35 protein-coding genes and 1 pseudogene are annotated in these 43925 nt (G+C 68.2%); 32 read left to right on the top strand and 4 right to left on the bottom strand.

What is annotated here, in order from left to right; all coding sequences use genetic code 11:
• Nucleotides 1-120 precede the first annotated feature (120 nt).
• The 13 genes from EEJ42_RS02380 to EEJ42_RS02320 all read left to right on the top strand — a co-directional run bounded on the left by EEJ42_RS02380 (nt 121) and on the right by EEJ42_RS02320 (nt 17048).
• On the top strand, nt 121-966 hold the full coding sequence (locus tag EEJ42_RS02380) for a protein phosphatase 2C domain-containing protein (RefSeq protein WP_123098370.1): 846 nt from the start codon (nt 121-123) through the stop codon (nt 964-966).
• A 532-nt stretch (nt 967-1498) separates the two neighbouring features.
• Nucleotides 1499-3499, top strand: coding sequence for an ABC transporter ATP-binding protein (locus EEJ42_RS02375; RefSeq protein WP_123098377.1), 2001 nt, complete (start codon nt 1499-1501; stop codon nt 3497-3499).
• The gene (locus EEJ42_RS02370; RefSeq protein ID WP_342778232.1) at nt 3496-4881 is read left to right on the top strand and encodes an MFS transporter; all 1386 of its coding nucleotides are present in this window, start codon (nt 3496-3498) and stop codon (nt 4879-4881) included. Before EEJ42_RS02375 ends, EEJ42_RS02370 begins: the two co-directional genes overlap by 4 nt.
• A gap of 155 nt (nt 4882-5036) precedes the next feature.
• A complete protein-coding gene (locus EEJ42_RS02365) occupies nt 5037-6506 on the top strand; it encodes an NUDIX domain-containing protein (RefSeq protein ID WP_184502897.1) in 1470 nt (489 codons plus the stop codon).
• A gap of 5 nt (nt 6507-6511) precedes the next feature.
• Complete coding sequence (locus EEJ42_RS02360; protein ID WP_246095979.1) at nt 6512-7015, top strand: HIT family protein; 504 nt, start codon at nt 6512-6514, stop codon at nt 7013-7015.
• On the top strand, nt 7012-8322 hold the full coding sequence (locus EEJ42_RS02355; protein WP_123098367.1) for a protein-L-isoaspartate O-methyltransferase family protein: 1311 nt from the start codon (nt 7012-7014) through the stop codon (nt 8320-8322). The genes EEJ42_RS02360 and EEJ42_RS02355 overlap by 4 nt, the downstream gene beginning before the upstream one ends.
• Nucleotides 8319-9188, top strand: a complete 870-nt coding sequence (locus EEJ42_RS02350) for a class I SAM-dependent methyltransferase (protein WP_246095978.1) — start codon at nt 8319-8321, stop codon at nt 9186-9188. Before EEJ42_RS02355 ends, EEJ42_RS02350 begins: the two co-directional genes overlap by 4 nt.
• A complete protein-coding gene (locus EEJ42_RS02345) occupies nt 9185-10720 on the top strand; it encodes a phosphotransferase (RefSeq protein WP_246095977.1) in 1536 nt (511 codons plus the stop codon). The genes EEJ42_RS02350 and EEJ42_RS02345 overlap by 4 nt, the downstream gene beginning before the upstream one ends.
• Nucleotides 10647-11678, top strand: a complete 1032-nt coding sequence (locus tag EEJ42_RS02340) for a GNAT family N-acetyltransferase (RefSeq protein WP_221179308.1) — start codon at nt 10647-10649, stop codon at nt 11676-11678. Before EEJ42_RS02345 ends, EEJ42_RS02340 begins: the two co-directional genes overlap by 74 nt.
• Before the next feature lie 14 nt (nt 11679-11692).
• Entirely contained in the window at nt 11693-12280 is a 588-nt protein-coding gene (locus EEJ42_RS02335; protein ID WP_123098374.1) for a M15 family metallopeptidase, read from the top strand.
• A 92-nt stretch (nt 12281-12372) separates the two neighbouring features.
• Nucleotides 12373-14706 carry a methyltransferase, FxLD system gene (gene fxlM, locus EEJ42_RS02330; RefSeq protein ID WP_123098366.1) on the top strand — a complete coding sequence of 778 codons (2334 nt, stop codon included), beginning with the start codon at nt 12373-12375 and terminating at the stop codon, nt 14704-14706.
• Complete coding sequence (locus EEJ42_RS02325) at nt 14699-15733, top strand: phosphotransferase enzyme family protein (protein ID WP_123098365.1); 1035 nt, start codon at nt 14699-14701, stop codon at nt 15731-15733. The genes fxlM and EEJ42_RS02325 overlap by 8 nt, the downstream gene beginning before the upstream one ends.
• A gap of 196 nt (nt 15734-15929) precedes the next feature.
• Complete coding sequence (locus EEJ42_RS02320) at nt 15930-17048, top strand: NUDIX hydrolase (protein WP_123098364.1); 1119 nt, start codon at nt 15930-15932, stop codon at nt 17046-17048.
• A gap of 100 nt (nt 17049-17148) precedes the next feature.
• Here EEJ42_RS02320 and EEJ42_RS02315 read toward each other — a convergent pair whose 3' ends face one another.
• Both EEJ42_RS02315 and EEJ42_RS02310 read right to left on the bottom strand, forming a co-directional pair.
• Nucleotides 17149-17853, bottom strand: coding sequence for a hypothetical protein (locus EEJ42_RS02315; protein WP_123098363.1), 705 nt, complete (start codon nt 17851-17853; stop codon nt 17149-17151).
• A 91-nt stretch (nt 17854-17944) separates the two neighbouring features.
• Nucleotides 17945-19231 carry a hypothetical protein gene (locus EEJ42_RS02310; RefSeq protein WP_148081826.1) on the bottom strand — a complete coding sequence of 429 codons (1287 nt, stop codon included), beginning with the start codon at nt 19229-19231 and terminating at the stop codon, nt 17945-17947.
• A gap of 929 nt (nt 19232-20160) precedes the next feature.
• On the opposite strand from EEJ42_RS02310, the gene EEJ42_RS54120 reads away from it, so the two are divergent.
• Complete coding sequence (locus tag EEJ42_RS54120) at nt 20161-21069, top strand: hypothetical protein (protein ID WP_342778231.1); 909 nt, start codon at nt 20161-20163, stop codon at nt 21067-21069.
• A gap of 172 nt (nt 21070-21241) precedes the next feature.
• Nucleotides 21242-21550, top strand: coding sequence for a hypothetical protein (locus EEJ42_RS02300; protein WP_148081825.1), 309 nt, complete (start codon nt 21242-21244; stop codon nt 21548-21550).
• A gap of 261 nt (nt 21551-21811) precedes the next feature.
• On the opposite strand, the gene EEJ42_RS02295 is transcribed toward EEJ42_RS02300, so the two are convergent.
• Both EEJ42_RS02295 and EEJ42_RS02290 read right to left on the bottom strand, forming a co-directional pair.
• Complete coding sequence (locus tag EEJ42_RS02295; protein ID WP_123098359.1) at nt 21812-22690, bottom strand: phosphotransferase family protein; 879 nt, start codon at nt 22688-22690, stop codon at nt 21812-21814.
• Nucleotides 22690-24096, bottom strand: a complete 1407-nt coding sequence (locus EEJ42_RS02290; protein WP_246095976.1) for a helix-turn-helix domain-containing protein — start codon at nt 24094-24096, stop codon at nt 22690-22692. The genes EEJ42_RS02295 and EEJ42_RS02290 overlap by 1 nt, the downstream gene beginning before the upstream one ends.
• Nucleotides 24097-24456: 360 nt before the next feature.
• On the opposite strand from EEJ42_RS02290, the gene EEJ42_RS51635 reads away from it, so the two are divergent.
• The 17 genes and pseudogenes from EEJ42_RS51635 to EEJ42_RS54430 form a co-directional block, all read left to right on the top strand.
• Nucleotides 24457-24666, top strand: coding sequence for a DUF5999 family protein (locus EEJ42_RS51635; RefSeq protein WP_123098358.1), 210 nt, complete (start codon nt 24457-24459; stop codon nt 24664-24666).
• A gap of 50 nt (nt 24667-24716) precedes the next feature.
• A complete protein-coding gene (locus tag EEJ42_RS02280) occupies nt 24717-25706 on the top strand; it encodes a hypothetical protein (RefSeq protein ID WP_246095975.1) in 990 nt (329 codons plus the stop codon).
• A gap of 121 nt (nt 25707-25827) precedes the next feature.
• Complete coding sequence (locus EEJ42_RS02275) at nt 25828-27333, top strand: amino acid permease (RefSeq protein ID WP_246095974.1); 1506 nt, start codon at nt 25828-25830, stop codon at nt 27331-27333.
• A gap of 104 nt (nt 27334-27437) precedes the next feature.
• A complete protein-coding gene (locus tag EEJ42_RS02270) occupies nt 27438-28763 on the top strand; it encodes a glutamine synthetase family protein (protein ID WP_246095973.1) in 1326 nt (441 codons plus the stop codon).
• Between the two features lie 213 nt (nt 28764-28976).
• Nucleotides 28977-29228, top strand: a complete 252-nt coding sequence (locus EEJ42_RS02265; protein ID WP_123098355.1) for a hypothetical protein — start codon at nt 28977-28979, stop codon at nt 29226-29228.
• 106 nt (nt 29229-29334) lie between these two features.
• A complete protein-coding gene (locus EEJ42_RS02260; protein WP_123098354.1) occupies nt 29335-30744 on the top strand; it encodes a histidine kinase in 1410 nt (469 codons plus the stop codon).
• A gap of 60 nt (nt 30745-30804) precedes the next feature.
• Nucleotides 30805-31269, top strand: a complete 465-nt coding sequence (locus EEJ42_RS02255) for a roadblock/LC7 domain-containing protein (protein ID WP_123098353.1) — start codon at nt 30805-30807, stop codon at nt 31267-31269.
• 97 nt (nt 31270-31366) lie between these two features.
• Entirely contained in the window at nt 31367-31636 is a 270-nt protein-coding gene (locus EEJ42_RS02250; RefSeq protein ID WP_246095972.1) for a DUF742 domain-containing protein, read from the top strand.
• Nucleotides 31617-32234 (top strand): GTP-binding protein, encoded by a 618-nt coding sequence (locus EEJ42_RS02245; RefSeq protein WP_123098351.1) that lies wholly within the window; start codon nt 31617-31619, stop codon nt 32232-32234. Before EEJ42_RS02250 ends, EEJ42_RS02245 begins: the two co-directional genes overlap by 20 nt.
• Entirely contained in the window at nt 32231-32761 is a 531-nt protein-coding gene (locus tag EEJ42_RS02240) for a GAF domain-containing protein (protein ID WP_123098350.1), read from the top strand. The genes EEJ42_RS02245 and EEJ42_RS02240 overlap by 4 nt, the downstream gene beginning before the upstream one ends.
• A gap of 58 nt (nt 32762-32819) precedes the next feature.
• Nucleotides 32820-34055 (top strand): acyl-CoA dehydrogenase family protein, encoded by a 1236-nt coding sequence (locus EEJ42_RS02235; protein ID WP_123098349.1) that lies wholly within the window; start codon nt 32820-32822, stop codon nt 34053-34055.
• 224 nt (nt 34056-34279) lie between these two features.
• Nucleotides 34280-35596, top strand: coding sequence for a tetratricopeptide repeat protein (locus tag EEJ42_RS02230; protein WP_148081824.1), 1317 nt, complete (start codon nt 34280-34282; stop codon nt 35594-35596).
• Between the two features lie 433 nt (nt 35597-36029).
• A complete protein-coding gene (locus EEJ42_RS02225; RefSeq protein ID WP_123098347.1) occupies nt 36030-36761 on the top strand; it encodes a helix-turn-helix domain-containing protein in 732 nt (243 codons plus the stop codon).
• Nucleotides 36762-36928: 167 nt separating this feature from the next.
• The gene (locus EEJ42_RS02220) at nt 36929-38182 is read left to right on the top strand and encodes a tetratricopeptide repeat protein (RefSeq protein WP_123098346.1); all 1254 of its coding nucleotides are present in this window, start codon (nt 36929-36931) and stop codon (nt 38180-38182) included.
• Nucleotides 38183-38290: 108 nt separating this feature from the next.
• The gene (locus tag EEJ42_RS02215; RefSeq protein WP_123098345.1) at nt 38291-39220 is read left to right on the top strand and encodes a hypothetical protein; all 930 of its coding nucleotides are present in this window, start codon (nt 38291-38293) and stop codon (nt 39218-39220) included.
• A 948-nt stretch (nt 39221-40168) separates the two neighbouring features.
• Entirely contained in the window at nt 40169-42682 is a 2514-nt protein-coding gene (locus EEJ42_RS02210) for a DEAD/DEAH box helicase (protein ID WP_148081823.1), read from the top strand.
• A 976-nt stretch (nt 42683-43658) separates the two neighbouring features.
• Nucleotides 43659-43781, top strand: a pseudogene (locus EEJ42_RS54430) (helix-turn-helix domain-containing protein); the annotation flags it as partial.
• Nucleotides 43782-43925: the final 144 nt, after the last annotated feature.

The raw sequence follows: 43925 nt of genomic DNA, 5'->3' as shown, positions 1-43925 counted from the left end.
CTGCTGCCCGGTCCGGACTGCTGAGCGGTCCCGAGCCCAGGCACCGGCCGCTGGCCAAAGACGCAATTGGCGATACCCCGAGCACCAGCGGGGTGGAGTGCACACCGAACCAGGAGAACCATGACCAGTCCGGGAATGTACATCTGCGTGGCGGGATGTCCTGGCGGGGACGACCGCCTGTCTGAGGACAAAATCGCCCGCGCGCCGGGAGCTGTCTTCGTGCTGGATGGGGAGTCCCACGTGTATGACCCGACGATGCTGGTCGGCGGCTGGTATGCCAACGACCTGGGGGACGCGGTGGCGGAGAAGGCCGCCGCCGCCCCGGATGCCGACCTGCGGCAGCTACTGGAGGAGGCCATCGGCGAACTGGCTGTCGTGCACGGGCTGACGAAGAAGTCGCCTGTAGCCGTCTCGGTCTCGATGGTGCGCCAACGCGAGCAGCACGTCGAGGCGCTTGTCCTGGGCGATTGCACGGTCGTTGCCGTCGCGAAGGACCGAACGGTCGAGGTAGTACGGGATGACCGTCCGGCGCGCGTGATCACCGCCTGCCCGGAACTCGAGGCATACCAGAAGCGACTCCAAGCAGGCCACGGCTTCGATGCCGAACACCGCGACCTGCTGGCGCGGCTGAACGACAGCCAGAGGCGTCACCTCAACTGTCCGGACGGTTACTGGATGGCCCAGGCACTCCCGGAGGCCGCTCGACACGCGGTGGTGCGGTCCTGGCCAGTGGCGGATCTGGCCGAGGTTTTGATCATGACGGACGGAGTGAGCGTCGCCGTCGAGAAGTACCGCCTCATGTCGTGGACCGACATGGCCCGCCTATGCCGCACACACGGCCCCGCCCTGGTACTGGACAGGATCCGACAAGCCGAGCTGGCCGATCCTCTGGGCCTGCGTTGGCCCCGGAAACAGCAGTCCGACGACAAGTCGCTCGCCACCATGACCCTCCCGGCCGCTGAGTGAGCTGAAATCCGCACCACCCTCGACAGCGGCAGCACCCACTACCCCCGGCCCTTGCCCCTGACTCGGCCCCCAGCACAGCCTCCAGACGGCCGCAGCGTCATTCGAAGGAGCCCCAGGTGCCCTACGGAATCGACGACCACCGTGCACACTCTCAGCGAGCGCGACCATTCCCCCTCTGAGTGACCCCGCCCCGTTCGAATGAGCTGGTCCTCGACAAGCCCATGATGGCGGGCGAATCGCCATCTATTGGAACGTTTGTTCATGACGTAACCGTAACGGTGCCATCTTCGGCTCCGTTCTTAGAGCACCAGTACCTCAGACACGCCCATTCGGAGGACACGGTGGCCCTCACTCCTGATCCAGCGTCCGCTCTCGCCGCAATCGAACAACCCGGCGGCGACGGTCCGGCTTCCTGCGTGCTATGGAGCCACGTTGACGTCGCAGCACGCGACGCACCGCCGCCGGGGGCCGGACCCAAGGGTGCGCGCGAGGTGCCTGCGCAGGAGTTCGGGCAGGGGCGACGGGCGTGAAGATGCGAAGGAAACCGAGCCGGTCGGCGAGCGGTATTTCGAATGCCGAGCGGGAGCTGTACGGGGGCCGGCTGCGTTGGGACAAGTCCTTCGTGCACCACGAAGGGGCCCTGGTCCGCCTGGGTTTCGCACAGATGGCGGCTGCCTTACCCCGGATGGCGGGGATGGTGTTGCGGACCGGGTGGGAGGTCGACCGGCGAGCGCTGGCCGGGGTCGTGGCGGCCCAGCTTGGCCAGGGCGTGACGGCCGCATGGGGTCTGGTGGCGGTCAACGGTGTCCTGACCCAGCTGTTCGCGGACGGGCCGACCGCGAACAAGCTCCGTGAAGCCCTGCCGGCGCTGGTGGTGCTGGCGGTGCTGGCGGTGGGGACGGCCCTGCTGGCCGCGTGGTCGACCGCAATGTCCGGCCGGTTGGAGCCGCAGGTGGAGCGCGCGGTGTCCGCTCGCTATTACGAGGCCGTCACCCGGGTCGAGGTGGAGGCGACCGAGCGGCCGGAGATCCAACGCGTGCTGGAGGCAGGAAAGTTCGGCACTGATTCAGCCCGCCTCATGCTGCGCATGTCCGTAGGCGTGGCCAGCGTGGTGATCGGCATGGTGGCGGCCGCCGTCGTACTGGCCTCGCTGCACTGGATCCTGCTGCCGATGCTGCTGGCCATCGCCCTGCCCAAAGGGTGGGGCGCGGTGCGCTCCGCTCGTCGCGACTACACCTCGCGGCTGAACTGGATCGATCACCGGCGCGCCATCTCTTCGTTGCTGGCGTACCTGACCCGGCCCCACGCCGCGGGCGAGATCCGCGCGCACGCGGCTGGTAGGAAGCTGCTGGCCGGTTATGAGGAGATGTCCCAGCAGACGGAGGCGGAGCAGCGGCGTCTGGCGCGAGCGCAAGCGCACACCGACCTGGTCGCCGGCGGGTTCTCCGGTCTGGCGTCTCTCGCCTGCTACGGGCTGCTGTGGTGGCTGTTGAACAGCGGCGGCCTTGCGCTGGCCGTCGGCGGGACCGCGGTCATCGCCATCCGCAACTGCACCACGCGGCTGACCTCCCTGGTCCAGCAGGTCAACCGGCTCTACGAGGAAATGCTCCACCTGACCGACACCAAGAACGCTACCGAGCTGGCAGCCGAACACGCCATCCCGCGCACTGGAGTCCCACTGCCGTCCCCCGTGACCGCCGTGCACGTCGAGGACGTGTCGTTCTCCTATCCCGGCGCAGCGTCCCCTTCACTGAAGGGCGTGAGTTTGTCCGTCCACCGTGGCGAGGTGACAGCTTTGGTGGGCGCGAACGGCTCGGGCAAGACCACCCTGACCCGGGTCCTTTCCGGTCTGCTGCTGCCCGCTGACGGAAACGTGTGGTGGACGGGTGCGTCCGGCGAGCGGGTCGAACTCCGTGCGGCAGACCGCGGGCAGGTCTTTGCCCACGTGGGGCTGCTCGCACAGGACTTCCCGCATTGGGAAATGACCGCCGCGACGAACGTGGCCATCGGCGCGGGCGATCGCCCCCGCGACATGGACCAGGTCAAGGAGGCCGCGCACGCCGCCGACGTGCATGACCTCATTGAAGGGCTTCCGCACGGCTACGACTCGATCGTCTTCAAAGGGTACGAGCGCGGTGTCCAGCTTTCGGGAGGGCAGTGGCAAAAGCTGGGCACCGCTCGCAGCCTGTACCGCAACGCACCGTTCTTCCTCGTCGACGAGCCCACCTCGGCACTCGATCCCCACGCGGAGATCGCCGCATTCGAAGGGCTGTGGTCACTGGCCGAGCACGGACACGCCGTCGTGCTGGTCACGCACCGGCTCGCCGCGACCGCGAAGGCCGACCGCATCTACGTCCTCGACCAGGGCCTCATCGCCGAGGAGGGCACCCACGACGAACTCATGGCCTTCGACGGTGGCCTCTACCGGACGATGTACACGGCTCAGGCCGCTCAGTATGGCCTCGCCCTGCCAGCGGGCGAGACGCTCCCCGCACCGCGGGGCGACACGGACCGGCACGAGGACGCCCTGTGACCCGCCGCCGGGTGCCTGCGGCCGCACCGCGCCGCAGTGGTCCTGAGTCCGCCGGCGCCGCGTTGGGGCGGCATCGCGACTTCCGTCGGTATCTGACCGGCCAGACCGCCAGCGTGGCCGGCAGCTCGATCAGCTCGATGGCCCTCCCGGTGCTGGCCGTCCTGGAGCTGGACGCCAGTACCGCGCAGGTGGCCTGGCTGATGTTCCTGGGCCAGCTGCCGCCCGCGCTGCTCGCCCTGCACGCGGGTGCGCTCGCCGATCGTCATGCCAAACGACGCCAGATGATCATCGGCGACCTGGTTTGTGCCGTGGCGTTGGCGACGGTCCCGGCGGCGGCCGCCATGGACGCGTTGACGCTGGCCCAGCTCATGGCCGTCGCCGCGGTACAAGGCGCAGCGGGTGTGGTGCACGACGCCGCTGCGATCAGCCTGCTGCCGAGTCTGGTCGACCGGTCACGGATCCAGCGCAGCAACAGTCACATCGGGGCGTTGTACGCCATCGCCGCGACTGCGGGCAGCAACCTCGGCGCCGCCCTGACCGCCCTGCTGGGCCCCGCCCGGGCCCTGCTCGGCGACATCGGCTCCTTCCTCATCAGCGCCTGGTGCACCGCCCGTATCCGAGCCCGCGAGCCCAACCGGGTACGCAGCGACGGCCGTCAGCTGCGGGCGGACATCGGCGAGGGCCTGCGGTACGTGCACGCCGACCACCGGCTCAGCGTACTCACCTGGGTCAACGCAACGACGTCGTTCGCCTTGGCGATGCTCAACACCCTCTGGGCGCTGTACCTGTTACGCGTCCTGGAGATGAGCGCGACGGCCTTCGGCGTGGTCCTGGGGCTCGGCGCCCTGGGCGCGGCCACCGGGGCCCTGTCCGCCCCGGCCCTCGCCCGCCGGTTCGGGCCCGGCCCGATGATGCTCGCCGCCCTCGCAATCACGCCACTGACCCAGATCCCGCTGTTACTCGCCTCCCCCGGCCTTGGCTGGGAGATCCCGATCGGCGCCGCGCTGTTCCTCCAACTGGCCTGCGCCGGGGCCGCGGGCACCACGCAGCGCTCGATTCGCCAGATCATCACCGTGGAGGGCATGCGGGCACGGATGCAGGCCGTGAGCACCTGGCTGACCTCCGGCGCCCGACCGGTGGCCGCGCTTCTCGCCGGAGGACTCGGCACATGGGCCGGGGTACGGCCCACCCTGATCGGTGGCACCTTCCTGCTCGTCGTGCCTTTCGCGGTGCTGGCCTGCTCCCCGCTGCGCGGGCTGCGGCAGATGCCCGACCCGCCCCCGAGTCCTGCCGGTCCCACAGAGCCGTCCCCACCAAGGCTCGGACCGGCACGTACCGGCGACTCCTGCCCGGACCCCTCTCTGGACGGAGGCGCCGCGTGAATCCTGCTGTCCTACCAGGTCACCTCCGAGCCGGACGGCTAGCAGCACAGGCCACACGCATGAGCCGCCCCGACGCCCCTTCAGCCGAGACGACCCCGCCGACGGTCACGTACTCCTTCGACCGACCCACGCCCACGAACCCCCGAGGTGATGACGTGCCGCTCACCCGCGACCATATCCGTGCAGCCGCCGAGGCGTATCTGGCCCGGCATCCGTGTGAGCGGGAGGGGCTGGCCGGGCTGCTGGCCGTACTCGACGGCCCCGGCGATCCCTCCAGCCGTGCCACGCTGCCGGGCCATGTCACCTGCAGCGCGGTCGTCATCGACCACGGTCGACGCGTGCTGCACATCGGCCACAAGGCATCGGGGAAGCTCCTCACGCCGGGCGGCCACCCCGAGGAGGACGACCGGACCCTCCTGGCCGCTGCCCTGCGGGAAGTCTCCGAGGAAACCGGAATCCGCAGCGGACACCTGTGCCTGACCCCGCAGTTCCTCGGCGAGCCGCTCGATATCGACGTCCACGACATCGACGCCAATCCGGCCAAGGGCGAGCCGCGCCACCAGCACTTCGACTTCCGCTTCGCGTTCTACCTGACAGCCGAGCAGCCGCCACCGCTGGAGTTGCAGGACGAGGAGGTCTGCGGTGCCCAGTGGCTCTCGTTCGCCGACGTCCGCTCCCCGACGCTGCGCGCCAAGCTCTTGGAATCCGGGCTCGACGGGCGGCCGGAGCCCGTCAACGCGTCTGTTCTGATCCACGACGGTCAGGGCCGCTACCTGCTCCACCTGCGAGATCAGCGTGACGGCATCTGGGAGCCGGGGGTATTCGCTCTCCTTGGCGGAGGCCGCGAGATGGGCGACCTCTCCTTGGAGGCGACCTTGCGGCGGGAACTCGCCGAGGAAGTCCCGGGCCTGGAGCCCGCGGATCTGACGCCGTACGCCGTGGAGGAGGCGACGAGCGTCGACGGCCTCGCGGTGCCCATCCAGGTCTACGCAGGCCGCTGGAGCGGAGACCCCGACACGGTGGACCTGCAAGAGGGCGTGCTGCTGCGATGGTTCACTCCCGACGTACTGGACCGTCTGTGTCTGAGCCCGGGCACCGGTGACCTGGTCCGCCGCCACTCGGCCCAGCACCCGGCGGTCGGCAGCCCGCCGGACGGCGTCCGTCTGCTGCGCCACGAGGCACCGGACGGGACCGAGCTGCACATCGTCGGTGTCCACCTCTACCTCCAGGACGAGCACGGGCGGATCCTCCTTGGTCTGCGTCACCCCGACTCGGCGTACGCGGGGAACACGTGGCACTTTCTGGCCGGGCACTGCGAGCGGGAAGAGGTGATCAGCGGTCTGGTGCGGGAGGCCAAGGAAGAGGCCGGGCTGATCATCGAGCCCAGCGCGGTCGAGCTGGTGCACTTGGTCCACCTCGTCGACTCGCCGGGCGCCCGGCCGCGAATCCAGCTGGTGTTCCGGGCCCGGTCCTGGTTGGGCACCCCGGAGATCCGGGAGCCCGACCGGTGCGTGGAGTGGCGGTGGTGGAAGCCAAAGGATCTCCCAGCCGAGGTCGTGCCGTACACCCGGCTGGCGATCGACGGGATCCTCGCCGGGCGCCTTTACTCCGCGATGGGTTGGTGAGCCCTGTGGCGCTTCAGCAGCCCGCTACCGCTTCCTGGCCTGAAGGCTTCTTCGCGCACCGGGCCGGCCGCGGTTGTCCGATGTGTGGCAACGACTGGCGGTCCGACGACATCGGGTGGGGGGTGTTGCTGCATCGCGGTGAGGTCTCCCAGACCTATCTCTGGCGGTCTGGGCAAGTCCGTGGCTACGTCGTCGTGATCTTCACCGCGCGGCATGTCGCCGAGCCGACCGAGTTGTCGGCTGAGGAAGCGGCTGCCTTCTGGCGCGACGTTCTCACTGCGGGCAGAGCGCTCGAGCAGCACTACGAGCTGGTGAAGATGAACTATCTGCTGCTCGGCAATGTGATCCCGCATGCGCACTGGCATCTGGTACCGCGCCGCGAGGCGGCCCAGGACCCGGCCCCGGGCGGACCAGTGCCCTTCGCTCTACTCGATCACAGGCGCCAAGACGAGGCTGTGCTCCAGCGCGACGCCGCAGCCCTGCGACGGATTCTGGAGGGAACGGCATGAGCGGCACGCCCACTGCAGCAGCTAGCAGCCCGGGCACGGCTGGCCTCCGCACTGAAGCGGGCTCGATACGGCCCTGTGAAGCCGAACAGGCCGAACGCCCGGCGCTGGACGCCGCCGCCGCGCGGGCGGCGATGGTCGCCCAGACGGAGGAGCAAGGAGTGCTGGGGCCGGGTCTTGTCCGCGACGCCCTGATGGTGCTGCCCCGCGAGGTGCTGATGCCGCAGGCGTACGTGCGACGCAGCGCCCCCGGAGAGAAGCCGCCCCGGTGGGACCTGCTGGACTGGGCCGCGCCGCAGGACCGCCCCGAACTGGTGGAGGTGCTGTACGGCGGGGCCAGTGTGCTTGTCCAGCACGACGGGGAGCCGCTCCTCGGCCGGGCGCGCGGGTCCCGGTCAGGTGCGGCGATCACGTCGATGTCCACCGTGATGAGCGTGACTGCCGTGTTGCTGGAGGAGCTGGATCTTCGGCCCGGTCAGCGGGTGCTGGACGTCGGCACCGGTGCGGGGGTGACCGCCGCGGTGGCCTGCCAGGTCTGCGGTGACCAGGGGGTGGTCACCCTCGACCGGGACCGGCACCTCACCGACGCGGCAGCGGTACGGCTGGCCGACCTCGGCTTCCGGCCGGAGGTGGTGCACGGATCGGGCGAAGTGGGCTGCCCAGGCCGGGGGTTCGACCGGATCTTCGTGTCGTACACGGTGGAGCGCGTGCCCACCGCCCTCATCGAGCAGCTCGCCCCCGGCGGCAAGCTGCTCGTACACGTGACGACCGCGTCCCCATCGTGGCCCGCCCTCGCCATCGTCGAACGCACCGCCGACGGGCAACTCCAAGCGGAGCTGCGGGCCGTGGAATTCGCCCACCGGGCCGGGCACGGCATGGAACGGATCTTCCTCACCGAGGAGTTCCGGCAGCACATCACCACCGCGCCGGGCGCGCGGACCCAACGGAGCACGCTAGCCCTGCCCGCGGACACAGACCGGGGCCTGTGGCTGGCGGCCGACCATCTCCTCGGCGGCGGCCTCGTACGGGACTTCAGCGCCGAGCACCTGGTCATCGGCGCGCCCGGCTGCGGTTCGTGGCTGCGCGTGAAGCCGGTGGGCCATCGGCGCTGGAGCGTCATCACTCACGGACCGCGCGACATCTGGAGAGAGATCCAGGCTCTCGCCACCCGGTGGCGAGCGGCAGGCTCTCCCGACCGCTACCGCCTCCTCTTCGAGCCGGACGGAGGCCAGCGGGCCGTATCGGCGTGCGGCCGTCTGTCCTGGCACCTTCCCACCCCCCGCCCGCTCGACGACGGAGCATCCACGTGACCTATCCCGACGAACCCTTCCCCAGCCTCCCTGCGGGCAAGGAAGAACTGTTCGCGGCGGCCGCCGCCGAGTACGACCGCTACCGGCCGGGCGTGCCGGCCGAGGCGGCCGAGCTGCTGGCCGACACCGTCCGGGACCTTCCCGATCCCACGCTGCTGGACCTGGGCACCGGCACCGGGCAGGTCCCCCGCGCCCTGCTCAAGGCCCTCCCCTCCCTCGCATACATCGAAGCGGTCGACTGGAGCCGTCCGATGCTCGACCAGGCCCGGGCCGCGCTCACGCCGGTGCTCGGGGACTGCACGCTCAGCCTCATCCAGACCTCGGCCGACATCTACGCGCCCCTCGCACCGCTGCCGGGGGAGGAGAGAAGGACGCCGGACCTGATCACCTGCTGCCGGGCCTACCACTGGATGAGCGGCCCGGATGTGCTGGCGATGGCGCACCGGATTGCCGCCCCGCAGGCCACGTTGGCGATCATGGGGGACGGAAGCCTGTGGACGTACGAGGCCGACTGGACCCAGGCTCTGCGCGACCTGATCCAGCGCTACTTGGGGCCCGGGCGGCGAGCCGGAGTGCTCGGCGACTACCCGAAGCCCGTACGGCCCTTCCAGGAGGAACTCGCCGACTCGGCGTGGAGCGACGTGGCCGAGCACCCATTCCCCATCACGCGGTCCTGGACCCCGGAGACGGTGCTGGGCTATCTGCGCACTACGTCCTTTGCCGGGGCCGAGCTCTTCGCCGAGCGGCATGCGGCGTTCGAGGAGGAGGCCCGGGCGCTGCTCGACGAGCTCGCGGACGGCGGATCGCTGCTGGAGGAGGCCGTGTTCACGGTCCTGCTCGCCCGGCGTCCGGGGGGTGCGCGGTGAGCGGCGGGCAGCGGCACACCGAGCCGGTGGACGTCCATCTGATCCTGCGCCGGGAGACGGCCGCGGGGCCGGAGGTTCTGCTGTCGCGGCGGGCCGGGCAGGTGTACGCCACGGGCCTGTGGCACCTGGTCTCCGGGCATCTGGACGGTCCGCACGAGGACGTCGTCGCCGCCCTGGTGCGCGAGGCGCGGGAGGAGAGCGGTGTCGTCATCGACCCGGCCGACGTGCGGGCCGCCGTGACCGTGCACCACCGCAGCCCCGAGGGCGCCAGTCGCACCGGGCACTTTTTCGAGCTCCGACGGTGGCAGGGCGAGCCCCGGATCGCGGAGCCGGACGTCTGCGACGCGATGGAATGGGCGCCCCTGGACGCGCTGCCCGCGCAGATGGTGGCGTACTGCCGCGCCGGTCTGGATGCCTACACCGCCGGCGCACGCCTGGCCGTGCACTTCCAACGGCCCGGCGACGCGATCGCCTTCGACCCCGGCGCCGACCGGCTGCACCTCGTCCCGGACGTGACCGGCAGGCCGGGTCCCACCGGTCCCGACGCCGCGGTCGTGGAGTTCGCGGAGCGGGCGGTCGGCCGGATCACCAAGTGGACGGACACGTCGTGGACGCGCGAGAACAGCCGCGTCTGGCGTGCCCACGGCGCCCAGGGTGCCACCTGGTATGTGAAGGTGCACCAGAACGAGCGGTTCCACAGCAGGGAGGTACGTGGCCTGCGGACGTGGGCACCGACACTGGGCGCGGCCGCGCCCCGGCTGGTGGCTGCAGACGAGACGCTGCGGGCGGTGGTGATCACCGCAGTGCCGGGCCGTCTGCTGCACGGCGTGGTCTTGGCCCCAGAGCGGGAGAGGGCGATCTTCCACCGGATCGGCGCGCTGGCCCGACGCATCCATCAGTCTTCCCCTGCCCGTCCCGCTCCGGCCAGCAGCGGCCCGGCGATCGCCAAGGCGGACCGGCAACTGGCGGCGGCGCGGGCCCATCTGCGGCCGGGCGATGAAAAGTTCGTCCGCGACCTCGTCGCGCAGGCCGAGCACCTGGAGCCGCTGGAGTGGGTGGAGACCCACGGCGACTTCCAGCTCCGCAACATCCTTTACGGCCCCGATACACCCGCGCCCACGGACGAGGCAGAGGACTCCGGGCCCTTCGTGGCGGTGATCGACCTCGGGCGCAGCGAGCCGGGGCCGGTCGTACGGGATCTGGTCCGCCTGTCTGACGCCTGGGTCGGCCGTCCTGACCTGTACGAGGCGTTCCTGGCCGGGTACGGCAGGCACCTGACTCCGGCCGAGGAGGCGCGGCTGGTCATCGACGCAGCTCTCGACTCGGTGAGTGGGATCGCGTACGGCTCGCCCACGGTGATCCCGAGCTGGTCGAGCGCGGCCGGCGGGCACTGTCCCGGCTGCGAGCCGAGCACCCCGGATCCCTCTCATCGACAGGAGAAGCCTGGTGAACGCCGACATGGCACGCACTGCCGCGGCCGAGCCGCAGACTGCCACCGGGCGAGTGCCGGTCCGCGCGGCCACCTCCGCTGACGCCGAGGGCATCGTCCGGATGCGCTCCGAACATGTCCTGTCCCAGCCCCTGAGCGAAGAGTGGATCGGGCGGTGCACGGACGAGCTGGCGCCCCGGCTGACTCCGGCGGGTGACGCGCGGGCCGTCGTCGTCGATGCCCCGGACGGCACGATGGCCGCCTGCGCCCTCGGCCTGATCCATCCTGTGCTCCCGGCACCGGGCTACCCCCGGGGCCTGGCGGCCCGCGTGCACGTCGTCGCCACCCACCCGGACTTTCGGCGCCGCGGCTACGCCCGCGCGGTGGTCACCGCGCTGCTCGATCACCTCGCAGATGCCGAGGGCGTCACCTTGTTCGAGCTCCACGCCAGCGTGGAAGCGCAACCCCTCTACCGCGAGCTGGGATTCACGGGCAGTCCGGCGCTGATGCGGATGACGCGCCTCGAACCGACGGCCGCAGAGGGCACCCCGGAGAGCCGCCCGGCCTGGCTGCCGCCCGAGCAGTACGCCGAGACGGTCCTCAAAGCCACCGCGTTCGCGTGCGTCTACTTCACCGACGAGGACGGCCAGCCGCTCCAACTGCACTCCGTCTACTCCCCCGCCCACCCGTGGCAGCTGGTCGGCGGAACGATGGACATCGGCGAGCGGCCCTTCGAGACAGCCGTACGCGAGTGCCGGGAGGAGACCGGCCTGACCGTGGCCGGTCCGCCCCGGCTGCTGGCCACCGTGTTCGGGCTGCCGGGTGCCCAGTGGCCCTACAGCACGATCGGGATGGTCTTCGACGGCGGCCGGCTCACCGCGGAGCAGATCCGCGGCATCACCCTCAACCCGCAGGAGCACGACGAGGTCCGCGTTCTGCCCCTGGCCGAGTGGAGGGCGCTGATGCCTGACCGCGACTTCGAACGGCTGACCGCTGTGGCAGAGGCCCGCCGCACCGGCGAGGCCGCGTACTTCGGCACCTGGGACTGGGGGAACGAGTGAGCAGCGTCGTGTTGATGTCCGACCGACGGGTGGCCGCGATCCCGGTGCAGGAGTGCGGCGAGGAACTCGTCGATGTCCGCACGCACGGCATCCACGTCGACCTCCGCAGAATGGATGACACCGGAGCCTTCGCACACGTTCGGCGAGGAGTCCTCAACCGGCTGCTCCATGCTCAGTCGCTGCTGCCCGCAGGGATGCGCCTGCTGTTCGTGGAGGGATTCCGGCCGCCGTCCCTGCAAAGGCGCTATTTCGAGGAGTACTCCGAGGAGCTGGCCCGCGCCCATCCCGACTGGCAGGCCGCCCAGATCCGGGATGCCGCCAGCCGCTTCGTCTCGCCCCCGGAGATCGCGCCGCATTCAGCCGGAGCGGCCGTCGACGTGACGCTCGTCGACGACCAAGGCCACGAGCTGGACATGGGCACACGCGTCAACGCCTCGCCGGAGGAATCCAACGGCGCTTGCTACACCGATGCCCCCGGCCTCAGCGCCAGAGCCCGGACGAACCGGGCCACCCTCGCAGGCGCGCTGTCCACAGCCGGACTGGTCAATTACGCGACGGAGTTCTGGCACTGGTCGTACGGCGACCGGTACTGGGCGTTGTAGACCAAGCAGTCGCCCGCCCTCTACGGCCCCGTCGACCTGCCGTAGTCGAGCGGCCTGCCGACTTCCCCGCCCTTCGTCATGAGGAGTGATCTGTGAGATACACCCGGGTTGAGTGGTCCGAGCATTCCGCCGAGGGCCGTGGTTTCCGGCCGCTCGGGGACAAGGAGAAAGCTCTGTTCGTCGAGCATGTTCCGGCGCCCGAGGGCGGACGGGCTCTCGACGCGTACTGCGGGGCCGGGGAACTCGCTGTGTTCCTGGCCTCGCTGGGCTACGCCGTTGACGGTGCGGACTTCGCCGAGGGCGCCCTCGTGCGGGCCTGCTCGAAGCATGCCGACGCGGACGGGGTGCGGTGGTTGTGGCTGGACGTCGAGCACGACGACCCGGTCGAGCTGCATGAGGATGGATATGACTTGATCACCATGCGGCTCAGTGTCGCCTTCCTCCGCGACCGCGCCCGTACGGTGCGCGCCCTGAGCGCCCGGCTGCGGCCCGGCGGGGCGCTGGTGATCATCACCCCCCTGGTGGCCAGTACACCCAAGGAGCGGCGGGACACCGCTCTGGACGAGGATGAGATCGGCCTGCTGACCGAGGGCTGGGAGCAGGCGGAGCGGCGCGATGCCGACGGCCTGGCGTTCCTGGTGCTGCGCGAGCCGCAGCAAGGGTTCACCACGGTGGAGAAGGGACGTCCGGAGCCGCAGGCGGTGCTCGGCGCGTGTGCCGTCGTCACCGACGCCGCCGGACGCGTGCTGCTCGGGCGTTCCACCCGGGGTATGTGGGAGTTGCCCGGCGGTCGGCTCGAGACCGGCGAGTCGGCCGAGGCCGCGTCTGTGAGGGAGTTGGCCGAGGAGACCGGTCTGAAGGCCAGCCTCGACGACGCGCACCTGCTGACGATCCTCCACGACGACCGCGTGGATGTCCGCCGCATCTCTGCCGTGGTCCGCATCACCGCTTGGACCGGCGACTTGGCCCTGCCCGAGCCACACCGCTTCACCCGGTGGGAGTGGCACGACCCGCACACCCTGGCCAGTCTGGGCCCGGTCTTCGCCCCATCTGCGCAGGCCCTGGAGGCGGTGTGGCCGGGCGTGCTGCCCGACCTGCCGCCGGTGCACTCCTACCCGCACGCCACCACCCCTCCAACGGTCGACGGCGAGCCGGAGGAGGCCGTCCGGCTGCGCAACCAGATGGCCGACACCGTCATCGCGGGCGGCTGGGCCCCCTCAACGCGAGTGCAGCAGGCGCTAAGGGCGGTACCGCGGCATCGGTTCATCCCCGAAAGCCCCCTGCCCGCCGCTTACGATCACGACCTGCCGATCGTCACCCGCCGCGACGAGACCGGGAGGGCGGTCAGTTCCATCTCGGCGGCCTGGCTTCAGGCCGACATGATCGAGAAACTGCGCCTGGACCCAGGGGCAGTCGTCTTCGAGGCAGGCTCGGGCGGCTATAACGCCGAGCTGATGGCCGCCGTCACCGCCCCGGCCGGACGGGTAATCACCGTCGACCTCGACCCCCACGTCATCCACCGCACCCGGCGACTGTGCGCCGAGGCCGGCAGCGGCCGGGTCACGGCCGTGCTCGGCGACGGCAGCCTCGGCGCCCCCGGCCACGTCCCGGCCGGAGGGTTCGACGGCAGCGTGATCACCCACAACGTGTGGGATGTCGCCCCCGCCTGGCGTGAGCAACTGGCAGAAGGCCGGTACCTCGTCCTCCCCCTGGAGATCCACGGCTACACGCGCGCAATCGCCCTCCAGCGGAAGGGAGACGTGCTGCACGCACGCGACTGGACCTACTGCGGATTCCTTCGGGACCGCGGCGGCGCCGCCCGCACCACCCCGAAGGTCCCGCTCGCCGAGGGGCTACTGCGGCTCCGTTTCCACGACGGCCCGGTGCTGGATGCCACCGGGCTCGACGAGGCGCTGCGCGGCGAGCGGCACGAGGTGGCCACGGGCGTCGTCCTGCCTGGCGGCTACTCCTACGCGACCCTCCAGCTGTACGCGGCCACCACCCTCACCGGCTTCTGCCGCCTCACCCCGGACCGCTCCGCCGACAACCCGCTCGTCGCCGCCCCACCCGGACAGGGGGCGGCCGCCCTCATCGGCGAAGGGTCCCTGGCGTACCTGACCTTGGTGAACCTCCGCCACGGCGAGACACCGACCGAGAGCCGGTGGGAGTTCTGCGTCCACGCCTACGGCCCGGCCGGGCCCATCCTGGCCGAACGGATGGCCACCTGCGTACGCGACTGGGACCAGCATGTGCGCCACTCCGGCTACCCGCAGATGACCGTCCATCCCGCCAACATGCCCGATCACGAGCTGCCCGCGGGGCAGGTGCTGACCAAACACACCTCCCGCCTCGTCTTTCGCTGGCCGGGCTCGGCGGAATGCGCCGGGCCGGAGGCCCGAACTGAGACGGGCGGCGCAGATGAGTGACACAGCGAAACTCATCACCGCGGTCGCCGACACCCTGATCCTCGCCTACCGCGTGCTCCCGGCCGAGGTAGAGCAGATCCCCGTCGGCACGATCACGGCGGCCTTCCGAGTCACCGACCAGGAAGGCCGCCAGTGGGTCGCCGAGGTCTACCGCAGCCGTGCCGCGCTGGACCGGGAACGGGACGCGGTGGAACTGGCGGAGTTCGCGCGCGCAGGCCAGGTGCCGGTTCCGGCGGCGCGGCGCACGGTCGAGGGCGATCTCGTAGAGCGCCTGGGACGAATCCCGATGTCGGTGCGGGAGTACATCGGTGGGGCCGAGACCGCGGACGACGGGCTGTCCGGCACAAGGTGGCAGGCAGTCGGCACCGCACTCGGCCATCTGCACCGTCGGCTGGCCGAACATCCAGCCGCCGGGCCCCGGACACTCCCAGGGGCCGGGGTGTGCACCCTGTCGCGGGCTCGTTCCCGCTTCGACCGGCTGATCGCCAAGCTCGGCCAACGCGCACAACTCAGCCCGGTCGACGCATGGGTACTGGAGACGGCCCACGAACGCAGGGCCTTGCTTACCCGTGTCGCCACGCTTCTGAAGCACCTGCCGCCGCTGACCACGCAGATCGTGCACGGGAATCTCGCATCCCCGAACCTGATGCTGCGCGGCAACAGCGTGGCCGCGCTCATCAACTTCCGCCCGCCCCGCCCACGGTTCACAGCGTGGGAAGTGGCACGGCTCGTGCTGGACCACCGGACTGTGCTGCGAGGCGATGAGTGGCTGGCCGGGCTGCCCGACCTGATATCGGCCTACCGAGAAGCGCACAGCGCCGCGCGCCCAGAGGACCTGCTGTCCACCGTGGCGGTGGGCTGCGCCTGGACCCTTGCCTCGGCGTACCCCCTCACCGAGGTTCTGGACCAGCCCCATGGCCTGGACGCTCCGTTGCAGGCGTACGCCAGAGCCCGGCACAAAGCCGCCCTGACCTTGCTGGACCGGCTCGACGAGGCGGAGGAGGCGGTCCGCGATGGCCTGCGATGACAACCGGCAACACCCTGCCTCTCGCCGCAGCGCCCCGCAGCCGCCTGCAATTCGACCCTCACCGCACACAGATCAGCGAGCCAGGCCGCAAGGCCAGGACCGGTCGCGCCGGTCACCAACACTGCCCCGCCGGTCCGCGCTGGCGGCCGCCCGCGGTTGTCGTACTGACCGCCTCCTTGACGTTATGGAAGCCGAGATGGACACACCAACCCGAAACGCCCCCGACGTCCCCGAGCAACCGCGGATGAGCCAGGAGCAGTACGCCCGCTCCCGGCACGCGGTCTGGCTCGGCACAACGGCGCTGTTCACCGACGAGCTGGGCCGCGTCCTGCTGGTGCTGCCCACCTACCGCCGTGGATGGCTGCTGCCGGGCGGCGGCGCCGAACCGGGCGAGAGCCCCGACGCTGCCTGCCGTCGCGAGATCCACGAGGAACTCGGTCTGTCGCGAACGCCCGGGAGGCTCCTGGCGGTGCGCTGGCTCGCCCCTGACCATCGCGATATCCCCGCAGACATGCCCTTCCCCGGAGAAGTGCAGTACGTACTGGACGGCGGGGTTCTCACCGCAGCGGATATCGAAGCCCTGCGTCTGCCTCCTGACGAGCTCAGTGCGTTCGCCTTCCTCGACTCGCGGGCGGCGGCCGAGCGGATGACCCCGATGGACGCGCAGCTCATGCTGGCCGCTCTGCGTGCCCGCCTGGCCGGCACCACCGCTCACCTTGTCGGCGATCGTCACGCCGGTACCGTGCCGCCCCTGGACCGGCACCAGCTCCACACCCGGCCCCGGTCCGGACGTCACTGTCCCTGGCATCCCGGCCGGGTCCCGGACGGTTACCCGATCCCCCAGGCGTGGGGCTGGCTCTTCGTCCCCGACGGACGCGTCGTGCTGGTCGTCGACCCCGCCAAGGCGCTGGCCACACTCCCCGGCGGCACCGTCGAACCGACAGATGCCTCCCCCGAAGCCGCGCTGGTACGTGAGGCCGAGGAAGAGGCTCAGCTCACCCTCGGCGAGGTCGAGCGGCTGGGCTGGGTGTACGACGCTGTGGGCGCCGTCTACGGCGGCATTGGCGAATGCGCCCGGCTGCGGCTGGCCGCCCCGGTCACCGCCATCGGCCCCTCCGCCATCGACCCGGCCACCGGCCGCCGCTTCGCCCGGCTGCTGGCCACGCCCGAGCAGGCCGCCGCGCTGCTCGGCTGGGGAGACCAGGGATACCACCAGGCCGAACTGGCAGCCCGAACGGCCCACATGCGGTGGGGCATCCCCCACCCCGCGCCCTCACCGATCACCGAACTGCCCGCCACCGGCGATCTGCAATGACCCATCGCCAGACACCGGACCAGACCCCTTTTGGCCCGCCCGCGGAGCCCGCCCGGCAGGCCGAGCGACGCGTCCCCTTCCACGTCCATCGCTGTCTGTGTCAGGTGCGGGTCTGGTGGGGCAACGCGCCCGCCCGGGACTGTGTGAGGTACCAGCTGATCTCATAGGGGAGCTGGCCGGCCAAGCTCAGGAGCCCGTCAAGGACACCTTCGTACAGCGGGTCCACGTCCGGGCGGTCGAAAGTCGTGAGCCACCCGGACCACAAGGCGGCCGTGTCCCTCGGGCCCTTCTCGAGTTCGGCAGCAAACTCGATAATGTCCTCCACCGCACGGAGCAGCGCGTGGCGCCTCTCCTCGTGCCGGTCCTGGACTTCGGGCTCGCGTGCGATCAGCAGGTCGGAACACGGGATCGACAACGCATCGCGCAACTGCCCGAGGGACGGCTCCTCGCACAGCCGCGTCACCGCGACCGCCGTCAGCGCGGGCCTATCGCCCACGATGCGGTCCAGAACCCTGATGCCCAGTACCGCGGCCGCGCTCGCGTAGCGCCAGACGAGCAACCCGACGCCGCGCTCGTAGCGGTAGGCAAGACGGCCGAGTTGGTGCAAGGCGTCGGGGTGGTGGGTCAGGCCCCGGCCCTGCGCGTACACCTCCGCGTTCTCCTTCAGCCGCTGGTAGCGGTGGGTGACGGCGAGCGCGGATTCGTACTCGTGCCGGAGGTCCTGCAGTGTGACGTGCAGGGCACGCAGCGCTTCGATCTCGAGCGCGGTCAGTGGTGCCGAGTCGGTGAATGCCGGGAAATCCACGGGGGCGTTGTCTCCTCATGAGGACGCTGTCGGGTTATGCCAGCCATGGCGCCACTGTCCTCGCCAGGCGCTCTTGATCGGTCTGCGCTGTTCATGCGTCACGCAGCGCTTCGAGTTCTGACCGAGTCAGAGTGAAGGGCGGAGTGCGGCCCTTCCAGCCCACTTCGGTGGCGTGGCGCAGACCTGCCGACGGCAACTGTCCGTCGTGCCCGGGCGCAGCATGGGTGGTGTCCTTCAGAAGAAGGTCGATGAGCCGGGCCAGCGCCATCGGGCCGCCACCCCCATAACCATAGGTGTAGCCGCCGCCGACCTGCGGCGCCACGAAAACCGTCCCGTCTTCGGTGGTCACCCATACCGAGCCGCGACCGATGGTCAGCGTGGCGAGCGGCGAGTGCGCCGGCAGCCGCTGCGGGGCGACGGTCTCGACCATTCCCTCGCTGGTTCGTATGGCGGGCATGTCGGTCACCGGGTCGATGAGGATGTCGCCCTCGGCGGCACCAAGGGGGAAGGCGAGGGCGGTACGCGGCGAGGACACCAGCCGGGAGGCCCACTGCCGGGCCTGCGCGCACTGAAGGTCCACGGTGACCTTGCGGACGCCGGGAAAGTACCTGCTCACTCCCAGGGCCTGCCCCAATGCAGCGCAGCGGGCGGCGAGGACGTCGGTGCGGGACAGGACCGTCCTCCACCCGTCTCGCAGGACTTCTTCGGCGACCGGCTGCGGAGGGTGCGGCATGAGCGGACGGGCGGCGACGGCGATTGAGGCGATGGCATCGCTGGCGTCGACGTATTCGGCGATCTCTCTGCGCGCGGCCTCGGCACAGTCCCACACAGCCTCGCGCGCGAGCGCGAGCGCGGCCACGGCCGCGTGGGAGCCGTCGGGTTCCTCCGCGGCAAGGCGCAACAGCGGTTCCGGGTCCGGAGTGACGACGGCTGGCACATGCAGGACGGGCGCGCCGGGATTCCAGTCCACCATCAGGTCGGGATCGCGCAGATTCGAATGCCAGTAGGGTGCGGGCATACCGAGCACCCGCTCCAGGCGACGCCAGGTCGTGCCGTAGTACTCATCCGGGCCCGCCGCGTCGATCACCTCCAGGCTCGGCCCCTCAGGAGGCCCGTAGTCGGGCTCGACCACGGCCAGGGCCACGGCGCCCTCGGCCAGCTCACGTAGCAGAGCATGATTCGGGAACGTCATCCCCATCTCACCGCGCACCGTGTGCGCGAGCACGACCTCCCCAAACTCCGTCTCCCACCGGTACAGCACCCAGCCATGGCGCCGTCCCGCGCCCAAGAACCGAGAGGGCCCGGAGGCCACCGAGTTCCACAGCAACCGCTTCGCCGAGAGCTCCGTCTTCCCAGAACGCCTGAACACCACCAGCAATCCCCTCCCTCGGGCACCTTACGAGGCCACGACCCCATCCAAACTCACCTCGACCTACCAGGGAGGCGAATCCAGTCAGCATCCCCAGGCTGTGTGAGGGACGGCCCGGAAAGCACGTCGTCAGTGGGGCACGGCAGGCTGAAATTCCGGTGTCCTCAGGGGCCGATCGGCCAGCATCCCCCATGATGGGGACTACCCGGGGCAACGGAACAAGCAACGCTGGGAGTACGCACATGGCGGTGGAGGCCGACACGCAGCAGGAGCGCGTCGCAGGGCGGGTGTGGACGGTACGCCTGAGCCCCTACGGCCGTCCCTCCGCCGGCGCGGTCCAGCTCTCCTGCTCCCGCCCAGCCTGCGCCGATCAGCGCTTTCCCAGCGGCGCCGCTGCTGGGCGCAAGGCCGCGGTCGAACACGTCAACCTGCACCTGTCCCGCATCCACGCAAGCGGCGGGCCCCGCGACGTCGGGTGCGCCTGCCGCGTCGCCGACTGCTCGTGGCACACCCCCGACCCCACCGCCGGACAACGTGGCGCCGCGCGGCCAGTGGCGGTCCGGTGCGGCGGTCCGATCGTCCTGACCGTGTACGCGGACCGTGCCGGAAGGCTGTGGCGGATCGCGGAGATGTGCACGCGGTGCGCGGCCGCCACCCCCGACTGCCGTGTCCTGGCAACTGCTACGCCCCCGGCCCGCACCAGTTCGGCCGCGAGGCGGGAGCCCGCAGACGGCACGGTGGAGGATGGGGTGACAGCGGTCTTCTCCAGCAGCGGCCCCTCTTCCGAAGCCGATGTCCATTCTTCCCCGGGCTCCACACCGGCATCACTCCCTCGTGCCCGCGCCGCTTCACCGGGCACCGCGTCACCGAGGGAAAAGCCGTGGGGGAAAATCGCGCAGCGGACCGTGCCGCATGACCTTGAGCCCGACAGCCTCCGAATGGAGCTGACCGAGCTTGGGGACGCATTCCGCGCCTACCAGCAGCGCACCGAGCCCGACCTCGCCCTCCTCGCCCACCTCCACGAGCGCAAGGCCCACGCCCTCCGCCAGTGGGCCGACGTGAGCGGCGACGGCTCCCTGCGCCACGAGGCGGAGCGCGCCGAGAAGGCCGCGCAGACCACCCGCGAGATGCACGAAAACCGTACAGGCCAGCCCGCCTGCGGCACGGTGGGCGACGACGGACCAGCTGTAGAACGGCTGCTGACCCGGCACCAGGCCGTGCACGCCCGCGCCGTGCTGGACTACGTCCAAACCCACTCCCCGCACCCCGAGGCCGAGGTTCGCCTGGCGGTACTCATGCTCACCTTGCGGACCTTCCGTGACGGCACTGGGAACGTCACCGGCCAGGATCTCACCGGCTGGCTCCAGGACGATGCCGAGCGGGTGCTCCAGCAGCTCGTCGCGGCTGACTGGCTGCGTCTGCCCTGCACCGTCGCCGAAGTGATGGCCTCCCTCGAAGACCCCACCGCCATCACCGTCCCTACGCTGCTGCCCGAGCAGCCCCGCCCGTTCGCCTTCGGCAAGGCCACCCGCTCAAGGATCTCCGGCTGGGCCCAGAAGACGGTGGGTGATCGGAAGCTCCGCAAGAAGAGACTGGCCGCCGCCACCCGGCTCCTGGCCCTGTACACCGCCGCCCACACCCGCCCCGACGGCCGCCTTGGACGCCCCGAGGACGGCGGACTCCACTTGGACAAGACCGCCGCGTTCTGCGCCCTGCCGCCCGAGGACGTCATCAAGCACGCCGAACTGCTGATCACTTCCGGCTGGCTCACCGAAGCCGACACCGCCGGAGGGAAGCTGCGCGGACAACTCACCGAGCGCGTCTTGCCGTTGGGAGGGCTGCTGTAGCGCACGCGGCAGCGCGGGAGGCTTTGGCCTAGCGGCGCCTCGCCGTGGACCGCAGCGATCAGGACCGACGCCTGGGTGACCGCAGTCTCCGGCTCAGGGAAGGCACGGGTGCTGCGCTCGTACTCCCGGCGATCTGCCGCGCCCGCCCCGCCCACGGTTCACAGCGTGGGAAGTGGCACGGCTCGTGCTGGACCACCGGACTGTGCTGCGAGGCGATGAGTGGCTGGCCGGGCTGCCCGACCTGATATCGGCCTACCGAGAAGCGCACAGCGCCGCGCGCCCAGAGGACCTGCTGTCCACCGTAGCGGTGGGCTGCGCCTGGACCCTCGCCTCGGCGTACCCCCTCACCGAGGTTCTGGACCAGCCCCATGGCCTGGACGCTCCGTTGCAGGCGTACGCCAGAGCCCGGCACGAGACCGCCCTGACCTTGCTGGACCGGCTCGACGAGGCGGAGCAGGCGGTCCGCGATGGCCTGCTATAACAGTCGGTAGCCGCCTTTTCGCCTTCGCGGCAGCGCATCGCCACCGAGCGGGGCGCCCTCAGGTGCGATGGCGCCGGGCTCCGTTGCCGAGCGCCTGGCGGCGGACAGATGCAGCGCTCGGCACCGTGGTGGGATTCGCACGGTGCCGAGCGGGCAGAGGGCACAGCGCACGCGTCTTGTCGCTGGGTAACCCAGTTGGGGGCCGCTATCGCGTGGAGACATCGCTAATGCCAGATGCGTTGAGACCTGCGGGCCGAAGTTCTAGCAGGGGCTCCAGTTGGCGCTGGAATCTCCTGTTCGAAGTGTCTCTATTCGGAAGATGAGCTGCTGGGCAGCGGCTTCATCACCACGATCAGCTCGCTTAATATACGATCCCAGTGTATGGAGATCACGAATTTTAATCAACGTAGCCAGGCCTGACCAGGATCGCGGGTCGTACCCGTATCCGTGAACGAAATCGGACAGCTCGCCTTCCGTGCGCCCGAAGCGAACTCCTTGGAAGGTGTTTGCGAGGTCAATTTCTCGGGGGCCGAATGCTATTTCGTCCCAGTCGCCGAGTACAACCCTATTTCCGTCCCAGAGTGTGTTTCCCGGGTATGCGTCTCCATGGATGAAGCCTTCCCCCAGAGGGAACTCCAGTTTGTCGTAGGCTTCTGTCGACATGGCGACGGATTCAAGAAGCCACCCGCGGTCGCGGGCAGTAAGCTTCGCACTCTGTTGTACCGTTGCCTCTAGTGACACTAGTGGGCGGTAGTTTGTCAGCTCGACCGGGGGATGTGGCAGGTCGTGCAGTTGTCGAAGGATCTGGCCTAGCTGCAGCGTGCTTGGACGAGGAGTGTCCGGCTGCGGGTAGTGGACCCAGAAAGCGATCACGTAGGGCCCGCAGTCGATCGGTTGGGGGACGTCGAGTGGTTCTGTCGCCGGGACGCTGTGCTCGACCAGCCAGCGCGATAGGTCGACTGCCCGCTGTACGGATGCGCGCTGGTCTGCAGTGGCTACCCGGGCAACGGCTTTTGCCTGCGGGAGTAGGTAGACGGGCGTGGCGTGGTTGTGAAGCAGAGTCAGGCCGCGTGCAGGCAGTTCGAGCTGGCGAGAGGCGGCCAGGACAGCATCTTCATGATCTTCATAGGTGGGCGTCATCACAGGGACGTTAGCGCGTTCTCACTGTTGATCACTTGGTAGTCCCTGGCAAGGTCGGCGAGGCCGCGAACATCAGCGTCCTTCGACGCGGCAAGGGTGCCTGCCAGGCGCGTCATGGCTGTACCGAGCTGGCGGATGCGTAGCTTCGGCGGGAGTTTGAGGATGTGCTGGAGGTGCCGGGCGGCCCCGTCGGTGTCGTCGCATGCCAGCTTGGCGGTCACGATGTCGATGTGCGCGAGGGCTTCGTCGCCGTAGGAGCGGTCCTCGGGTACGCCGGCGGCATATTCCTGCAAGGCATTGGCGTGATGCTTCTCAGCTAGGCTGTAATCGCCAAGTAGTGCATAGACGCCTCCCAGGTAGTATTCCTGCTTCGCAATAGGGAAAGTAAGCAGGCCACCAAATTGAGTGATGGCATCAGGCTCGGGGTCTTCATCACGGGCACGGTTCATGCGGGCGATCGCTTCCCTAGCGCGTTCGCGGTTTCCCGCACGGGCAGCTGCACGTGCCTCAATGGCTGCTATGCGAATGCGGCATTCTCCGGCCGGGGCAAGAGTGAAGCCGTGCTCGGCGAGCTTGATCGCCATGCGGTTTTGTGGTGACCACTCAGCGATGAGCGCTCCCGTCCCACGGGTCCATGCTCGAAGTCCGGTGTGCTCGGCTTGTTCTGCGCATGCCCACGCGGTGTCCACCTGGGCCATTGCCGAGCGCGTGTCCCCAAGGTTCTGGGTGGCATGGGCAAGAAGCAGACAGGACGTGCCGGCCAGCATGAAAAGCTCGCGAGTTTCCCGCGGACGCTGCCGCCCTTTGAGGAGCTCGAATATGCGATCACGAACCTGAACAAGGTCAGTAAAGAGCGGGAAAAGAGGCGCATGTACGTAAGTTGTCGCAATTCGGGACAGCTCGAACGACAGAGAGTCGAGGGTCTGGTCATCCACGTTGCTGGGCGTGAGCGTCTCGGAAAACGCTAACGAGTCCCGGGCCGCCTTCGCTGCCAGCATGTGACCGCTCTCCTGGCTGACGCCAGCGCGAGGCCCTGAGCCCCGCATCGGAAGTCCCACGAGGCCTGGTGGGGCGCCGAGCGACTCCAGGATGTCGACCGCCTTCTTGATGTTGACGACGCGGCGTGCCCCGGATTCCAGCTGCGAAACAAACGCCTGTCCGACACCTGCCAGTACGGCGAAGTCCTCTTGCGAGAGCGACATCAGTTGGCGCACGGACCGGCTGAGGGCGCCGAGGTCCAGCGTCCCGAGTGCCGCGCGGACGTCCTCGTTCGCCCATACGTGCTCAGGGATCGGCGCAGGCAACGAAGCCCCTGATGTCTTCTCACACGCGGCGCAAACATCAGCTTCGTTGTAGCGGTTCAGGTTGCGGCCGCATTTACTGCACTGGTGTTCGATGATTTCCACCCCCGCGGCTTCATCGTGAGTTCGACGCGATTGACATGCTCACCTCTGCATGGAGGTATTGCCGTCGGCAATATTACGCGCCTTCTGCAATATTGCAGCGCGAGTGTACGAGATCGCTCTTCTCGTTGGATCCTGACGCCCAGCCACCCCCCGGGGCTCCGCCCATCGGGGTCGCGCACGTCGGCTCGCGAGAGGTAGTTCATGAGTAATCAAGCAAGCGGCTGCTGGCGCAGCAAGCCCGACTCGTCACAGCCCGGTGCCCGCATGCGCGACTCCAACCTCGGTGGCGAGGCTCACTGCGCGGGAGGCAAGGCAAGCCCGTCCACTCGTCAACGGAGCCCTCTGCAAGGGGTCGTCACCATGCCGTGTCAGCATCAGCCGTCATGCCCGTCTGCCGACGCCGCCGACAGGGAGGCCGCTCACCTCCTTGAATACTTCCCCCAGCAAGGGTGGGCACTGCTGTGTAATGGAGTTGTGCTCTTCGACGACACCGGTGAGCTCCTCCCGGACGGTCGAATCGTCGCCCCGTGCCGGCAGTTCGTCAGCCCCGAACTCGAGGCGACCGCATGATCGGGTCGGCTCGGTCACGCACGAGCGTCACTCCGTCCTTCGACAAAGACATGGTCGGGCACGACACCGCGCTGAGGACCGTTCTCCAGGACCTGCGGACCGGGCGCTGGATGTCGATGCGGGCGTTGCTGACACACGTCAACTACCCAGTCGACTGGGCCATGTGGTCTCACCGTACCCAGGTCTTGGGAGAGGCCGCTGCGGGCTCCAGTGTGGTCGGTGCGTGGCTGAAGGAGGAGCCGGCCAGCCCGGCCGGGCGTGTGATGCACGCACGGGTACTGGTAGAGCGTGCGCTTCGGGCTCACCATTGCCGACACCCGCGTACTCAGGAGATGTGGAAACAGGCAGCAGAGGCGTGCCTCCTCGCGGCGCACTATGCACCAGCAGATCCCGTGCCTTGGGTGTGTCGCCTGCGCCTCGCGCTGATGGACAAGGACCAGCAGGCGGCAGTGCACCGGCAGGTTCCTCCTGAGACGACGCTGCCACCCGGACCGTGGGGCTTGCTTTACGAGGCCACCGCTCGGGACCTTTATAACCGCGAGGCCCACCACCAGATGATGTCGTTTCTGGCTACCCGGACGGGTGGGTCCTGGGGGCAGGCCAACTTGTTCGTGCAGTGGGTCATGGAGCGGACGCCGGAGGGCTCGGCTCTGCTTGTGCTCCCCCTGTACGTGCGTACAGCACTCTGGCGGCAGCGGCGATCGCCAGGAGGCCATCTGGATGTGGCGTGGGTTGATGAACGAGCTCGCAGAGAGGCCATGTGGGGACTACTCAACTGGTTCCAGCTCTCCCAGCCGTCTTCTCGCTCACTGCTGGACCTCAACCACCTGGCCCACGCGCTTTGGGCGGCCCGCCTGTACGCGGAGGCAGGCACAGTGTTCGAAGCGATGGGGCCGTACGCCACCACGCGTCCGTGGGAGTACCACACTGACAAGCGCGTCCGGCCGCCCGAGTACGTAGCAACGGAGTGGTTTGTGCGTGCCCGCAACCAGTGCAGGAACGCCAGCCCGAGCGCGCTCAGAGCCAGTGTGCGCTGCTGAGAGCCTTTCCTTCATCTGAACCCCACCTCTGGTCCAGCCCGTGTCACGCGGACCATCCGTACGTTCCCGCGCCACACGGCACCCTATATGTGACTGTTTGTAATGTTTTTGGAGGCGATTCGTGTCCCACGCGGCGAACGCGCGGACGAGGCAGTCGGGGCCCACCACGCCCGATGAAGGCCAGATCTTGCGTGAGCTCGGATACGACCCCGTCCTGGCCCGGCGTATGGGAGGGTTCGGCAACTTCGCGATCAGCTTCTCCATCATCTCGGTGCTCTCCGGCTGCATGACGCTCTACGGGTTCGGGCTGAACACCGGCGGGCCAGTGGTGATGCTGTGGGGCTGGGCCGGTGTCGGTCTGATGGTGCTGTTCATCGGCATGGCACTCGCAGAGGTGACCAGCTCCATGCCGACCGCCGGCGCGATGTTCTACATGGCACGTCAGCTCGGCGGGGTGAGGTGGGGGTATTACACCGGCTGGGTCAACCTGCTGGGCTTGCTCGGCGGCATCGCGGGGAGCGCCTATGGCGCAGCCCAGTTCACCGGCGCGCTGCTGAACCTGCAGTTCGGGTGGGAGCCGACCACGGAATGGACCATGGTCGTTTTCACCGCGATTCTGCTGCTGTTCGGCGCGCTGAACCTTGGTGGAGTACGGGTCGTCTCGCTGTTGAACTCGGTCAGCGTCTGGTGGCACCTGGTAGGTGTGGCCGTCATCGTGGCGGTCCTGTGGGCTGTGCCGGACAGCCACCAGTCGACCGAGTTCGTGTTCACTCAGTTCACCAACAACACCGGCTGGTCGAACCCCCTGTACGTGACCGCGCTCGGCTTGCTGCTGACGCAGTACACGTTCACCGGCTACGACGCCTCCGCGCACCTTTCCGAGGAGACAGCCAACGCCTCGGTTTCGGCGGCGCGTGGCATGGTGCGCTCGATCTGGGTGTCGTGGATCGCCGGGTTCGTCCTGCTGGCCGGGCTGACGTTCGCTATCCAGGACTACGCCGCCACCGCGGCGGCGCCGGTGCCCCCCGCACGCATCTTCCTCGACGCCCTCGGTCCCGATACAGCCGCCATCCTGATGCTGATCGTCATCGGCGCGCAGCTGTTCTGCGCGAACGCAGGCATCACATCGGCATCGCGAATGGCCTTTGCGTTCAGCCGTGACGGTGCGTTGCCCGGGCACTTGCTGTTGCGGCGAGTGAGCCGTACCCAGACTCCGCACCTGGCAGTGGGGCTGGCAGTCGCAGGTCCTCTCGTTTTGGCCCTGCCGTCCCTGTACTCCACCACGGCCTACACCGCCGTGACGGCCATCAACGTCATCGGCATCACGCCCTCCTACGTCATCCCCGTATATCTGCGTCTGCGTCATCCCGAGCGATTCACTCCGGGCCCGTGGATTCTGGGCCGGTGGAGTCGGCCTGTCGGCTGGATCGCCGTGATCTGGGTGGGTTTCGCCACCGTGCTGTTCTGCCTGCCCCAGACCAGCCCCATCACAGCGGAGTCGATGAACTACGCGGCCGTCGCGCTCCTCACCGCGCTGGCGCTGGCCACCGCGTGGTGGCCCCTTGCCCGTAAAACCCTCACCGACCCCACCGGCACCCCCTCGACCCCCGGCCCGAAGGATCACTGATGCGTGCAGTCGACCACCAGTACAGCGGCCCTGAAAGCGGAGGAAGCCTTCGCTGCCCGCCGCCTGCTCGCGGCCGCATCACCCGGGAGCAGCTGCAGGAGGAGGTGAGGCAGGAGCGCGTCCACAGCGTGATCCTCGGTCTGACCGACATGGCCGGGCGGTTGAAAGGCAAGACGTTCGACGCCGGTGTCTTTCTCGACCGGATCGCCGACAGCGGCGCTGGCATGTGCGCTTACGTGCTGGCCACCGACGTCGATATGAACCCTCTGCCGGACTTCGATCTGTCCTCCTGGGACACCGGCTACGGTGATCTGCATCTGGTCCCCGACCTCAACACCATCCGCCTACTGCCCTGGTCCTCGGGAACGGTCCTGGTCCATGCGGATGCGTCCATAAACGGACGGCCAGTCTCGGTGGCGCCCCGGCAGATGCTGCGCCGTCAGCTCGACGAGCTCTCCCAGCGCGGCCTGCATGCCAAAGTGGGCCTGGAGACGGAGTTCGTCGTATACCGCGGCCGCCTCGACCACGCACGTATCGGCAGCCATCAGAAGCGGCAGCCGATCACAGCCCGCAACCGGGACTGTTCGCTGGACCACGACGCCCGCACCCATAGCTTCCTCAGCACACTGCAGACCTCCCTCCGCGAAGCGGAGCTGCCCACCGAGGCCGTCAAAATCGAGGCCGGACATGGCCAGTTGGAGGTCACCTTTCCCTACGGTAAGCCCCTGGACGCGGCCGACGGACACATCGCGTTCAAGCACGCCGTACGCCGCATCGCCACGGACACCAATCTGACCCCCACCTTCATGGCCGTACCTGACCCTGGTGTTCACAGCGGCCTCCACATGCACCTGTCCTTGTGGAACGACCACGGGCCGACCCTGATGAACAGCGACGGGACGCTGTCCACGCAGGCGAGACACGCCATCGCGGGACTGCTGACGGTGCTGCCCGAGCTAGCTCCGCTTTACGCCCCCACCGTCAATTCCTACCGGCGATACAAGCCCGACACCTTCGCACCGACCACCTACAGCTGGGGGCACGACAACCGCACCTGCGCTGTCCGCGTCACCGGCCAAGGCCAGGGCCTGCACCTGGAGCTGCGCCTGCCCGGCGCGGATGCCAATCCCTACCTCGGGCTCACCGCCGTCCTGGCGGCCATCCAGCACGGACTCGACCAGGAGGATCTCCTCCTTCCGCCGCCGAGTACCGGAAGCGCCTACACGGGAGACGCCCCACCGGTCCCGAACAGCCTGGCCGATGCCCGAGCGGTATTCCGGGACAGCGCCCTGGCCCGCAAGCTGCTCGGCGATGACGTGGTCGATCACTATGTGTGTGCCCTCGGTGCCGAAATCAGCGCGTTGGAGTCCGCACAGAACGCCCCAGAGGTCACCAACGAAGAGCGGCAACGCTGGCTCGCCGCCGCCTAGTCCGTCGTCCCTAAGACCGGCCGCCGGGCCGTAGTCCTGTTTCCTGATCCCCCGCGGGGAATGGCACGACGCGGTCCGGCGGTCGCCCCTCCACCCTTTTTCTTCCGATGTGGCTGAGTTCGTTTCACTGCCCCATCTCGCACCGCACCCCGACTTCGCCGAGGATCCATGACTCCCACGAACTGCGCTGATCACCGGCCACCCCGACGTTGGTTGACCGGGCGCTCCCGCCTCATCGAGGTCAGCAGGCAGATCGCCACGCATTCGGTGCGCGACACCGGGCCCTTGCCGCAGTGCCCGCCGCAGAATCAGCACAGCTCTGGGATCGCCCCGCCCGAGCCGCTGCTGTACTCGACCACTGGCCCGGCAGTGCTGCACGCCCGCCTCAGCTTGATGAGCCCCCGGATGCGCAGCGGCGCCCAGCGGTCTCTGGAGCTGCGCCCTCGGGAGATGCCCCATGTCTGATCGCGCAGCTCAGGTACCGGTTCGGTCCAGTCGACGTCACCGTGCTCACGCCAGCGACAGCCCGCTTCCTCCCGCGGGCACCGCCAGCGCTCTCTCAGGAACTGCTGTGGGCAGTGGCTGGCTGCTCGACAACCTCGATGTGCTTCCGACTCCGGTCGCCATCGCAGCATCCGGTGCCACAGCCGCCGGTCTGCTGTGGTGGGCCGCGGCACGTTCGCGCGGCGCCCGCAGGAACATGGCCCGCGGAGAGGAGATCCGCACTGAGCGTGACGCCTACCTCCGGGCGCTGAACGCAGTCGTCATTGCTACCGACAAGGGCCGGCAGGCCGTTCGCTGGGCCGCCGAACAGGCTGCGCAGGGGGCCGCGCACACCGGCTTCTCGCCGCCCGCTGCGCGGCCGCGCACCGGAGACGTGCGTGTCGATGCAGTCGCCCTCCTGGAGCATGCCTTCCAGGAGTCGTGGCAGACGGTGATGGCGGCCGCTGCCCATCAGCACCAGAAGCTCAACGACCAGGCCGAACTGGCCGAGATCTTCAAGTCGATCTTTCCGCGCCTCCAGAGCCTGGTCAACCGCAACATCGCCGTGATCTCCGAGGTCGAACGGGACACCGAAGATCCGGAACTGCTGGCCAAACTGTTCCGTATGGATCACCTGCTGACCCAAAAGCGACGTGCCATCGAAAGCCTCGCGGTCCTGGGCGGCCATACCCCCCCACGCGACAGCGCACCCGTGCTGCTGGCCACAGCGATTCGGCGTGCCGTCGCGGAGATCCCGGAGTACCAGCGGGTCCGTGTGGCGCCGTCGCAGCACGGAGCCGCAGCACTGCCGGGCTACGTCAGCCCGAACGTAGTGCACCTGCTCGCCGCTCTGATGGAAAACGCCACCTACTTCTCCAGCGACAGGGTGGACGTGTTCACCCATCAGGCCGAGGACGGGACAGCCATCGAAGTGCTCGACCGCGGCACCGGCATATCGCAGCGGAAGCGGGAACTGCTCAACCGTCTGCTGGCGGCCCCCGAGGCAGAGGATCCCAGCGTCCGCCTGCGCGAGGGCAAGATCGGTCTTCTGGTCGCCGCCCTCCTCGCGAAGCGCCACAAGATCACTATCCAGCTGGGGCCAAACATCGTCGGCGGCACACAGGCCGTCGTGGTCATCCCCCCAGAGCTTCTCATCTCCGCCGACGTGCCGAACCAGAACGACCACGCTGCTCAGATCCCACAGTCCTCCTCGCCATCCGGCCCCGCGAGGCCGGAGCACGCAACGACTCACCCAGAGGACACTGCCGAGCTGCCCCGGCAAGCCCGGCCTGCGCCACTAGACAAGGCCCGTCCCGCTACCCCGCCCGCCGACAACGACAGCCGACCGCCCTTGCCTCGACGCGGTGAGGCCGAGAAACGTGTACCGCCCCCAGCTCCACAGGCACCCGCCGGCCGTGCGACCAGCGGACTGATGGCGAACTTCCAATCCCGCATTCCACGCAGAGACGAGCCCGCATCCCAGCCGCCCGATGCCTAGGACACCACTCGCTCCGCCCACCCACATCCCTGACTAAACATCCCCGACCAGGAGAAACCCATGCAGACCGACGGCTCCCCCGCCACCGGCCAGTCAGCTGCGCGCGACAAGCTCAGCGCACTGCTCACCAAGCTCCTCAACACGGTTCCCGGCACCAACCGGGCCCTCCTTGCTGCCGGTGACGGACTGAAGCTGGCATGGACCGAGCAGCCGGACGCCGACGCCGACGCCTTCGCGGCCGCCGTCGTCGGGCTGTACTCGCTCGGACGGCAGGTGTTCAAGGACAACCCCCTGGGCGGCATCCGCCAAATCATCGTCGAACACGACGGCGGCCACCTCTTCGTGATGAGCGCGGGCGTGGATTTCACCCACGCCAATGCCGTAAACACGGTCCTGGCCGTCAAGGCCGCACCAGACGCGGACGCCGGGCAGGTCGGCTACGAGATGGACGCCTTCATCAGGGGCCTGGACGAGCATCTGGTCGTGGAAGCCCGGCCCAACGCATTCTCCGGGCCGGGGCTGTGACGTGACTTCCGGCAGCGGATGGGCCAACAGCTCCCTAGGGGACGTTCGCCCCTACACGATCACCAGGGGCCGCACCCGCTCGAAGCACCCGCTGCGCATGACTACTTGCCTCATCACCCGTCCCACCGCCCACCAGGCGACCCCGCTGAGCCATGAGGGCGAGGAGCTGCTGCTGCACTGCAGCGGCGCGCCCCGCTCCGTCGCCGAACTCGCGGCCCTGCTCCACCAGCCCGTCCAGGTCATGAAAGTCCTGATCGGAGACCTCCTCGACTGCGAGGCGCTGGAACTGACCAACCCCGACGGCCCCGCCGCTGATGGCAACGTACCGATACTGGAGGCACTGCTTGATGGCCTACGCAAGCTCTGAACCTGTGGGCGCGGCGGTCCCCACGCTGGAGCTGAAGATCGTGGTGGCTGGCGGCTTCGGCGTTGGCAAGACCACGATGGTCGCCACGCTCAGCGAGATCAAACCGCTGACCACCGAGGAAGTCCTGACCGACGCCGGACGGGGCATCGACGATCTCAGCGCAGTGGAGAACAAGACCACCACCACCGTGGCCATGGACTTCGGCCGGATCACCTTCCACGACCCGCGACGCCCCATGATCCTCTTTCTGTTCGGCGCGCCCGGACAGGAGCGGTTCTGGTTCACCTGGCCCGACCTGTCTTACGGAGCCGTCGGCGTGGTCGTCCTCGCAGACACCCGGCGTCTGGAGGACTCCTTCGCCGCTGTCAACTACTTCGAGCAGAAGCAGACGCCCTTCGTCGTCGCCGTCAACGAATTCGACGGCGCCGCCTACCGCTACAGCCCCGACGAGGTACGCCAGGCCCTCGAACTCACACCGCAGACTCCTGTGATCACCTGCGATGTCCGCCAGCGCACATCTGCCAGAGACGTTCTGATCGCACTTGTCGAGCACAGCCTCAAGCGCCGCCGCCTCGCGACATCCGGAGCCCTCACATGACCTTCCCCGCCACCCCACACCCCAGCCCCGACGCACAGCAGGCCAATCGCGATGACGTACTGCGGTCCCTTGGCCTGACCGGCGCCGACCCAGATCTCGACGCCTTCGCCACGCAACTGGCCCAGGACGCTGACGCCCCCTACGCCATGGTCAACATCTTCGGAGCCGAGCAGCAGTTCTTCGGGCTGCACACCCCCGGCACCGAGAGCGACCTGCCCACGGTCGGCCGCAGCATGCCCCTCGAACACGGCTTCTGCCCCGAAGTCGTGGACCGCAAGAAGGCCCTGGTCCTGCCCGACGTGTTCTCCTCCCCGCGGTTCGCGGGCAACGCCGTCGTCGACCTGATCGGGATCCGCACCTACGCCGGCGCTCCCCTTCTCCACCGCGGCACGGTGCTGGGCACCGTGTGCTTCGTGGGCCCCGAGCAGCGGGACCTGAGCACCGGCCGTGGCTCCCTCGCGCTCATCAAGCAGCACCGCGACAACGTTATGCACTTCCTCCACCAGCGCGCCGGTATTCAACCCTAGCCACTGACACACGCAGTAGGTAAGAGACAGCGGAGTGCGTGAACGGGGAGGAAACTCGATGTCCACCTCACACCTGACAGCCCAACACGAACACCTGCGTGAGCAGGTAAGGACGTTTGCTGAAGCTGAAGTCGTTCCACGCGTGGCGCAGATGGAATCCTCCATGTCCGTCGACCATGAGCTCCCTACCCTGATTGCCCAACAGGGGTGGGTGGGTGCGACCGTCCCTACCGCATACGGAGGAATGGCCGCAGATGAGGGTCCGGTTGGCGAAGACTGCCCTGCCGCGGACGGAGGATTGGCCGCTGGCCACCTCGCCAAAACGATCATCATTGAGGAGCTGGGTCGCGCTTGCGGCGCCATGGCGGCCATGGTCCAGGCGTCCCAGCTCGGCACCGCCAAGATCATCTATAGCGGGAACGACGAGCAGAAAAACACCTGGCTGCCGCAGATCGCCGCCGGAACCTGCCTGCCCACCATCGCGGTGACCGAGAAAGTCTCTGGCAGTCACGTCCTTGGCATGCAGTCCTCCGCGCGGCGGAAAGGCCGCGGGTACGTCCTCAACGGCCGCAAGGTCTTCGTGGGCAACAGCCACATCGGCCATCTCCACGGCGTCGTCATGCGCACAGGCGAGGGGTCGAGAGGGCTGTCGGCCTTCCTCGTCGAAGCCGACCGCCGTGGCGTCACCGTTGCTCCGCACCAGCCATCCCTGGGGCTTCACGGCTTCAGCCTCGGCGAGGTGATCTTCGACAACTGCCACATCCCGGCCGCCAACCTGATCGGGGAAGAAGGAGACGGTCTAAACGTCGCCTACTCCTCCAGCGTCCTGTACGGCCGACCCAACCTCGCCGCGGTATCGCTGGGCATTCACCAGTCAATCCTGGACGAAACCATACAGTTCGTGAAACAGCGCAAGCGGTACGGCGGCTCATTGTCCGAACTCCCCACCATTCAACAGAAGCTGGGGTTGATGCAGTCCCGGCTTATCACCGCACGCACCATGGTCTACGAGGCCGTGCACCTCCTGGACCGCGGTGCCGCCTGCGACGCGGAGCTGATGAACAGCAAGTACATCAGCGTGGAAGCGACTATCGACTCCGCCCGCGCGGCCATGGAAATTCACGCCGCGGACGGCTTGCGCACGGACCGCCCGCTCCAACGCCTCGTCCGCGACGCCTTCCACACCTGGGCACCCGCCGGCACTGGCGACGTCCAACTCCACCGCCTCGCAGAAGAGGCCCTGGGGGCATCCCAAGGCCAGTGGTCCCAACGCCTTGCACGGTCCGCCGTGTAGCCCGCGCCAAGCCCGGAACACAAACGCACTACCTCCCTGACCAGAACCCATCCCCCTCCCGAAAACGTGGACGACATGCCCTCCACTCCCGCCGCCGTGTACAGCTGCACAGACCCCACCCACTGCTGGCCGCCCCTGGCCGACACCCGAGCTTCCGGCCATCCCGCAGTCACAACGGCACCGCACACCCGATCGCTCGCGCCGCTGGACGCGCGATGATCTCCGTGGCCAAGACGATCGAAAGACGCTATCGCCAATTGGCTCCTGGCCAGGCAGAGGCATATCGAGTGCTGGCCCTCCTTCCCGGCGCCTACATCAGCCCCGTTGGGCTCGCAGTTGCTCTGCGTGTCAGCCCGGACACGGCGGTGGACCGGCTGGCCTCACTCGAAGCCGTCGAGCTGGTCCAGAGGGTCGGGGATCGGTGGAGGCTGCCGGATCCGTACAGAGCACACGCCCTGACCCGCTCCCACGAACTAGCTCATGACCCGATCACGGTATTGACCCGCTATCTCGAACACCGGTTCATCGTGAGTTGCAGCGCCGCCACGCAGCTATCGCCCCAGCACCGCACGCTCCCGGTGACACTCACCGACCCCCACGCCATCAGCCTTCCGGCACCCGTGACCGGACCAACCAGCGCTCTGGTATGGCTGGCCCGTGAACAGGACACCCTCATCCATGACATTCCCGCCGCTGCCGAAGCGGGCCTGCACGCCCTGACTGCGGGCCTGACCCAGGCGATCTACCCGGCAATCGAACTGCTGCCCCCCAAGGCAGCGGTCGCCATCCACCGGACCGGCCTGGCCTCCGCGCAACTGTGCGGTGAGGCGATCGCAGAGCGTGAGATACACATCTCCCTGGCGGCCGCACTGCGCAGGCACGGCAACCTGGACGAGGCGATAGCACATGCCGACCGCGCGCTCCACAACGCTAAACGCGCCGGAGACCTGGCCGGGCGGGCGAGGGCTGCCCAAGAGCTCGGAGCCAGTCAGCTCGAGCTCAGGGCCATCCGCCCTACGGGGCCTGACAGCGACTCGGCGGAGACCCTCCTGTCATCCGCGCTCGCCTGGCATAAACAGAACGATGACAGCAACGGCACCAGCGCCTGTCATCTCTGGCTCGGCATCGCCGCCTTTCGGGACGGCCTCCTACACAGGGCGCTGGGGCATTTCGAACTCGCGCTGTGGCACACGCGGCACCCGCTCGCCGTTGCCCGGGCCCAGGTCTGGCTTGGCCGCGGGCGCTTGAAACTCGGCGAGCACACGGTGGCCTATCGCCATCTCCAACAGGCGGCGAGCACCTACGAGATCGCTGGTCTCCACGACACCCAGGCATCCATTCTGAAGTTGCGCGAGACAGCGTTGGGTGCCTGTCCCAAGTGTCCCGAGCGGTCCGCTCCGCTGGCCAGGCCGCCCCTCAAGAGAACTTCGTTGGCTCCGCCCCACCGCAGACCGCCCGACGCATACACGAGCCTGCCAGCTTCCTATCACCGCATCAGCCCGCACGCGCCACGACGACCTCCATCCCCTGAAGAACCGTGACGATGGCTCTCCCCTCGCAAAACGATGCGGCCCTCCGCCCGGCGCCGGCATACGCCAAACGGTCGTTCCATCCCCATCCCTGCCGCGAATCTTGAGGACAACCGAAAGCCGCCTGCCTGTCCCGACATCTGGGTCTGTCGCTGAAAGCCCGCAGCCCCGCGGGGCTGCGAATGGACGGTCCGCGCAGCGGCTGAGCTTGCCCGAATGCCTCGGCCGTACGCGCCCATGACGGATGTGGGGATCTACTCGAACGCTGGCCCAACCTCGCACCCGACGCCGCGGCACCGCGCGCAGCCAACGGGCGGATGAACACCGACCCAGCCTGCCGCTGCGTCTGCGCCCACCGGCCACGTACGGCGCTCAGTAAAAAACCGGGCGGCACGAGGTGCCTAGGCCGGTCCAACCCGTACTCGATCAGGGAGCACCAACCGTTATGAACTGCGTTCACTCCGCCGCCGATACGCCGAGCAACGTCGGTGTGCTGGACAAGGGAGCAGCGCTGATTGGCGCACTGGCGCAAGGGCCCATGACCATCCCCGAACTGGTTTCCCACACCGGGCTGACACGGCCTACAGCGCACCGGCTGCTCGACGCGCTGCAGCATGAAGGGCTGGTTGATACAGATGAGTCGGGCCGGTTCGCTCTGGGCCGGAGGATTGTTCAACTGGCAACGGCCGGTTTCTGGAACCAGCAGGCGGCCACTTCAGACTGGGTCCTGAGTGAGCTGCAGGAACTGCGGCGAATGACCGGGGCGAGCACGGCGCGCGTATACCGCCGCCGCGGTGAGGCATGTGTGTGCGTGGCGGTATCCAGCGTCCGCCCCGATTCTGTGACAGGGGACCTCAAACCCATGCGGCGAGCCTCCGACCCGGTCATACAAATATTCCTTGCATGGCAACACGCCGAGGACCAGAGAGCTGCTCACGGGGACAAGGCCAACGCGACCGCCCAAATCCAAAGCCTGGCACAAGACAAGAACGGATTCACCTCGCTGGCGGGGCCCATCTACGACCAGTTCGGTGACCTTGCGGCCGTGCTATCACTCACCGGCCCCACATCCCATATGAAACGCCCCCTCATGAGCTGGCATAGAGCTCTGGCAGCCACCACACAGCGGATGACCAGCAGCGTGATCACGACGTACACCACAGAGCACCTCGACTAGGTTTCCACTCCATTCATGCCGCATTCCGTTCGTACCCCGGTGCCCCGTTGAAGCAGCACCGCCGCAACCGGGCGCACCGCGATGCCTCCGCCCCAGTTTCACGGTCCGGTCCTGGACCGGACCGGCCCCTTGGCCACCCACGCTCAAACTCTCCCGAAGGACTGCCATTGACAGCTCTTGACGACCTCTACCGGAGGTTTCCGGACTCCGTGTCGCGCCTATACCGACGGTTGGGGTTCCTGCCGACCCCCGTCGTGACATCGCACACCGCCGCCGTTGTCCTTGACGTCGCCCGGGATGTCGCCACCCAGAATCTCGAGCTCCTGGTCAGAGCCAACGTCCTCAAGCAGACCAGGCCCGGCTTCGACTTCTACCGCTTTTCGCCGTACGTACACAACCACCCCCGCGAGGTCGGCGAGGAAGATGAACCCGAGCAGGAGCAGGAGGCACCGCGCCGAGTCCTGGACTGGTACCTGGCCACCGCAGCCCGTGCCCGCGAGCAACTCACTGACCAAACCCTCGGCTACGCCCACACAGTGGCACCGAGTCAGGACCTGGTGCCCCAGTTCACCTCGCTCTCTGGAGCCCTGACCTGGCAAAGCGACCACCAGGAGAACTTGCAACGCGTCATCGAGGACGCCGCCGCCCACGGCTGGCACCAGGCCACCTGGCAGCTGGTGGACGCCAATGCCCCAGGGCTTCACAGACTATGCCGCTTCCGCCTGTCGACCACTCTCCACGAACTCGGCCTGTATAGCGCGCAACGGATCGGAACCCAGCAGGGCGTGTGCCGGATGCTCAGCTCCGGGGCCGAGGCCCTGGCCCATACCGGCGAGATCGACCGGGCGCTCGACTGGTACCGCAGCCTGGGCGAGGCAGCACGCGCAGCTGGTGACGTCTTCGCCGAAGGACGGCACCAGCTCGGTTTGGCAGTCTGTCACCGTCAGGCAGGCGACCTGGAGGCCGCCGAATCCTGCCTTGCCGATGTGCTAGAGCTATGGGGAGGGCACGAACACCGCCACGAGCAGCCACGGGCCCTTGCCGAACTCGGCCGCATCTTCCTCCTTCACGGCGACTGGCGACAGGCCCTCGCCATTCTCGAAGCGGCCCGCCACAACTTCCTGACCCTTGCGGATGCGCACGGAGTGGCGAAGACACTGACACTGACTGGCCTGGGCCATTCCATGGCTGGCAACCACGCCGCAGCACAGGCCGAATTTCACCACGCCATGGGAATATTCCGAGACTACGAAGATGTCTACTGGCAAACCCTGACGCGGGAATTCCTCGCCAAGTCCGCAGACGACGACGGCGATGACCAAACTGCTGCCCACCACCGCGAGCAAGCGCAGAAAAACTATCCGCTCTGCGGCCTCACGCCCGCTCCCACCGTCCACGACCGCCTCAGGCACGCGCCATAGCACGCCTCGAGCGCACCATATCCGTCGCCCCAAGGCAAGTCCCACCAGGAAAAATCCAACGCCTTTTCGGTGTGACCTCGACCCAATTGACCACTCAGAAATGCGTACGTGATCATGTTTTCTCTTCATTCCCATGCTGGCACCCAGCCCGCAACGGTCGCGCCGGTCAAGACCCGCTCGTTCTGCGCCGACCATCCCGCCTGGACCCACACTCCCTCCAGGTACCCGTACAACCGGTACTGCTACCGGCTGTTCGCCGGCGAGCAGGATACGAAGTGGCTGGCCACGTGGGGCGACGGTGTGCTCGATGTGCAGCCCCTTGCCGGGTACACCGCGGATGCCGACCTCCCGGAGATAACCCATACTGATCTATCCCGTCTGCTCGGCGACGCACCGATAGGCCTTGTGCGGTCGCTCGCCTCGCTGGGGACGGTCATACGGGTCTCCACACCTTCTCTGTGGGAGGCACTGTCGGCGCAGGTCATCATGCAGGACATGCTGGTGACGGCCGGACGGGACAGCTACCGCCAATGGTGTCGGCTGTACGGCGCTTACTGGTCGACACCACGCGGTCCTCTCTACACCGCCCCGGACGCCGGGTTCGTCCTCGGTCTGCCGGACCGCAGATTTACGGATGCCGGTATCGGCCAGGCTACGGCTCTAGCGCTGCGCGCGGCCGCGGCCGCGTACCTGGAACAGGCCGACAACTGGGTGCGGTTCACTGGCGAACAGCTCGTCGCAGCCTTGCGGCGAATCCGCGGCGTCACGCTGTGGACCGCGGCAGCCGCTGCGGTCGACTACACCGGTGACGGCTCGTGCTATCCCCTGGAAAGCGCTCTCGACTACTGGGCCAGCCAGGCAGCCGTCAGCGGCCACACCCGCACACGCTCGCTGTGCGAGGCGGTGAAGGCGTGGGCTTGGTCACCGGAACGGCGGCACGCCCTGACGCTGGCCATCCTCACACGGAGCCACACATCGCCCGCGGCATTTCACCGCTCATCCTCCGCGCACGTCGCCGTCACCCCTGTCCTGTCCTGATGGCTCAGCCCACCTGCCATCCATAACTACTAAATCCGACCTGTATGACTGAAAAATTACGAATGAGGGATACCTCCGTGGCAGTGGACCGCGCCTCCCGGCAGCAGGCTCGCCAGATGAGGCTGCACGCCCTGCGCGAAGGCACCTTTGACGTCATCCGTGTCACCGGCGATGCTGGCCACCGTGCCCTCAACGGCCTTCTCCAACTCCAGGCGCAGCACACCGAGATCGCTGTCGGCCCTGTCTGCAGAAGGACGCCTGGCACCCTGGATTTCATCGTCCGGCTCGGCACAGCCCGCCGATGGGTAATCTGGGCGGCCTCATCTCCGGGCAGGCACCAGGGCTGCCCCGTCGTTGAGCCGTGGATGTTCCCGGATCCGAGGACGGGCGACCGCGCATGGCTTGTGAAGCCCAACGGCCTTTTCACCCGGCGGCTGGTTCCTGTGGCAGGCCCTTTCCTGGGCCAGCGGAACATCTGGTACTACGAGGCGGGCGCCCCGGTCTCACTACGAGGACCAGGCCTTCGGCCCGAGTCAGCGGTACGGGGAACACCCTCTTGGCCGCCTGGCGGATCTGGCCGCGTTCGCGGGTCTCGCCCTGGCAGGAGATTCCGACACCAACGCCCTGGCCGGGGACGGCACGGCGGACTGGTGCCGTCCAGCCGCCGTCGTGGCAGGAGCCGCCGCATGAACCTCCAGAAGTCCGCCCTTGGAGTCAGGGCCTGCGGTACGGAACGGCGAGCCACCGGCGCGGAACGCCTGCGTTCACTGCGTCTGGCGATCGAGGCCATCGGTGAACTGACTGTCGTGTACGGGCTGACGAAGAAGACACCCGTAGTCGTCCATCCAGGCATCCATCCTGAAGCTGCGCGAGACAGTATCTCGGGACTGTCCCAAGTGTCCCGAACGGTCCGCTCCGCTGGCCACACCGCCTCTCAAGAAGACCTCGTTGACTCCGCCCGACAGCCATCGCACGCAACCCGAAGCGCCATTGCCAGCACGCGGTCCAGAAGCCGCCGAGCGTGATCACGACCGCATCGCACGCGGCATGGAAGCCGCGTCCAGAGTGGACTCGCCGGTTCCTGTCCTGTCCGATCCTCGATCACTCGAAGAAGAGGTCTTCGTGCTCAATCCCGTAAGCGACCGTGCTGAGAGCAGCCTGATTCGATTGTGGCCGCACCAGGAAGAAACGGTCGTAGCGGCCACAAGGACGTTCGGCACCTCGGCGCGGACCACCGCTGTGATGGCCTGCGGTCTCGGCAAGACCCGGGTCGGCTGCGAGGTCGCCCATGAGATAGCCCGGCACGGCCGGATTCTGATCGTGGCGCCCACCATCGACCTGGTCGGGCAGACTCTGCACGCCTGGGAGAACCATCGAGGCGGCACAGAACTGGGCCGGGTGGTCGCTGTGTGCTCGGACGACGATGCGCTCGTCGACCACGATGGGCGCCACCTGAACGTAAATCAGACGCTTGTCACCACCGATCCGCAGCAGGTGGCCGAGTTCACGGTGAGAGCCGGTCGGGTGACGGTGGCCAGTACCTATCAGAGCTTGCCGGTGCTGGCCACCGCGCACGCCGAGGCTGGCCTGCCACCGTGGGACCTGGTCATCGTGGATGAGGCGCACCGGGCAGCCGGCCGGGCGGACAAGGCGTGGGCGATGGTCCATGACGATGCCGTGCTGCCTGCACAGCGACGGTTGTACCTGACCGCGACGCCCCGGATCGTCGCTGGTGGGGACCTGACGGTGAGCATGGACAACGAGAAGGTCTTCGGCCCCATCTGCCACGAGGTCCCCTTCTCCCGCGGTATCGAACTGGGACTGCTCGCCGATTACCGCCTGATCGTCGCCGTGGTGACCGACGAGGAGATGCGGGCGCTTGCAGAGGGGCAGCAAACGCACTTCCGTGTCGGCGCCTCCGGCTTGTCCGGCGGGATGCTGGCGCGGCAGATTGCCGTGCTGCGGGCAGCCCATGAGCACGGCATCCGAAAGATGATCACTTATCACCATCTGGTGGACGACGCTCGCTGGTTCGCCGCGACCCTGCCCCGTACGGCGGCGGAAGTGCTCCCCGCGCACGAACGTCCCGTCGGAACGGTATGGGCTGGGCACGTCCACGGGGGCCAGCGAGCCGGCGAACGCCGGGCGGTGCTGGAACGGCTGCGCACCGGTACCGACGGCCTGACCGTCGTCGCCAACGCCCGCGTTCTGACCGAGGGAATCGACGTGCCCGCAGTGGACGGCGTCGCTTTCCTCAACCCCCGCGATTCTGTCATCGACATCATCCAGGCTCTCGGACGGGCCATGCGGACCGGCGGGCGGCGGGACAAGGTGGCCTCCATCATCGTCCCGGTCCTGGTAAAGGAGGGCACAGACCCACACGAGGCGCTGCTGGGCTCTCCGTTCGCACCGGTGCTGAGGGTGGCCCAGGCGTTGCGCGCTACAGACGACGCCTTGGGTAAGCGCCTGGACGCTGCACGCCGCAACCTCGGCGCCAGCGGAGACATGGACATGAACATCGGCAAGCGCGACGAGGCGCGGGGCGAGCTGCCCGAGTGGTTGAGCGTCACCGGTATCCCCGTCCCGCCTCAATTCGCGAAGGCGATCTCCGTGCGCATCGTCCGTTCCGCGAGCAGCTCCTGGGAAGAGAACATCGCGGCGTGCGCCCTCTACCGGCAGGAGCACGGTCACCTGACTCCGCCGCAGGGCTGGAGCACACCCCGCGGCCTACCGCTGTACAACTGGCTGGAGCACCAGAAGATCCGCTACCGGGATGGTGTGATAACCGAGCAGGAGATCGCGGAGCTGGAAGCACACGGCATGGTCTGGAACAGGCTCGACGCGCTCTGGGAACAGTTCGTCGCCGATCTGAAGGAGTTCCGCGACGAGTACGGGCACCTCGACGTCCCTCAGCACTACGTGAACGCACACGGTCGCAGACTCGGCACACAGGTCCAGACCCGCCGCATGACCTTCGATGAGTTGAGCGCCGAGCGCAGCGCCGAACTCCTGAACCTCGGCTTCGTCCCCAGAGTGCTCGATCACCGCTGGCACCGCTACTTCAACGCGTGGCTGGCCTATAAGCAGCAGCACGGTGACCCCATCGTTCCCCGCGGCTACGTCACCGACGACGGACTCAAGCTCGGGCAGTGGCGGATCAGCCAACTCAAGCGGTACCGGGCCGGCACGATGCCCGCAGAACGTGCCCGCCTGGTCGCTCAGCACCGGATGCACCACAACGGGCCCGAAGTGCATCGGCAACGGCACCTGGAGGCGCTGCGGGACTTCCGCAACCGACACGGCCACGTCCGCGTCCCCTACAACCACGTCACCGACACCGGACTCAAGCTCGGCGAATGGCTCATCACTCAGAGAGGAAACCTGCGCAAGGGCAACCTGAAGCCCGAGCAGGCCAAGGAACTCGCCGAACTCGGCGTGCGCACCACGCGGGGTGGAACATGACCGGGCACGTAGCTGCAGAAGGTGTCCTCAGCGGCGAGACAGGCCGCCTCGTCGGCACTCGGCCACGAACACGGAGGTTCTACCCGCCCTCGAATCTCGCTGCGGCCGCGTAAGCATACCTCCCCGGATCGGGAGGCGTGGTGTCCGTCCTGAGGAGCGATCTCGACCTGTTCAACCGAGTTTGGACACGAATTGACCTGCTCCCAACACTCCACGGCCTCGACCACCCCGCGGATCGGCTACGTCGCCTCACCGAATAGCCCATCGCCTGCTGAAACACGAACTCTTCGCCCCATCGCTACGGGTTCGTGGGCGCACGACCAAGCACTAAAACGAGAGAGATTGAGGCAAATGAGCGAGCAACCGAAAAGGGCTCTGGGCATGCTGAGTCCTGACGAGGCCTACGTGCTGCTGACCCTCGGCTCGCTGCCTCATCTCCCCGATCTCCACAGCGTTGATGTCGCGGTAGCATGCGAGCTCCCCCACGAGGAAGTCGAGCGTCATCTGGAGGCGTTGGCGCGGGCGGAGGCGATCGGGAGGAAATGCCCGGCAACGGACGACTCCCTCCGCTACTGCCTGTCGGTGGACCAGCACCGCGACGCCCGATGCCTGGCTCGTACGGTGCACGGGTGGAGCACAGAGGCCCTGGAGAGGCTCGTGCGCTACTACTTGGCTTGTGCCATGACGGCCCGCACACTGCTCTCGCCGAGCCATCCCGGCCTGCCAGGCGAGGACACCTGTCCATCCTCGACTCAACCCCCCTTTCCTGCGGACCACTCGGATGCTGCATTCGCCTGGCTCCAAGAGCGTCGGGCGAACCTTATGACCGTAGTTCGAGACGTTCACGCCTCCGGCTGGAGAGACACTGCCCGTCTGTTGACCGCACTCGAGCAGTTGGGGCGCCTCGCCCCCGAGTGAGAGCGACAACAGCGGCAAGCTCCGAGCACCGCCAGACGCCACCTATACCAGGCGTACCCGAATCACCAGTGAGGGGCACGAAAGACTCGGCCCGGACCTGAAAAGGAAATACGACGACGGGGCATCGATTCGCGCCCTGCCAGAAGAAGCCCAGCGCTCGAGCGGCTTCATACACCGGCTGGACGGACCATAGCCGCTGTGTCAGCCGGCAAAGCTCAGGGCGGCGCGCTCGCCGCAATCTGACATCGCAGCGCCCGCCCGGGCTGAGGGACAGTGGCCCGGGCGGGCGCTGGGGCGGGCGCCGTCACCGTCACCCGCGCTCGTG

The sequence above is a fragment of the Streptomyces botrytidirepellens genome (genome assembly GCF_003721215.1).
In the GTDB taxonomy this organism is placed as follows: domain Bacteria; phylum Actinomycetota; class Actinomycetes; order Streptomycetales; family Streptomycetaceae; genus Streptomyces; species Streptomyces himastatinicus.
This window is presented reverse-complemented; position numbering and strand designations above follow the sequence as displayed.

What these genes read in the sequence shown, in the direction of transcription:
- EEJ42_RS02380 (WP_123098370.1), top strand. Translation starts at nt 121, where the DNA reads ATGACCAGTCCGGGAATGTACATCTGCGTGGCGGGATGTCCTGGCGGG.
- EEJ42_RS02375 (WP_123098377.1), top strand. Translation starts at nt 1,499, where the DNA reads ATGCGAAGGAAACCGAGCCGGTCGGCGAGCGGTATTTCGAATGCCGAG.
- EEJ42_RS02355 (WP_123098367.1), top strand. Translation starts at nt 7,012, where the DNA reads ATGAGCGGCACGCCCACTGCAGCAGCTAGCAGCCCGGGCACGGCTGGC.
- EEJ42_RS02340 (WP_221179308.1), top strand. Translation starts at nt 10,647, where the DNA reads ATGGCACGCACTGCCGCGGCCGAGCCGCAGACTGCCACCGGGCGAGTG.
- EEJ42_RS02335 (WP_123098374.1), top strand. Translation starts at nt 11,693, where the DNA reads ATGTCCGACCGACGGGTGGCCGCGATCCCGGTGCAGGAGTGCGGCGAG.
- EEJ42_RS02325 (WP_123098365.1), top strand. Translation starts at nt 14,699, where the DNA reads ATGAGTGACACAGCGAAACTCATCACCGCGGTCGCCGACACCCTGATC.
- EEJ42_RS02320 (WP_123098364.1), top strand. Translation starts at nt 15,930, where the DNA reads ATGGACACACCAACCCGAAACGCCCCCGACGTCCCCGAGCAACCGCGG.
- EEJ42_RS54120 (WP_342778231.1), top strand. Translation starts at nt 20,161, where the DNA reads ATGGAGCTGACCGAGCTTGGGGACGCATTCCGCGCCTACCAGCAGCGC.
- EEJ42_RS02295 (WP_123098359.1), bottom strand. Translation starts at nt 22,690, where the DNA reads ATGACGCCCACCTATGAAGATCATGAAGATGCTGTCCTGGCCGCCTCT.
- EEJ42_RS51635 (WP_123098358.1), top strand. Translation starts at nt 24,457, where the DNA reads ATGCCGTGTCAGCATCAGCCGTCATGCCCGTCTGCCGACGCCGCCGAC.
- EEJ42_RS02280 (WP_246095975.1), top strand. Translation starts at nt 24,717, where the DNA reads ATGGTCGGGCACGACACCGCGCTGAGGACCGTTCTCCAGGACCTGCGG.
- EEJ42_RS02255 (WP_123098353.1), top strand. Translation starts at nt 30,805, where the DNA reads ATGCAGACCGACGGCTCCCCCGCCACCGGCCAGTCAGCTGCGCGCGAC.
- EEJ42_RS02250 (WP_246095972.1), top strand. Translation starts at nt 31,367, where the DNA reads ATGACTACTTGCCTCATCACCCGTCCCACCGCCCACCAGGCGACCCCG.
- EEJ42_RS02245 (WP_123098351.1), top strand. Translation starts at nt 31,617, where the DNA reads ATGGCCTACGCAAGCTCTGAACCTGTGGGCGCGGCGGTCCCCACGCTG.
- EEJ42_RS02240 (WP_123098350.1), top strand. Translation starts at nt 32,231, where the DNA reads ATGACCTTCCCCGCCACCCCACACCCCAGCCCCGACGCACAGCAGGCC.
- EEJ42_RS02235 (WP_123098349.1), top strand. Translation starts at nt 32,820, where the DNA reads ATGTCCACCTCACACCTGACAGCCCAACACGAACACCTGCGTGAGCAG.
- EEJ42_RS02225 (WP_123098347.1), top strand. Translation starts at nt 36,030, where the DNA reads ATGAACTGCGTTCACTCCGCCGCCGATACGCCGAGCAACGTCGGTGTG.